The 56,963-nt window shown below is 57.1% G+C and carries 51 protein-coding genes and 3 pseudogenes (1 of these 54 running past the window's edge); 26 read left to right on the top strand and 28 right to left on the bottom strand.

The genetic code is table 11. The features are described from left to right. A protein-coding gene (pgm, locus tag AUC61_RS18095; RefSeq protein WP_243247555.1) for a phosphoglucomutase (alpha-D-glucose-1,6-bisphosphate-dependent) crosses the window boundary here: on the top strand, nt 1-1,285 show its 3' portion. Its footprint begins 356 nt before the window's first position; only the last 1,285 of its 1,641 coding nucleotides appear in the window; its start codon lies off the left edge, out of view; the stop codon is at nt 1,283-1,285. A 265-nt stretch (nt 1,286-1,550) separates the two neighbouring features. On the opposite strand, the gene AUC61_RS18090 is transcribed toward pgm, so the two are convergent. Beyond that, a complete protein-coding gene (locus AUC61_RS18090; RefSeq protein WP_243247554.1) occupies nt 1,551-2,246 on the bottom strand; it encodes a pirin family protein in 696 nt (231 codons plus the stop codon). Nucleotides 2,247-2,525: 279 nt separating this feature from the next. Between AUC61_RS18090 and AUC61_RS18085 the strand changes: the two genes are divergently transcribed. Continuing rightward, the gene (locus tag AUC61_RS18085; RefSeq protein WP_243247553.1) at nt 2,526-5,018 is read left to right on the top strand and encodes a UvrD-helicase domain-containing protein; all 2,493 of its coding nucleotides are present in this window, start codon (nt 2,526-2,528) and stop codon (nt 5,016-5,018) included. Between the two features lie 146 nt (nt 5,019-5,164). Here the strand turns inward: AUC61_RS18085 and AUC61_RS18080 are convergent, their stop codons facing one another. Continuing rightward, on the bottom strand, nt 5,165-5,437 hold the full coding sequence (locus tag AUC61_RS18080; protein ID WP_162873809.1) for a DUF1652 domain-containing protein: 273 nt from the start codon (nt 5,435-5,437) through the stop codon (nt 5,165-5,167). 79 nt (nt 5,438-5,516) lie between these two features. Next, nucleotides 5,517-5,663: a hypothetical protein gene (locus AUC61_RS18075; RefSeq protein ID WP_243247552.1), complete on the bottom strand. Its 147-nt coding sequence runs from the start codon at nt 5,661-5,663 to the stop codon at nt 5,517-5,519. 131 nt (nt 5,664-5,794) lie between these two features. On the opposite strand from AUC61_RS18075, the gene AUC61_RS18070 reads away from it, so the two are divergent. The 6 genes from AUC61_RS18070 (at nt 5,795) to AUC61_RS18045 (ending at nt 13,704) form a co-directional block, all read left to right on the top strand. Continuing rightward, entirely contained in the window at nt 5,795-6,913 is a 1,119-nt protein-coding gene (locus tag AUC61_RS18070) for an MFS transporter (protein WP_243247551.1), read from the top strand. A gap of 284 nt (nt 6,914-7,197) precedes the next feature. Then, entirely contained in the window at nt 7,198-7,878 is a 681-nt protein-coding gene (locus AUC61_RS18065; protein WP_243247550.1) for a hypothetical protein, read from the top strand. Between the two features lie 67 nt (nt 7,879-7,945). Further along, complete coding sequence (gene lexA, locus AUC61_RS18060; RefSeq protein ID WP_243247549.1) at nt 7,946-8,563, top strand: transcriptional repressor LexA; 618 nt, start codon at nt 7,946-7,948, stop codon at nt 8,561-8,563. Next, a complete protein-coding gene (imuA, locus tag AUC61_RS18055) occupies nt 8,563-9,180 on the top strand; it encodes a translesion DNA synthesis-associated protein ImuA (RefSeq protein ID WP_243247627.1) in 618 nt (205 codons plus the stop codon). The genes lexA and imuA overlap by 1 nt, the downstream gene beginning before the upstream one ends. Before the next feature lie 7 nt (nt 9,181-9,187). Then, the gene (locus AUC61_RS18050; protein WP_243247548.1) at nt 9,188-10,609 is read left to right on the top strand and encodes a Y-family DNA polymerase; all 1,422 of its coding nucleotides are present in this window, start codon (nt 9,188-9,190) and stop codon (nt 10,607-10,609) included. After that, nucleotides 10,606-13,704 carry an error-prone DNA polymerase gene (locus AUC61_RS18045; protein WP_243247547.1) on the top strand — a complete coding sequence of 1,033 codons (3,099 nt, stop codon included), beginning with the start codon at nt 10,606-10,608 and terminating at the stop codon, nt 13,702-13,704. The genes AUC61_RS18050 and AUC61_RS18045 overlap by 4 nt, the downstream gene beginning before the upstream one ends. A 196-nt stretch (nt 13,705-13,900) precedes the next feature. On the opposite strand, the gene AUC61_RS18040 is transcribed toward AUC61_RS18045, so the two are convergent. Then, on the bottom strand, nt 13,901-14,338 hold the full coding sequence (locus tag AUC61_RS18040) for a response regulator (RefSeq protein ID WP_243247546.1): 438 nt from the start codon (nt 14,336-14,338) through the stop codon (nt 13,901-13,903). 644 nt (nt 14,339-14,982) lie between these two features. Here AUC61_RS18040 and AUC61_RS18035 point away from each other — a divergent pair. Further along, nucleotides 14,983-15,882: a polysaccharide deacetylase family protein gene (locus tag AUC61_RS18035; RefSeq protein ID WP_243247545.1), complete on the top strand. Its 900-nt coding sequence runs from the start codon at nt 14,983-14,985 to the stop codon at nt 15,880-15,882. Between the two features lie 90 nt (nt 15,883-15,972). Here AUC61_RS18035 and AUC61_RS18030 read toward each other — a convergent pair whose 3' ends face one another. After that, a complete protein-coding gene (locus tag AUC61_RS18030) occupies nt 15,973-17,061 on the bottom strand; it encodes an NADH:flavin oxidoreductase/NADH oxidase (protein WP_243247544.1) in 1,089 nt (362 codons plus the stop codon). 86 nt (nt 17,062-17,147) lie between these two features. Here AUC61_RS18030 and AUC61_RS18025 point away from each other — a divergent pair, with 86 nt between their 5' ends. Together AUC61_RS18025 and AUC61_RS18020 are read left to right on the top strand one after the other, a co-directional pair. After that, nucleotides 17,148-17,450 carry an ArsR/SmtB family transcription factor gene (locus AUC61_RS18025; protein WP_122663365.1) on the top strand — a complete coding sequence of 101 codons (303 nt, stop codon included), beginning with the start codon at nt 17,148-17,150 and terminating at the stop codon, nt 17,448-17,450. Between the two features lie 51 nt (nt 17,451-17,501). Next, entirely contained in the window at nt 17,502-17,789 is a 288-nt protein-coding gene (locus AUC61_RS18020; RefSeq protein ID WP_122663364.1) for a DUF1883 domain-containing protein, read from the top strand. Nucleotides 17,790-17,909: 120 nt separating this feature from the next. On the opposite strand, the gene AUC61_RS18015 is transcribed toward AUC61_RS18020, so the two are convergent. The 7 genes from AUC61_RS18015 to AUC61_RS17985 all read right to left on the bottom strand — a co-directional run bounded on the left by AUC61_RS18015 (nt 17,910) and on the right by AUC61_RS17985 (nt 26,840). Further along, on the bottom strand, nt 17,910-19,157 hold the full coding sequence (locus AUC61_RS18015) for an OprD family porin (protein ID WP_243247543.1): 1,248 nt from the start codon (nt 19,155-19,157) through the stop codon (nt 17,910-17,912). A gap of 108 nt (nt 19,158-19,265) precedes the next feature. Then, the gene (locus AUC61_RS18010; protein WP_243247542.1) at nt 19,266-20,483 is read right to left on the bottom strand and encodes a M20 family metallopeptidase; all 1,218 of its coding nucleotides are present in this window, start codon (nt 20,481-20,483) and stop codon (nt 19,266-19,268) included. Then, nucleotides 20,473-22,107 carry a dipeptide ABC transporter ATP-binding protein gene (locus AUC61_RS18005; protein ID WP_243247541.1) on the bottom strand — a complete coding sequence of 545 codons (1,635 nt, stop codon included), beginning with the start codon at nt 22,105-22,107 and terminating at the stop codon, nt 20,473-20,475. The genes AUC61_RS18010 and AUC61_RS18005 overlap by 11 nt, the downstream gene beginning before the upstream one ends. Continuing rightward, a complete protein-coding gene (locus tag AUC61_RS18000) occupies nt 22,104-22,937 on the bottom strand; it encodes an ABC transporter permease (protein ID WP_243247540.1) in 834 nt (277 codons plus the stop codon). The genes AUC61_RS18005 and AUC61_RS18000 overlap by 4 nt, the downstream gene beginning before the upstream one ends. Further along, nucleotides 22,930-23,877 carry an ABC transporter permease gene (locus AUC61_RS17995; RefSeq protein WP_243247539.1) on the bottom strand — a complete coding sequence of 316 codons (948 nt, stop codon included), beginning with the start codon at nt 23,875-23,877 and terminating at the stop codon, nt 22,930-22,932. Before AUC61_RS17995 ends, AUC61_RS18000 begins: the two co-directional genes overlap by 8 nt. A 15-nt stretch (nt 23,878-23,892) precedes the next feature. Further along, the gene (locus AUC61_RS17990) at nt 23,893-25,464 is read right to left on the bottom strand and encodes an ABC transporter substrate-binding protein (protein ID WP_243247538.1); all 1,572 of its coding nucleotides are present in this window, start codon (nt 25,462-25,464) and stop codon (nt 23,893-23,895) included. Nucleotides 25,465-25,559: 95 nt separating this feature from the next. Further along, entirely contained in the window at nt 25,560-26,840 is a 1,281-nt protein-coding gene (locus tag AUC61_RS17985) for a M20 family metallopeptidase (RefSeq protein WP_243247537.1), read from the bottom strand. Nucleotides 26,841-26,909: 69 nt separating this feature from the next. Between AUC61_RS17985 and AUC61_RS17980 the strand changes: the two genes are divergently transcribed. Continuing rightward, nucleotides 26,910-27,680 carry a GntR family transcriptional regulator gene (locus tag AUC61_RS17980; protein WP_122663356.1) on the top strand — a complete coding sequence of 257 codons (771 nt, stop codon included), beginning with the start codon at nt 26,910-26,912 and terminating at the stop codon, nt 27,678-27,680. 156 nt (nt 27,681-27,836) lie between these two features. On the opposite strand, the pseudogene AUC61_RS17975 reads toward AUC61_RS17980, so the two are convergent. The 6 genes and pseudogenes from AUC61_RS17975 to AUC61_RS17950 form a co-directional block, all read right to left on the bottom strand. Next, nucleotides 27,837-27,960 (bottom strand): annotated as a pseudogene (locus AUC61_RS17975) (SDR family oxidoreductase); the annotation flags it as partial. Nucleotides 27,961-27,980: 20 nt separating this feature from the next. Next, nucleotides 27,981-28,574, bottom strand: coding sequence for a flavodoxin (locus AUC61_RS17970; protein WP_243247536.1), 594 nt, complete (start codon nt 28,572-28,574; stop codon nt 27,981-27,983). 239 nt (nt 28,575-28,813) lie between these two features. Continuing rightward, nucleotides 28,814-29,788 carry a GlxA family transcriptional regulator gene (locus tag AUC61_RS17965; protein WP_243247535.1) on the bottom strand — a complete coding sequence of 325 codons (975 nt, stop codon included), beginning with the start codon at nt 29,786-29,788 and terminating at the stop codon, nt 28,814-28,816. A 3-nt stretch (nt 29,789-29,791) separates the two neighbouring features. Next, complete coding sequence (locus AUC61_RS17960) at nt 29,792-30,334, bottom strand: cysteine hydrolase family protein (protein ID WP_243247534.1); 543 nt, start codon at nt 30,332-30,334, stop codon at nt 29,792-29,794. A 119-nt stretch (nt 30,335-30,453) separates the two neighbouring features. Then, nucleotides 30,454-30,594, bottom strand: coding sequence for a DUF2256 domain-containing protein (locus AUC61_RS17955; RefSeq protein WP_243247533.1), 141 nt, complete (start codon nt 30,592-30,594; stop codon nt 30,454-30,456). A gap of 232 nt (nt 30,595-30,826) precedes the next feature. Continuing rightward, a complete protein-coding gene (locus tag AUC61_RS17950) occupies nt 30,827-32,365 on the bottom strand; it encodes a cryptochrome/photolyase family protein (RefSeq protein WP_243247532.1) in 1,539 nt (512 codons plus the stop codon). A 218-nt stretch (nt 32,366-32,583) separates the two neighbouring features. Between AUC61_RS17950 and AUC61_RS17945 the strand changes: the two genes are divergently transcribed. From AUC61_RS17945 to AUC61_RS26680, 3 genes and pseudogenes are all read left to right on the top strand, one after another. After that, complete coding sequence (locus AUC61_RS17945; protein WP_243247531.1) at nt 32,584-33,258, top strand: HAD family hydrolase; 675 nt, start codon at nt 32,584-32,586, stop codon at nt 33,256-33,258. 280 nt (nt 33,259-33,538) lie between these two features. Beyond that, nucleotides 33,539-34,321, top strand: a pseudogene (locus AUC61_RS26685) (MCP four helix bundle domain-containing protein); the annotation flags it as partial. Next, nucleotides 34,316-35,179 (top strand): methyl-accepting chemotaxis protein, encoded by an 864-nt coding sequence (locus tag AUC61_RS26680; RefSeq protein WP_422765489.1) that lies wholly within the window; start codon nt 34,316-34,318, stop codon nt 35,177-35,179. The pseudogene AUC61_RS26685 and the gene AUC61_RS26680, both read left to right, overlap by 6 nt. 87 nt (nt 35,180-35,266) lie before the next feature. Here the strand turns inward: AUC61_RS26680 and AUC61_RS17935 are convergent, their stop codons facing one another. Further along, nucleotides 35,267-36,598 carry a GDSL-type esterase/lipase family protein gene (locus tag AUC61_RS17935; RefSeq protein WP_243247529.1) on the bottom strand — a complete coding sequence of 444 codons (1,332 nt, stop codon included), beginning with the start codon at nt 36,596-36,598 and terminating at the stop codon, nt 35,267-35,269. Between the two features lie 168 nt (nt 36,599-36,766). Further along, complete coding sequence (locus AUC61_RS17930) at nt 36,767-37,900, bottom strand: metallophosphoesterase (RefSeq protein WP_243247528.1); 1,134 nt, start codon at nt 37,898-37,900, stop codon at nt 36,767-36,769. Nucleotides 37,901-38,205: 305 nt separating this feature from the next. Here AUC61_RS17930 and AUC61_RS17925 point away from each other — a divergent pair, with 305 nt between their 5' ends. The 3 genes from AUC61_RS17925 to AUC61_RS17915 all read left to right on the top strand — a co-directional run bounded on the left by AUC61_RS17925 (nt 38,206) and on the right by AUC61_RS17915 (nt 40,280). Continuing rightward, a complete protein-coding gene (locus tag AUC61_RS17925) occupies nt 38,206-38,787 on the top strand; it encodes a cyclodeaminase/cyclohydrolase family protein (protein ID WP_243247527.1) in 582 nt (193 codons plus the stop codon). Nucleotides 38,788-38,796: 9 nt separating this feature from the next. Further along, the gene (locus tag AUC61_RS17920) at nt 38,797-39,297 is read left to right on the top strand and encodes a CinA family protein (protein ID WP_422765467.1); all 501 of its coding nucleotides are present in this window, start codon (nt 38,797-38,799) and stop codon (nt 39,295-39,297) included. A 521-nt stretch (nt 39,298-39,818) separates the two neighbouring features. Next, nucleotides 39,819-40,280 carry a hypothetical protein gene (locus AUC61_RS17915; RefSeq protein WP_243247525.1) on the top strand — a complete coding sequence of 154 codons (462 nt, stop codon included), beginning with the start codon at nt 39,819-39,821 and terminating at the stop codon, nt 40,278-40,280. 15 nt (nt 40,281-40,295) lie between these two features. On the opposite strand, the gene AUC61_RS17910 is transcribed toward AUC61_RS17915, so the two are convergent. Continuing rightward, entirely contained in the window at nt 40,296-41,201 is a 906-nt protein-coding gene (locus tag AUC61_RS17910; protein WP_243247524.1) for a polyprenyl synthetase family protein, read from the bottom strand. A 196-nt stretch (nt 41,202-41,397) separates the two neighbouring features. Here AUC61_RS17910 and fni point away from each other — a divergent pair, with 196 nt between their 5' ends. The 5 genes from fni to AUC61_RS17885 are packed head-to-tail and all read left to right on the top strand — an operon-like array spanning nt 41,398 to nt 47,372. Then, nucleotides 41,398-42,453: a type 2 isopentenyl-diphosphate Delta-isomerase gene (gene fni, locus AUC61_RS17905; protein ID WP_243247523.1), complete on the top strand. Its 1,056-nt coding sequence runs from the start codon at nt 41,398-41,400 to the stop codon at nt 42,451-42,453. Further along, on the top strand, nt 42,450-43,724 hold the full coding sequence (locus AUC61_RS17900) for a glycosyltransferase (RefSeq protein ID WP_243247522.1): 1,275 nt from the start codon (nt 42,450-42,452) through the stop codon (nt 43,722-43,724). The genes fni and AUC61_RS17900 overlap by 4 nt, the downstream gene beginning before the upstream one ends. Continuing rightward, the gene (gene crtY, locus AUC61_RS17895; protein WP_243247521.1) at nt 43,721-44,887 is read left to right on the top strand and encodes a lycopene beta-cyclase CrtY; all 1,167 of its coding nucleotides are present in this window, start codon (nt 43,721-43,723) and stop codon (nt 44,885-44,887) included. Before AUC61_RS17900 ends, crtY begins: the two co-directional genes overlap by 4 nt. Next, nucleotides 44,884-46,374: a phytoene desaturase gene (locus tag AUC61_RS17890; RefSeq protein WP_243247520.1), complete on the top strand. Its 1,491-nt coding sequence runs from the start codon at nt 44,884-44,886 to the stop codon at nt 46,372-46,374. The genes crtY and AUC61_RS17890 overlap by 4 nt, the downstream gene beginning before the upstream one ends. Then, on the top strand, nt 46,371-47,372 hold the full coding sequence (locus tag AUC61_RS17885; protein ID WP_243247519.1) for a phytoene/squalene synthase family protein: 1,002 nt from the start codon (nt 46,371-46,373) through the stop codon (nt 47,370-47,372). The genes AUC61_RS17890 and AUC61_RS17885 overlap by 4 nt, the downstream gene beginning before the upstream one ends. Here AUC61_RS17885 and AUC61_RS17880 read toward each other — a convergent pair. The 4 genes from AUC61_RS17880 to AUC61_RS17865 form a co-directional block, all read right to left on the bottom strand. After that, nucleotides 47,254-47,790 carry a sterol desaturase family protein gene (locus tag AUC61_RS17880; protein ID WP_243247518.1) on the bottom strand — a complete coding sequence of 179 codons (537 nt, stop codon included), beginning with the start codon at nt 47,788-47,790 and terminating at the stop codon, nt 47,254-47,256. The two genes, AUC61_RS17885 and AUC61_RS17880, sit on opposite strands and share 119 nt — an antisense overlap. Nucleotides 47,791-47,851: 61 nt before the next feature. Beyond that, nucleotides 47,852-48,328, bottom strand: a complete 477-nt coding sequence (locus AUC61_RS17875) for a thiol-disulfide oxidoreductase DCC family protein (protein ID WP_422765488.1) — start codon at nt 48,326-48,328, stop codon at nt 47,852-47,854. Nucleotides 48,329-48,338: 10 nt separating this feature from the next. Further along, nucleotides 48,339-48,779, bottom strand: a complete 441-nt coding sequence (gene tspO / locus AUC61_RS17870) for a tryptophan-rich sensory protein TspO (protein WP_243247516.1) — start codon at nt 48,777-48,779, stop codon at nt 48,339-48,341. An 89-nt stretch (nt 48,780-48,868) separates the two neighbouring features. Continuing rightward, nucleotides 48,869-49,192, bottom strand: coding sequence for a hypothetical protein (locus AUC61_RS17865; protein WP_243247515.1), 324 nt, complete (start codon nt 49,190-49,192; stop codon nt 48,869-48,871). A 306-nt stretch (nt 49,193-49,498) separates the two neighbouring features. Here AUC61_RS17865 and AUC61_RS26675 point away from each other — a divergent pair. Further along, nucleotides 49,499-50,266, top strand: a pseudogene (locus AUC61_RS26675) (PAS domain-containing protein); the annotation flags it as partial. Further along, nucleotides 50,240-50,854, top strand: coding sequence for a methyl-accepting chemotaxis protein (locus AUC61_RS26670; RefSeq protein ID WP_422765486.1), 615 nt, complete (start codon nt 50,240-50,242; stop codon nt 50,852-50,854). The pseudogene AUC61_RS26675 and the gene AUC61_RS26670, both read left to right, overlap by 27 nt. A 118-nt stretch (nt 50,855-50,972) precedes the next feature. Here AUC61_RS26670 and AUC61_RS17855 read toward each other — a convergent pair whose 3' ends face one another. Next, the gene (locus tag AUC61_RS17855; RefSeq protein WP_243247513.1) at nt 50,973-52,100 is read right to left on the bottom strand and encodes a mechanosensitive ion channel family protein; all 1,128 of its coding nucleotides are present in this window, start codon (nt 52,098-52,100) and stop codon (nt 50,973-50,975) included. A 319-nt stretch (nt 52,101-52,419) separates the two neighbouring features. Here AUC61_RS17855 and AUC61_RS17850 point away from each other — a divergent pair, with 319 nt between their 5' ends. Beyond that, nucleotides 52,420-53,442: a zinc-dependent alcohol dehydrogenase family protein gene (locus AUC61_RS17850; RefSeq protein WP_243247512.1), complete on the top strand. Its 1,023-nt coding sequence runs from the start codon at nt 52,420-52,422 to the stop codon at nt 53,440-53,442. Between the two features lie 77 nt (nt 53,443-53,519). Here AUC61_RS17850 and AUC61_RS17845 read toward each other — a convergent pair whose 3' ends face one another. Continuing rightward, nucleotides 53,520-54,434 (bottom strand): LysR family transcriptional regulator, encoded by a 915-nt coding sequence (locus AUC61_RS17845; protein WP_243247511.1) that lies wholly within the window; start codon nt 54,432-54,434, stop codon nt 53,520-53,522. Nucleotides 54,435-54,474: 40 nt separating this feature from the next. Beyond that, entirely contained in the window at nt 54,475-56,685 is a 2,211-nt protein-coding gene (paoC, locus tag AUC61_RS17840) for an aldehyde oxidoreductase molybdenum-binding subunit PaoC (RefSeq protein ID WP_243247510.1), read from the bottom strand. Nucleotides 56,686-56,963: the final 278 nt, after the last annotated feature.

Genomic DNA, 56,963 nt, shown 5'->3' with positions numbered 1-56,963 from the left:
GACCCCGGCGGTTTCCCACGCGATCATTTGCTACAACCGTGGCCGCACATCCGGCCTGGCTGACGGTATTGTCATCACCCCGTCGCATAACCCCCCTGAAAGCGGCGGTTTCAAGTACAACCCTCCAAACGGTGGTCCGGCTGACAGCCATATCACCAAATGGATTGAAGCCAAGGCCAACGAACTGCTGGCTGAAAAAGTACTTGGCGTTAGCCGCGTCAGCCATGAAAAAGCGTTGCGTGCTGATACGACACACCGCCATGACTACCTCAATACCTATGTTGCCGATCTGAAGAACGTGATCGACATGGACGCGATCCGCAGCGCAGGTCTGCGTCTTGGCGTCGACCCGCTGGGAGGCGCAGGCGTGCGTTACTGGTCGGCAATCGGTGAACACTACGGCCTGAATCTGGACGTTGTGAACCAGTTTGTTGACCCGACGTTCCGCTTCATGAGCGTTGACTGGGACGGACGCATTCGCATGGACCCATCGTCAAACTTCGCCATGCAGGGCCTGATTGGCCTGAAGGACAAGTATCAGGTCGCGTTCGCCTGTGACCCTGACCACGATCGCCATGGCATCGTGACGCCGAGCGGTGGTTTGCTGGCGCCTAACAACTATCTGGCCGTTTCCATTGATTACCTGTTCCAGAATCGTCCTGACTGGCGCGCCGATGCTGCTGTCGGCAAAACCGTGGTCAGCAGCGGGATGATTGATCGGGTCACTGCACGCCTGGGGCGCCGTCTGTATGAAGTGCCGGTGGGCTTCAAGTTCTTTGCCGAAGGGCTGTTCGATGGCTCGCTGGGCTTTGGCGGGGAAGAAAGTGCCGGTGCCTCGTTCTTGCGCAAAGACGGTACGGTCTGGACCACTGACAAGGATGGTCTGATTCCAGCGCTGTTGGCCGCGGAAATCACTGCCCGCAAAGGCCGTGACCCGAGCGAAATCTATCATTCCCTGACTCAGGAACTGGGCGAGCCGTTCTCCACACGTGTCGAGGCCAAAGCCAGTCCTGAGCAAAAAGCTGCACTGGGTAAATTGTCGCCGGACCAGGTCAAGTCGACTGAGTTGGCAGGTGAGGCCATTCAAAGTGTCCTCAGCCACGCTCCAGGCAATAACCAGGCGATTGGTGGCTTGAAGGTGATGACTGAAAACGGCTGGTTTGCAGCGCGTCCATCGGGCACCGAAGACATCTACAAAATCTACGCCGAGAGTTTCGTCGGAGAAGACCACCTCAAGCGCCTGGTCGCAGAAGCTCAGGTGTTGGTGGATGCAGCGATTGCCTGATGCAATAAGCGATCTACAGGGAAGGGCGCGGAGTCCATGGATCGTCTGATGTACGTTGACCGGTAGGACCGAGTTCATTCGGGAAGGCGGTGGTTCAGGCGGTACATCAGCTGCGGATGTACCGGCCTCTTCGCGAATGAATTCGCTCCTACCGGTAATCTGGGCAAGACGCAGGCTGAGTGATTGCTGATCAATAGCGCATGTACAAAAAAGCCCGGACTCGCGAGAGCCCGGGCTTTTTCGTGTTACAGCGTTTGCTCAAGACTCAGGCCACATCGACCAGCACGATTTCGCTGTCGTCGATGGCCGTTACCCGCAGCACACGCTCTTCTTCTACTGCAACGCCGTCTCGGGCGTTTGCTTGCAGACCGTTGACCTCAATGCTGCCGGTAGCAGGCACCAGGTAAGCGCGTCGACCCGCATCCATGTGGTATTCGGCGGTTTCACCGGCTTTCAGGTTGGCAGCAACCAGACGTGCGTCAGCGCGGATACGCAGACTCACATCATCACCAGACTTGCCGCTGGCCAGGGTCACGAAGCCTTCGCGGTCGCCTTTTGGAAACGGTTTGGCACCCCAGGAAGGCGCTGAGCCGGTTTCGTTGGGCATGATCCAGATCTGGAAGATCTTGGTTGCCGTCGGTTCCATGTTGTATTCGCTATGGGCGACACCGGTGCCAGCACTCATGACCTGAACATCGCCAGCCTCGGTGCGGCCTTTGTTACCCAGATTATCTTCGTGAGTGATGGCGCCTTCACGGACGTAAGTGATGATTTCCATGTCCCGATGCGGGTGTTTCGGGAAGCCCGTCCCGGCCTGGATCACGTCGTCGTTCCAGACTCGCAGCTGACCCCAGTTCATGCGTTTTGGATCATAGTACTCGGCGAACGAGAAATGGTGATGTGCGTCCAGCCAGCCGTGGTTGGCGCCGCCCAGAGTGTTGAAAGGTCGTAATTGCAGCATGGTGTGGCCTCCTGTGCAGTAGCGGGCGGTGAATGTGAGCCCGGGGCTGCTGAACGTTGTTCGGTTGTTGATGGCAGCTATGATTGATCAAATAATTATCGATAAAAAGCGTAAATAATCGCTTTAACCAATCGATTAATCCGATTCGTTTAGGTGCCTTATTCTCTACTTAACCTGCACTTGATCGGCTAATCATCTGATCGCAAAGCATTTACTGGAGCTGAAGGCTGAATCGGGCGACCATAGGGCACTTTTGCTTATCTGTGCCCTGGAGCCTGCGTGCCAGACAAACTGCCTGTTGATGTTCCCGTCGATGCCGAATCCGATTTGCGCCCCCTCCATCAGCTACCCCTGATCAAACGTCTGCTCTCGCGGCTGCTGGGCCGGGGCTTGAGTCGCCTGGGGTCGCAACATGCGCCGTCCTGGAGACAAGGTCATGCAGACGGCTATCTCAATGGTCATATGCACGGTCTGGAAGAGGGCTATGCAGAGGGCCATCTGGAAGGGATCGAAGAAGGCCGCAAGGTCCTGGTGATCCGGGATACCCGTCCGATTGAACATCGTGGGCCGAAAGTGGATGACCATCTGTTCGATGATTGGCGGCTTCCGCTGACCGCAGACATCAAAAAACGCATGAAAGCCGATGTCGGCCAGAAGTTACCTGCTCACGCACAACCCAGCGCTGCGCAATGGAAGATGATCTTCAGTGATACCCCGTCAACTTACGTCATCGCGGGTGCAGGGGCAGGCAAGTCGACGTCGTTGGTGCTGCGCATTTTGCTGCTTCACCACTACCTGGGCTTTGAGCTGGGTTCCATGACCGTGGTGACGTTCACTCGCGAGTCTCGCAAGGACTTTGTCAATAAACTGGTCGAGGTGTTTACCTGCTGGGGCCACTCGCTTGACCAGAAACAGGCACGCGAAGTAGTACGCACCTTCCACTCGCGTATTTTGCCGCTGGTGCGCAGCATGCCGGGCCTGGAGAAACTGACGGCGTTCGAAAACCTGGGAACTCAAACCATAGCCGGGCTGGAAGAGGGCGCAGACAGTAATCCATTTGATCTGCGCATCAACGACGCCCAGCGTCAGCAACTCAACCTGTGTTATCGCGACCTGTACGCCAGCGATGAGCGTTTCCGCGACGTCATGGCCCCGCTTTACCGTCAGGCGCTGCAGCTCAAGGAGCTGGAGCGTGATCACCCCGACGTACAAAAGCGCGTGACCGTTACCGAGCTGTCGGCGCGGCGCGATGAAGAACTGTGCGACATCATCGAAGATCTGTGGATACGCGCCAAAGCCTGGCCCATCAAAGGCGTCGAGCCGATGCGACAGACCGTCGAGATCAATGGCTTTGGCTTCCATCTACACGGGTACATTGCAGAGCTCGACGCCTGGGTGGTGCTGGGTTTCGATCCATCCGAAGACCAGCAGATGAAGCGCCAGGGTGCCAAGTTACCTGTGTGGGCTGAATGGGTGATCAAACGCACACTGTTTCAAGCATTCTGCCGCAAGCCATTGATATGGCTGGATAGCTATGAGGCTGGCAGTCGCGTCCTGCAGTCTTTGTCTGGCGCCGCCGTTGCCGGGCCCGGGTTTGATTACAAGGTCAAGGGGGATCTGAGCGCAGCACCGTTGCTGGACAGTTTTGTTGCTGCGGCAGGTTTTATCGAGAACCTAGGGCTGGATGTCCCGGCGGCAGTGGCCGAAATGAGTTTCGCCGGGAACGATCCCGACCGTTACTTCTTTGAAGCCTTGAGCTTGTTCTGGAAAGCGTTTGAAAATCACTTGCTCACTCAGACACCGCCGGTGATGACCTATAACCGGATGTTTGCCCTGTTTGGCGAAAATTCGCCGGAGAATCTTAAACTGGTGGGTGACCATCAGCTCAGGCCGCTTTCGCACCTGATGATCGATGAGTTTCAGGACGTCTCGCCACAGATCGTTTCGTGGGTACGCGCCTGTTTGCGGGAGATCCGTCGTCGGGGTTCAGACCTGCACATCGGTCATACCGCTCAACACGCCTCGTTATTATGTGTGGGCGATGACTGGCAATCGATCTATGGCTGGCGTGGCAGCTCGCCGAAATTCTTCATGGAGTTCCCCAAGGAGTTTCCAGCGCCTGCGACCACCAAAGTCATGCTCAGTGACAACTACCGCAGCCATCAGCACATCATTGATGCTGCCGAGCATATCGTGCGCGCAGCACCTGCCATTGCAGGCAAGAAAGCCAAGGCCAGCGGTGCTGTGCAGGAATTGCTGCCAGTCAGAGTGCTGGAGCGCAATGACGAGTCGCTGACGGAACGTCTCATCGAGCACTACAACGACGGCGACTCGATCCTGTTGCTTTACCGCAAGAGCAGCGATAAAGCGTTGCTTTCCGATAAGTTACAGGCGTTAGTGAATGCTGATTATGCGCTGCCACCACAGGCGCGACGCTTCAAACAGCTGACCTACCACAGCGCCAAGGGCTTGCAAGCGGACGCGGTGTTCCTGTTGGGTGACTGCCAGCATTTGACGCATTCACCGTACAAGAATCAGCTTTATCGTCAGGCCGGGTTGGGCAGCCCAGGAGACGCCGATGCCTTCGATAATGCGCAAAAAGATGAAGTCTTGCGTCTCGCGTACGTGGCGATTACCCGGGCCGTGCGGCACTGCTACTGGTATATCGATGGCAGCGCAAAGGAGGGGGTGAACACGACCCGAGCGTCAGACCGGATACCGGCAGACAAGCCGTTTTTTGAGGATATGCGAGGTCTTGAGGACCGCTTGTAGTTTCCAGATTTAACCCTGTCCTGTAGGCGCTCACCGAGTTTACGAGGCCAGCGATGGCGGTTTGTCTGATACACCGCCATCGCTGGCCTCGTAACCTCGGTGAGCTCCTACTGGTCCAGTGTCGCGCGTGTCAGGGGCCGAGTTATTCAAAGCCCTACAGCGCGCAGAGGCACGAACGATTCCAGCTCTGCCTCGATGGCCTCGATGATCAGTTCCACCTCAGTCGCATTCATGACGGTTGCGCAACGCAGACCGGCAACGGCGATGACCGTCTCGCCACTGGCCCGGTCAAACAGGCGGGCTACCATGCTGCTGGGTGCGTCCATGGTGGCTTCGAAGCCCACCGGATGGAAATACCAGCGCATCAGCTGACAAGCATTGGGGAACGTGACTTTATTCATGAGACCCACCTCTTTCAAACGAGCACTTCCATAGCTCAAATGGGAGGCAAGGGAGCTGTCTAGACGGCAGCAAAAGCTGAGAGGCCTAAGTATGAGATCAGTAGTTTCCTACGTCAGCCGAGGCGCCTTCCTGCAATATTTCTGAACAGTCCTTACGAAGACCAAAAGTAGCACTCCCAAAGCGCATCAGCCGAGATTTTTTTACGGTAAATGGAAAATATTTCGATTTGTTGATGTGAGTCATGCCTGTTATTCCTAAAGGCTCTTTCGGTCATGCCGCAGCGCTGAAAAAGCTATTTCCCCGTCACAGGGTTGTCATAAGCAACCCTGACGCGGCATGCTTCGGTTCCGCTTTGTAACCGGGTTTTTCTGGATATGGCTTCGGCTCCGCGCACTGCTGATGTTGCTTCCCGTCGTTCCGCAATAGTATTGGCGCTGTGTCTGCCCAGCGATGTCTTGCTGTATCTGTTGTTACCCATGCACGTTGAAGCGTTTGGTATCAGCCTGACGCAAGCGGGTATCTTGCTCGCGGCGAATCGGTTGGTGCGTATCTTCGGTTACAGCTATGTGGTGCGCTATTACGCGCGCAATGGAGACCGTCCTACCGTAATGCTCGCTGCTGCGACGGCCGCTGTCTGTGCCTTGGGCAACGCCTTCATTTCAGGTTTCTGGTGGCTTTTGATTCTGCGTCTGGGGTGGGGGCTGGCCTATGCGGCCATGAACCTCTCAACCCAGGTACTGGCCACGTCAGACGCTGCAGGCGCGGCGCATCGCTCGGGTCGCTCAAGGGCATTTATTGCCATCGGCCCCATGATCGCATTGCCGCTGGGCGCGCTCGTGAGCATTGAATTTGGCCCACGGGTGATTTTCATGTTGCTGACCGTTGCTGCGCTGACCGGCTGGTGGCTTGCACGGCGCCTGCCTGACAGCCCGCATGCCATGCCTGCCCCCACGGGTCGCCGTTTCAAGGCGCCAGACAGTGTCGCCACCTGGTCATTTATCGAAGGCGTTGCGCTGGACGGCTTGTTTATCTTTAGTCTCGCGTTACAGGCGCAGACAGTGATGGGCGGCAACGGCGTTATTGTGGCCGGCGTTTTACTGGCCTTGCGTTATGTCTCAGAGATGGTTCTGAGCCCTGTAGGCGGGCGGGCTGCGGACCATTTCGGCGCGGTTCGCATGCTGGTGGTCTGTTCTGTATTGACGTGTCTTGCACTGATCGCGTTCGGCTCCCACTGGTTGATACTGGGCGCCGGTGGGGTATTGGTGCTGCGTGCGGTGCAACTGCCTCTGGTCACGACCCTTGTTGCCCAGCGTAACCCCGGTCCTGATCGGGTGCAGGCGCTCGCCGCCAATGCGGTATGGCGAGACATAGGAGCAGGCATCGGGCCTTTGTTGGCAGGCCTATTGTTGCCTGTTACTTCTGCTGTATGGGTGTATGCTCTGGCGGGTTTGGCAGTCGCGCTCAGTGCCGTGTTTTGCGGGCTTCGCAAGTAATGAGTACTGGCAGGCCAATGTGGTTTATCCATGAGGAACACACATTCAATTACACCTTGGCCTTTGATTTTTCCGACTTTTGGCCGGGTCGTGTGCAACCTTAAGGGCAATTTCGACTCCTATTGGCACGTCAACAAGATCGAAATATATGCGCGTTAGGCTGTGGGGCGTTTCAGGGACACGCTTCGGAGTGCTCGAAAAGGGAGTTGTACGGGGTAGCTGACCCACTCAGGGAAGCATTTCATGCTACGCACCTCACTACTGCACGCCAAAATAAGAGACTCATGAAAATTTCCCGATCCACTATCCTCAGCCGCCTGCAGCGACGCTGTGCCTGGTTTTTTGTTCCTGTGGCATTGGTTGCATCGTCCGTCGCACTGTTCAGTCTGGGTAAAGGCGTGCATGCCGAACCCAAGAACGGTACTCAAACCTTAGTGTTCATGCGCCATGCGGAGAAACCTTCCATGGGGCTTGGTCAGCTCAACTGTCAGGGCCTGAACCGCGCCATTGATCTCTCCGAGTTACTGCCGCGACAATTTGGCAAAGCCAATTTCATTTTTGCCGCCAACCCCAGTCGTCATGTAGAGGAGGGTGAGGGCGATCACTCTTACAGCTACCTCCGTCCATTGATGACGGTCGGGCCGAGCGCCATCAAGCTTGGCCTGCCGGTCAACATTGACTATGGCGCCAATGACACGGGTGCGCTGGCTGATGAGTTGATGCGAGACAAGTATCACGACGCGACCATCTATACCGCCTGGTCCCACGGTTACCTGCCGGAATTGATCAACAAGGTTGCCGAAGAGGCATCTGGAAAGAAAATCACCTTGCTCGATGACTGGACGGGCGATGACTTCGATTCAGTGCTGGTCCTGACCCTCAAGTGGGTCAATGGCAAGGCAACGCTTGAATACGAAAACTACAAACAAGGGCTGAACGACGGCGCCGAGGGCTGCCCGTCCTGAGTTTCTTTGGTCGCTGACGGGTGCGGCGACCAAATGCTCTAGCCAGAAATAATACAATGGAGTACAAATGTGCTCCATGAGTACATTATCTCCCAAACGTAGCGCCATCCTGACCTTCATCCGTGATCGTATCGCGCAGCAAGGTCAATCTCCGAGCCTGGCCGAAATCTCCGAAGCCTTTGGTTTTGCTTCGCGTAGCGTGGCCCGCAAGCACATCATTGCCCTGACCGAAGCCGGGCTGATCGAGGTGCTGCCCAATCAGGCCCGGGGGATTCGTCTGGTTCAGTCAACCCCGCGGCCCGAAATGCTGGCCATTCCGGTCATGGGCCGTGTGGCCGCAGGCATGCCGATTGGTCCGGACGTAGACCACCACGACACCTTGCTGATGGATCGCAGTACTTTTTCCCGGGTACCCGATTACCTGCTGCGTGTTCAAGGCGATTCGATGATTGAGGACGGTATCCTCGATGGTGATCTGGTAGGCGTGCACCGCAGCAGCGATGCCCATGACGGGCAAATCGTGGTTGCACGACTCGATGGCGAAGTGACAATCAAGCGTTTGCAAAAGGGCAGCGATAGCTTTGTCCTGCTGCCGCGCAATCCGGCGTATGCCCCCATTGTTGTGGAGCCGGATCAGGACTTCGCCATTGAGGGTGTGTTCTGTGGTCTGGTGAGGCGTGCATGATGGGCGCCGTTGTCAGTCTCGATTCGCTGCTGGACGAGCGTCGGGTCTGGAAAGGTCGGCAACACACAGCGCCTGTCGGCCTGCAGCCTACTGGTCATTCTGCGCTGGACAAGGTGTTGCCAACCGGTGGCTGGCCTGCATCAGCACTGAGCGAGATTCTTGTCGCGGCCGATGGCAGTGGTGAGTTGCGCCTGCTCTGGCCCACTTTGGCCAGGCTGACCGACAGCGGCGAGCGGGTCGTGCTGGTGGCTCCTCCTTATATTCCATACCCGCAGGCCTGGCTGGCGGCGGGCGTAGACATGCGTCAGGTCAATCTGATTCAGGCCAGCGAACGCGATGCATTATGGGCTGCCGAGCAATGCCTGCGCTCCGGCAGTTGCGGAGCCGTGCTGTGCTGGCCACGCCAGGCAGATGATCGGGCATTGCGTCGCTTGCAGGTGGCCGCCGAAACGGGGCAGACCCTGGCTTTCGCCTGCCGCCCCATGGCAGCCATGCACAACCCATCGCCCGCAGCGTTACGTGTTGCCATCGATACCAGGCCCGAGCAATTACGGATACTGAAATGCCGTGGTGGCCTGGCCCCTGTTTCCCCTATCCCTTTTTCAACTGACGCCTGAGGTTCCTATGCTGTGGGCCTGTGTCCTGTTGCCACAAATGGCACTGGACGGCGTCATGCGCCGTCGTGCCGACCCTGATGAGCCGCTCGCGTTGCTGAGTGGTACCGCGCAGCGTCGCATCTTGCAGGCGGTCAACCCGGCGGCTCGTGCTTTGGGGTTACGGGCTGGTCAGTCCCTGACCAGCGCGCAGGTGTTGGTCAGGGACTTTGCCACCGTCGAATATGACCCTGCCGAGACCGAGCGTCTGCACCGATTGCTGGCTGCGTGGGCCTATCGCTTCAGTTCGCAAGTCAGCCTCAGGTACCCACGGGTTTTGCTCATGGAAGTCGAGTCCAGCCTCGGCCTGTTCGGACCATGGCCTGTATTCGAAGCGCGCCTGCGTCAGGAGTTGAGCGCGTTAGGCTTCAGCCATCGCATTGTCGTGGCACCCAATCCTGTGGCTGCGCGCATGTTGGCAAACGCCCATGACGGGCTCGCCGTGACCTGTCCCCATGAGTTGCGCCAGAGACTGGAGCACATGCCGGTGGACAGGGTGGGGCTGAGTCGTGAAGTTGCCCTGGCGCTGTCGCGTATGGGCTTGCGTACCCTGCGTCAGGTCCTGAGCTTGCCACGCGACACTCTGGCGCGACGCTTTCCAGCGCAAGTGTTGCAGCATCTGGATAATTTGCTGGGCGAGCGTCCGGTCGCGCTGGAGTGTTACGCACCACCGGACTACTTCGATGTGCGCATCGAGTTGAATTTCGATGTCGAGTCACATCAGGCGTTGTTATTCCCCCTCAAGCGACTGGTCGCAGACCTGGCTGCATTCCTGGCCGGGCGCGACAGCGGCGTGCAGCGTTTTAGCCTGTATCTGGAACATAACGATGGACCCGAAAGCATCGTGCCCATTGGCTTGCTTAGTGCCGAGCGCGAAGCGGGCATGCTGTTTGAACTGGCCAGAGGCAGACTTGAGCAGATACAGGTGACGTCACCGGTACGCGCTGTGCGTATGCTGGCGCGTGACTTGCCCGCTTTTGTTCCGGTATTTCGAGAGTTGTTTGACGAGCGTCCACAGCAGGCATTGCCTTGGGAGCAGCTGCGTGAACGTTTGCGCGCGCGCCTGGGTGACGATTCGGTCAATGCATTGCAGATGCACGCCGATCATCGTCCTGAATGCGCCTGGCAGCGCAACCTTGTGACCAAGACCAAGACCAGGCCTCGCGCGCCGACAATCCCCAGACCTGGCTGGTTATTGCCTGAGCCACAACCTTTGCAGGGTGTCGGGACACGGATTCTTGCCGGGCCCGAGCGTATTGAATCAGGCTGGTGGGACGGTGGCGATGTGCGTCGTGACTATTATCTGGTCGAGACCAGGACCGGTCAGCGTGGCTGGGCGTATCGACCTGTTGGCGAACAGGGTGATCTGTTATTGCATGGCTGGTTTGCATGAACCAGCCATATGCCGAATTGCACTGCCTGACGAACTTCAGTTTTCAGCGTGGAGCATCCAGCGCCCTTGAACTCTTTGAACGGGCCACGGCCCACGGCTATGCGGCGCTGGCAATCACCGACGAATGCACGCTGGCAGGGATCGTTCGTGCCTGGCAGGCCTCGAAAAAAACCGGCCTGCCTCTGATCGTCGGCAGCGAAATGCAGATCGACGATGGGCCAAAGGTGGTTTTGCTGGTGGAGAATCTGCAGGGCTACCAAGCGCTGTGCCAGTTGATAACCGTGGCCCGACGCAGAGCCAAAAAAGGTCAATATCAACTGTTTCGCGAGGACTTCGGCCATGCCATGCCGGGACTGCTGGCCTTGTGGGTACCCGACACCGAACTCACGGACAGTAACCTGCTTGAGCACGGCCGCTGGTTAGGCAGCCAGTTTGCTGACGTGTTGTGGCTGGCTGTCGAGCTGCATCGCGGACCTGATGACCAGCATCGCCTGGAGAAACTACGGGATCTAGCGCAAAACCTGCACATTCCAGCCGTTGCCAGCGGCGATGTCCACATGCATGCCCGAGGTCGGCGAGCTTTGCAGGACACCATGACCGCTATCCGCCGTCACACGACGGTGGCCGAAGCAGGCCATCACTTGTTCCCCAATGGCGAGCGGCATTTGCGCTCAACAGACGCTTTGGCTGCGCTCTATCCTGAAACACTGTTGGCTGAAACGGTACATATTGCCCGACGCTGCTGCTTCGATCTAAACCAGTTGCAGTACGAGTACCCCCATGAACTGGTGCCCTCCGGGCACACATCTACTTCATGGCTACGGGAGAAGACCGAGGAAGGTGCGCGCAAGCGTTGGCCATGTGGGCCCACGCAAGAGACAAGGGCCCAGATAGAGAAAGAACTGCGCCTGATCAGCGAAATGAAATTCGACAGTTACTTTCTGACGGTTCACGACATTGTCCAGTTCGCTCGCGGCCGCGACATCCTCTGTCAGGGCCGTGGCTCTGCGGCTAACTCGGTGGTCTGCTTTGCGCTGGGCATTACTGAGCTGAACCCGGAAAGAAGCAATCTGCTGTTCGAGCGTTTCATCTCAAAAGAGCGGAACGAGCCGCCCGATATCGACGTGGACTTTGAGCACGAGCGTCGCGAAGAAGTCTTGCAGTACGTGTTTAAGCGCTATGGCCGGGGCAGGGCGGCGCTGACGGCGGTGGCCAGCACTTATCACGGCACGGGAGCCGTACGGGATATCGCCAGAGTGCTGGGCCTGCCACCCGACCAGATCAATGCCCTGGCTGATTGTTTCAGCAACTGGAGTGATGAGTTACCGACGGCGGAACGCCTGCGTGAAAGTGGATTCGACCCGCAAACTCCCATACTCCATCGTGTTCTGACCCTGACCCGCGAGCTGATAGGGTTTCCCCGGCACTTATCGCAACACCCCGGTGGCTTCGTGATTTCCGAGCACCCGCTCAACACCCTGGTGCCCGTAGAAAACGCTGCGATGGCTGACAGGACCATCATTCAGTGGGACAAGGACGATCTGGATGCAGTAGGTTTGCTCAAGGTCGACATTCTGGCCTTGGGCATGCTCAGCGCGTTGCGTAGAACCTTTGATCTGGTGCGCCGCTACCGGGGGAACGACTGGACGCTTGCCTCCCTGCCGGAAGATGACCCGGTCACCTACGAGATGATTGGCCGCGCTGACACTGTTGGGGTGTTCCAGATTGAGTCCCGGGCGCAGATGGCCATGCTGCCGCGCATGAAACCCAAGAAGTTTTATGATCTGGTGATCGAGGTGGCCATTGTCCGGCCGGGGCCGATTCAGGGCGACATGGTTCATCCTTATCTTCGCAGGCGAAATAAGGAGGAGGAGGTTAGTTATCCGCCCAGGCTGGAGAAAGTATTCAATCGAACCCTGGGCGTGCCGTTGTTTCAGGAACAGGTCATGGAGGTGGCGATCATCGCCGCTGATTACACGCCCGGCGAGGCAGATGAACTGCGTCGTTCCATGGCAGCCTGGAAGCGTCATGGCGGCCTGGAGCCACATCGTGTTCGTCTCGCGGAACGGATGACCGCCAATGGTTACGAGCCTGCATTCATTCAACGCATCTTCGAGCAGATCAAGGGCTTCGGCAGCTACGGATTTCCAGAGTCCCATGCCGCCAGTTTTGCCTTGCTGACGTATGCCAGTTGCTGGCTGAAGTGCCATGAACCCGCAGCCTTTGCCTGCGCGCTGATCAACAGTTGGCCAATGGGGTTCTATAGCCCGGATCAAATCCTGCAGGACGCCCGTCGCCACCACATTGAAATACGTCCGGTAGACGTGCGCTATAGCGACTGGGATTGCTCACTTGAGCCTGTCGAACACACCGATCGCAATCGCTCACTGGCCTTGCGCATGGGGCTGCGGATGATCAAGGGTTTTCGTGAGGACGATGGTCGACGTATCGAAATGGCCAGGGAGCGGGGCGCATTGCAAGACGCCACCGATTTGAGTCAGCGTGCCGGGCTCGATGGCCGGGCGCTGGAGCAACTGGCTGATTCAGGTGCGCTGCGCGGTTTGATCGGGCATCGTCATCGGGCGCGCTGGGAAGTGGCTGGGGTTGAAGTGCAACGGCCCTTGTTTGGTCCCGAGCAGCGCAGTGAAGAAACACAGGTTTCTCTGCCGTTGCCCACTGTTGCGCAAGACTTGATGGCCGATTACGCCATGACCGGCACCACGCTGGGCCCGCATCCACTCGCCATGCTGCGCCGTCAACTGGCTGCGAAACGCTTTCGCAGCTCAAAAGACCTGCTTGACCTTGAACATGGCCGGACTCTGAGCGTCGCGGGGTTAGTGGTTGGTCGTCAGCGTCCAGGAACGGCCAGCGGTGTGACCTTTGTGACACTTGAGGACGAGTTTGGAATGGTTAACGTGGTGGTCTGGCGCGATCTTGCCGAGCGGCAACGCAAAGTGTTGGTGAGCGCGCAATTGCTTCAGGTGTTTGGCCGTCTGGAATCACAAGGTGGCGTACGTCATCTGATTGCACAACGGCTCTATGATCTGACGCCTTTGCTCACCGGGCTGGATGTCCGCAGCCGGGACTTTAAATAGCCCTGCAAAAGAGCTCTGCGAGCCCCTGCAATGGATCGCACTGGAATACATCGCTTGAATGACCGGTCAACCCACTGTAAATATCGACCCCTGCTGCCGACTGACGCCGACCGCACGGTCTATTGCCATCGCTTTGTAGCGCAGAGAGCCTTGATGAATGGAAATCAAAAAGGCAGTTCAGGAGTCGTGGTGACGCTTAGCGCGTTTCGGTCGCGGAGACACTTAAAGGTGCCTTGCTGGCACTGAGGGTGTTGTGGACACCATCAAGCAACTGGGAAATAGTCCAGGGCTTGGCGATGAACAGGATATCGGCAGGAAGCTGATCGCTGCCCGGTGTTCCATGGCCAGACATGACGACAATGGGAATACCCCATTTAGTGGCAACCAGGTTAGCCAGCGCGATGCCATCCATGCTGCCAGGCATGCGCACGTCGGTCAGCAGTAGCGAGACATCACCGGCATGCTTTTCGAGATACTCAACCGCTTGATCGGCATTCTCCACAGACTCAGTCCTGAAGCCGCCCTCAAACTCCAGAATCTCTTGCACAAAGTCCCGGATCATTGGTTCGTCTTCGACGATCAAGATCAGATCCCGGTCTTGTGAGGACTCTTCATACTGCGGTGATTGAGTCATTTTTCCTTTCCTCAGCCTCATACATTAAAAATCGGGAAGCACAGCAACGTGGATCCATTTTGTTGCTCCCCGATATCTGAACAAAACAAACCCGAAAAAATTCATTTTTTTATAAAAAACGACGAGTTGCAGATAATCGGCTGGTTCATCGGTGCTTGAAAAGGGCACTCCATGCGTCCAGGTCAGCCTGGCAGGGAAGTTATCATGATTGGAATGCTCCAGAGTCAGTAAATAAAGCCCAGGCGTGCGGACCTGTGAACTGGGTCAGAACCGGGCACAGTTATTTACGCTGAATGAACTCACTATAGACGTGCAGTACCGCCCATACACCCCACTGCCTCGCGCCAAAACAGGGGACCTGCACCGGTAACGCGAGGTCACGATACGTCCGTTCTGATACATCGCCCCCCAGACATCCGCTAGCTTGCAATAACGCGCCCTACAAAGGCATTGAGCACTACACAGCTAAATGACCTGCGTATACACTCGCGTTTTTTTTGCAGGCAACCAGCGCATCCGGGTTTGAAGTACCGACATGACACAACTGCTGCCTGTCTCGTTAAATGTCCAATATTATCTACGCAAGGGTGCCTGAAGAGACCCTGCGCCATGCCCTGCGGCTGTAACCCGGAAAACCCAAGTCAATGAGAAGTATCTGTAGCGTTTTATCCGGGCTGACCATTTCGGCGGCGCTTGCGGGTTGTATTGCAGCGCCCATCCCCCTGAGTGAACACACCTCGGAACGCTTGAGCCAGCAAGCGCCCATCCGCTTTGTTGTGACCTTTGACGACGGACCAAGTGCTTCCAGCCTGGCCAACCCGACTCTGGAAGTGCTGCATAGCCTCGCGCAGAATCCTGTGCAAAACGATATCAAAGCGATCTTCTTCGTTCAGACCGGCGTTTCGCGGGCGGGCAACAGCGACAGGGGACGCAGGATCATGCGCCGCGAAAGCGATGCAGGGCATATCCTCGGTTTTCACTCGGCAACGCCTGCCCATACCAATCATCGTTCGTTGAGCCCTGAAGAGCTGGAGCACTCGCTGCAACAAGGCAGTTCGATCATAGCGACAAGCATGGGCAGCCCGCCGACGTTGTTGCGCCCGCCGTTCTGGAACTACGACAGTCGAACATTCGCAGCCTACCAGCGCCATGGCATGCAGGTTTTGTTGACGGACATCAGCGCCAATGACGGCAAGATCTGGGGTTTCAATGCCAGCCCGCGTCGACGCGCCCACATGCTCAGGGAAATGTCCGAGGTACGTGAGCGGGTTGCCAGCGGTGAGTTTTACGCGGTAGATGGCGCAATCCCGATTGTGGTGACCTTTCACGACCTCAACCGCTACACCGCACGGCATACCCGCGAGTATCTGCAGATTCTGTTGGACAGCGCTCAGGCAACCGGGCTCAAAGTCGCCCCCAAGCCTTTCTACGACGACCGCGCCGAGTTGCAACGCGCAGCGACGTCCCGAACGGTACCGACCAGCGCCATCGCCGTTCACTTGCCAGGCATGTGGGGCTGGATCTGGGACAACGACTCAAGATAAACAGCGCACAGCAAAGGCGTTACTGAAAACAGAAAGGCGACCACGCGGGTCGCCTTTCTGTTTTATACCTGTTGCGGCTGAAGCAAGTGCTTAGTAACGCTCAAGCCAGTGAGCGTAGGGCGCAGGCAGGGTCCAGGATGCCCGATCGACACCCAGTTCTTTGGCTGCGTAATACGCCCAGTGCGGGTTGGCCAAATGCGCTCGGCCGACCATGACCAGATCAAGCTGACCGTCTTTGACCACCTGCTCGGCAATAGCTGGAGTACCGAAACCCCAGGCCGAAGAAACCGGAATACCTGCTTCGCGACGGACTCGCTCGGCAATTGGCCCCATGAAGGCCGGGCCCCATGGAATCTGGGTTTCAGGGATGGTAAAGCCGATGCTGACGCTGAGCATATCCAGGCCCGCGGCCTTGAACTGACGGGTCAACTCAATGGACTCCACCAGCGTCTGCTCGTCACGGCCGTCGAACTCCAGTACGCCAAAACGGGCGGTCAGCGGCAAATGCTCAGGCCAGACTTCGCGTACGGCCGCCAGGGTTTCCAGCAGGAAGCGGCTACGGTTTTCAAAACTGCCACCATAGGCATCTTCGCGGTGGTTGGAGTGCTCGGAGAAGAACGACTGCGCCAGATAACCATGCGCGAAGTGCAGTTCGAGCCATTCGAAACCTGCATCCCGTGCCCGTCGTGCCGCGGCGACAAAATCCTCGCGGACGCGAGCGATGTCATCCAGGGTCATGGCCGTAGGCTGTTTTGGAAGGTTGGCACCAAAGGCGATGGCTGAGGGGGCAATCGTCTGCCAGCCACGCGCATCATCGGCAGCAATATGATCGTCGCCTTCCCACGGACGATTGGCGCTGGCCTTGCGACCTGCGTGAGCAATCTGAATGCCAGGTACGGAACCTGCGGCCTTGATGGCCTTGACCACAGGCACAAACGCTTGCGCCAGTTCATCGTTCCAGATCCCGGTGCAGCCCGGTGTGATACGACCCTCAGGCGACACAGCCGTGGCTTCAACGATCACCAGACCGGCGCCACCGCGGGCGATTGCGGCCAGGTGGACCTGGTGCCATTCGTTGATCAGACCGTCAGTAGCGCTGTATTGGCACATAGGCGGGACCGCGATACGGTTGCGCAGCGTGATGTCTTTCAGGGTATAGGGTTGGAACAGGGCAGACATTGAACGTACCTCGAAGATGGCGTTTCGTTTGTTCGATACTATTCGAACAATGGCTGTCGGGTAAAGCCCCGTGTATGATTCGCCGCATGCGACCATTCAAACATCCCCCAGCCAGCGACTTCGAGCTTGAGCGTATCTTTCATGCGTTGAGCGATCCGGTTCGCCTGGAGATAGTCCGGCATCTGGGCAGCGTGCCTCAGGCAACTTGTGGCGAGCTGGACGGCGGCCGCCCCAAGTCGAGCATGTCTCATCATTTTCGGGTTTTGCGCGATGCGGGCCTGGTGATGACGCAAAGTGCGGGTACGACCCACATGAACTCATTGCGCAGCGACGACATCGACAGTCGCTTTCCTGGACTGCTGACAACGATCCTTGCCCAAAAAGCCTGAAAAGCTTTCAACGATAGAAAGGCCTTAACTATATGATGGCCGGAGCCGTAAATGAAATTCATACACCAGCGTGAACACCTCAATGAAGACGACATCGTGGTCATTCAGGCTTCACAGACTTGCAACATCCGCCTCATGAGCGATGCGAACTTTCGCAGCTTCAAGAACGGTGGCCGCCATACTTATCACGGCGGTGCTTTCGATACCTTTCCGGCCAAAATCACTGTGCCAAGCAGTGGTTACTGGAACATTACTATCGATACCGTGACCCGCCGAGCCATTAGCGTGACGCGCAAACCGACCCTGACGCATTCGATCAAAATCATTCGCAGATCGTGACGCCGCTGCACTCGAAATCCGGCCGGTAGGAGCCAACTTGTTGGCGAGGCAGTGAGCCTGTTAACTCAGAACTATCGCCTCGCCAACAAGTTGGCTCCTACCATTAACCAGCGTTACCCATCAAAGATTGATCGGATACTGGGTGATGAACCTCACGTCATCGACGTCACCACTGAACGAGTTGCGATAGGTCGCCTGGCGTACCCGGAACGAAAGGTCTTTCAACGGACCGCTCTGAATCACGTAGGACGCTTCCAGGTCGCGCTCCCATTCGTTCTGATTACGCGAACCGTTGGCCAGGCTGATGTTGTCACCGCTGATGTAGCGGGCAAAAACCTCTAACCCGGGCACACCCAAGGCCGCGAAGTTGAAGTCGTAGCGTGCTTGCCATGAGCGTTCGTCTTCGCGGGTGAACTCGGCGTATTGCACGTAGTTGGCCATGTAGTCGGTGTTGCCGCCGTCGGTGTAAAACACATAGCCGTTCTTGCCGGTGATCGCTTGATAGGCCAGCGTTACCTTATGTGGGCCATAAGCATAAGCGCCCTTGAGACTGAACGAGTTGCTGTCGATATCCCCGCCATTCTCAGCACCGGTACTCTTCTGGTTGTAGAAGCGAAAATCAGCAGTGAAGGCTTGTCTGGAGTCGATCGGTTTAACCCAACTCAGGCCCAGATACTTCTTCTTCCACAAGTCTTCAACATCCGATGCGTAAATAGCACCGGTCAGGTTCGGCGTGAAGTTGTAAGTGGCACCCACTACATCGGCCTTGGTCATACCACTGGCGTTGTGAGCACTCTGGCTGTAGGCGCTCAACGACGTCAGGTGCGCAACATCAACTCGCAGGTTGTCGATTTCCTTACTGCTCAAATAGAAACCTTCGGTTGTCTCCGGCAGCAAACGGCTGTCACCGGTGGAGTAGACCGGCAAGTTCAGCGTTTGCTGGCCGTATTTCAGCACGGTCTTTGAAATTTTCACCTTCACTGCGCCTGCGGCCCGAGAGTAGTCGTCTGCCGCGTGGTCGACGCCCGCTACATGGTTGCCACTGCTCGGCAGCAAGCCGCTGCCGATTCGGTCCGAGCTGCTGTCGAGTTTCATGCCGTAAAGGCCAATCGCATCGACCCCGAAGCCTACAGTCCCGGGTGTGAAGCCCGAGGTGAACGTACCGATGAAACCTTGTGCCCACTCCTCGCGATAGCTTTGCGCGTTGGACGCTGCATTGCGGAAGTCACGATTGAAGTAGAAGTTTCGCGCCACGATTTGTGTGGTGCTGTCTTTGAAAAACGGATTGCCGAGAACATCATCCCCCAACGCCGCGCCGGAGATAGCCGCGCACAGCGTTGCACTGCCAAGCATGAAAGCTGACCGCATGGTTTAAACCCTTATCAAAAATAATCAGCAGATGCGAAGTTGAAAAACGCTATTTTTATTGTGGGCGTCCTTGCCTTTTACTTATGAATACCTGTTGTGCGTTAAGTCTTATTCGGCAACCTCACACACACTGAGGATGGCCAGAATGTAGACGCGCACCATGTCCAGATAGTCGACTTTATGCACGCGTTCATCCGGCATGGTGTTGAACTTGCCGCCGGGGCCGCAGACCACGCCTTGCATGCCCAGGCGCTGGTAAAAGTGCGCAGCGTCGGTGCCGAAATAGGCGGGCGGGGTGATGATCCCGGTTGGCTGAGGCTCGCCACGGACCTGCAGATAAGCCGCGTTGACCGCCTTGACGATCAGCGAGTCGTGGGACACTTCGAAGGGCGGCATCAACGGCTGGTTATCGCTGTCGTTGATCAACTCTGCTTGCAGCCCCGGAAATTGTTCGCAGAGCTGATCGAGCAGGCGCTGTATGTCTGCCAGCACCGACTCCACTGTCTGGCCAGGGGTGTAGCGAGCCGAACCGCGCAAGCGCAGGAAGTCCGCGACTTGCGGCGGACGCCATTCTTCCAGATCGCGGCCCAGCGCGCCGCGCACCACGCCGATGTGCCCGCGGTTAACCTTTTCATGTTCCGGCGAGCGGGCACCGCTGAAGGTGATGCCGTTGATCTGCGGAATCAATCGCACCGCAGCGGTAATCACGTCTACGGCTTCTTCACGTTTGGACAGGTGACGGGTATCGCCTGTCAGTTCAATCACGAACATCAACGAGCCCACATGCAGGGTGACGGCCTGCAAGTCAGTGGGTTCAGAGTTGATGAAGTAATCCGCTTTCACGCCTTGTTCTATAGCCGCGATGGTGCCGATGCCGCCCTGCAACTCACCGACCACGTACGTCAGGATGACATCACCCTTGAGCTTGATACCGGCGTCGATCAAGGTTTTCAGCGCACAGAAGTAGGCAGCGTCGCCCGCTTTCATGTTGGAGACGCCGATGCCATAAATGAACTCGTCATCAATCTTTCCGGCCCACGGATCCACGGTCCAGCCCTCGGTCACCGGGTTGGTGTCCAGGTGCCCGTTGAACAACAGGCTGTGGCCGCCGCCCTGACCCTTGAGCGTGCCGATAGCGTTCAGGCGTTCGCCTGGAACTGGCATCAATTGCGAATCCAGACCCAGCGCCTGCATCTGTCCCGCCATGTACTCAGCCAATTGCCTTTCTTCGGGGGTGGCGCTGTAGCTTTTGTGCTGCACCATGCGCGCCAGAAAATGCAGGCAGTACGCCTCGTCAATGCGTTCGAGTAGCGCTTCAGGCGTCATGCAGGGGCTCCATTTCATTCAAAGGCTGTGGCACTGCATCGAGCAGGGCGCGGGTATAGGGGTGAGTTGCCTGTGCGGCCATATCGACGGCGGGCAGAATTTCCAGCAAGTCGCCGCGGTACATCACCGCGATACGGTGGGCGATCTGCCGGATCAGGTTCAGGTCATGAGTGATGAACAGGTACGCAGTGCCGTGCTGGCGTCGCAGCTCCAGCAGCAGTTCGATAACCGTTGCTTGCACCGAAACGTCCAGTGCAGCGGTAATTTCATCGCAGATGACCAGTTCCGGGCGGGCGGCGAAGGCGCGTGCAATGGCTACACGCTGCTTTTGTCCACCCGACAGCTCGTGGGGATAGCGGCTGGCAAAGTCTTCAGGCAAGCGCACTTCGCGGAGTAGACGGGCGATGGCGTCCGTCTCGGTTTCGCCCTCGTTCAAGCCATACAGGCGCAGTGGTCGGGAGAGAATCTGGCCGATCGTTTGCCTTGGGTTGAGGGACGCATCCGGGTGCTGGAAGATGATCTGCACCTTGCGCCGGTAATCGCGATCCATTTGTGCAGGCCCGGCGATCGGCGTGCCATCGAAATACACGGCACCCGTGAACGGGGTCAGACCGGTCAGGGCCTTGGCCAGGGTTGATTTGCCCGAGCCTGATTCGCCAATGATGCCGAGGATCTCACCACGCGCCATGCTCAGGTTCATGTCGCGAGCGCCCATAGAGGTCACGGATTTGCGTCGCAACAGACTGTCGAGCATGCCGGGCCGACCATAACGGACGTTGAGGTCGCTGACTTGCAGCAGCGGTGCCCCCGTGGCTTTTTGTTCATCCAGCAGACGTTTGTCGGCGGCTGGAACGGCCGCGACCAAACGTTGCGTGTAAGGATCACCCGGCGCACTGAAAATACGCCCGCCGCGTGCCTGCTCGACAATGCGCCCTTGGTTGAGCACACAAACCCGGTCCGCGACTCGCGATACCAGCGCCAGATCATGGGAGATATATAAAGAAGCAACCCCGGTTTCTTCGCGCAGACGGCGGAACAACTGCAGGATCTGCGCCGAGCTGATCACGTCGAGTGCCGTGGTCGGCTCATCAAAAATCAGGCATTGCGGACGACACGCAAAGGCAGTGGCAATCAGCACGCGCTGTTTTTCACCGCCCGAGGCTTCATGGGGAAAGCGCTTCATCATGGCAGCGGGGTCTTTGAGGTCGACGTCGGCCAACAATTGCTCGCCCAAGGCCCAGGCTTCGCGGTAACCGAGGTTGCGGTGGCGGGTCAGCACTTCCACGACCTGCTCGCCAAGGCTGAGGGTCGGGTTAAGAGAGGCGCTAGGGTCTTGAAAGATCATCCCCAGCCGCCCGCCACGCAGTGTTTCCACCTGGCGCTGGGGCATTTGCAGCAGGTTCTCGCCCTGCAGGCTGATGCTGCCGCCAATCTCCCGGGCGTTGCCTGCCAGGTAACGCATGATTGCCCAGCCCAACGTGGTTTTACCCGAGCCGGACTCACCGACCAGACCAACAACTTCGCCCGCAGCAACGCTGAAATCGATGTTCTGCAACACGTGCAGAGCGCCCGTAGGCAATTGATAGTCGAGGCTGTAGTCAGCCACTTGCAAGACTGTACTCATGAGCGGTGCCCCTTAGGATTAAGGGCATCGCGCAAGCCATCACCCAGCAAGTTGAAACCGATCGCAATGATGGCGATGGCCAGACCCGGCATCAGCATCATCCACGGTGCCTGAAAGAAATAGCGCCGCGCTTCGGCCACCATCAGGCCCCATTCTGGCTGTGGTGGTTGCGCGCCAAGGCCCAGAAAACTGAGCGTCGCGAACAGCATGATGGCGAAGGCCACGCGTATGGTCGCCTCCACGATGATCGGCGCCACGATATTGGGCAGCATTTCCCGAATGACGATGTAGGCGGTGGATTCGCCCCGGGCAATGGCGGCATTCACATAGTCCTGACGGCGAGCGGCGAGGGCGACGCTGCGGGCAATCCGTGCCATGCCGGGTACGAAAGCAATGGTGATGGCCAGTACCGCGTTGAAATCGCTTCTGCCCAGGGTGCTGACAATCAACAACGCAAACAGCAGGGTAGGGATCGACATCACCGCATCCAGCGTACGCATCAGCGCTTCGTCGATACGTCCGCCGATATAACCGCTGACGGTGCCGAGCAATGCGCCGATGAGCATCGCCATGGCAGTCGCAAAGACCGATAACGAAATGGTCGCTCGCGCGCCGATCAGCACGCGGCTGAGGATGTCACGGCCCATCTGATCCGTGCCCAGCCAATGCACCAGGCTCGGCGCCTTGTAGCGGGCAAGAATCGAAATGGCTTCCGGGTCGAATGGCGCCAGGGCTGGCCCGGCAACCACCAGCACCACAGCGAGCAGCAGGATAAGACTGCCCAGCAAGCCCTGAGGCGTTGCCAGCAGCCGGTAAAAAACATTACGCATATTGAATTCGCCGGTCGAGATAGGCATAGGTCAGGTCAGCCACAAAGTTGACCACGCAATAGGTAGCAGCAAGGATCAGCACACCGCCCTGAATCGCCGGTAAGTCGCGGGCAGCGACAGCCACCAGCAGTTCGCGGCCGATCCCCGGGATGTTGAAAATCTCCTCGACCACGACGATGCCGCCCAGCAGGTAACCCACGTCCAGAGCGACGATGGTGATGGTTGGCAGCAAGCCGTTGCGCAGCGCGTGACGCAGCAATACCCGCCGCCGTGTCAGGCCTTTAAGGCGGGCAGCGCGGATATAGTCGGTCTCCAGTACATCGACCATTTCCGAGCGCACCATGCGGGAAACATGGGCAACCATGATCATCGACACCGTCAGCGTCGGCAGAACCAAGTGGCGGATGCCTTCTACGAAGTTGTCGCCAAGAGGCACATAACCGGTTGCTGGCAGCCATTGCCAGACATCGGCAAAGAGCAGGATCAGCAGTGTGGCGGTGACGAACTCCGGCAATGACACACCTATATAGGAGAGCACGCCGATGATCAGGTCGACCGGACGGCCACGCCTCACAGCGGCAATGATCCCCAATGGAATCGCCACTGCCAGCATCAGCAGCAACGAGCAGGCCGCCAACAGCAGCGAGCGGCCGAGCGCATCAAGCAGCGACCCCAGCACCGGCTGGCCATTACGCATCGACACGCCGAGATCCCCCTGCAACACAGCCATCAGCCAGTGACTGAATTGCAGCCAGGCAGGTTGATCAAGCCCGAGTTTTGTCCGCAGAGCGGCGAGGGCTTCAGGCGTGGCGCTCTGGCCCAGCAGCGTCACCGCGGCATCGGCGGGCAGCAACTGGGTAATGGCAAAGACCAGCAGTGACACGATCAGCAGGGTGTACACGACCAACAGCAAACGCTTGGTCAGATAAGCAGCAGTCACAGGTTTATCCTCGGTTTATCCACGCTTTGGCGCGCTGTCGTCCAGCCATGCCTGATCAAGACGGAATACCGCGCCGCGTGGGTGCAGTTGATAGCCCTGAACGTAGTTGCGCTGTGCGGCCAGTACATCAAAGAAAGTCGGGATCAGTGACGGCACTTGTTCGTGCATGAGTTTTTGCGCGGTGGCGTACAGGGCGGCGCGTTTGACCGGGTCGTCAGTGCCACGCGCGGCGGCAACAGCCGCGTCGAACTCGGCGTTGTTCCAGCGGGTTTCGTTCCAGGCGGCGTTCGACGTGTACAGCAGCGAGAACACTGCGTCCGCGGAGGGCTGCATGTTGTAGAAGCCAACGTAGAAGTTGCCCTTCTTCCAGACCTGATCCAGATAGGTGCTGTTGGCCATGGTCGCAACGTTGATGTTGAAACCGGCAGGCTTGGCCATTTCACGCACCGCGATGCCGAGTTGCGTGCGTGTGGACGGTTTGTCCGAGGCAACCAGTGTGATGTCCAGACCGTTCGGGTAACCCGCATCGGCCAGCAGTTTCTTTGCCTGCTCAATGTTGGCTTCGCGCAAGGCGATGTCGCTGTGGTAGCGGTAGGCGGCATTGAGCGGGGTGTCATTGCCGGGCGTACCAAAGCCTTCAGCGACAAAATCCACCAGCGCTGCGCGGTCAACACACAGGGACAGCGCCTGGCGAACGCGAACGTCGTTGAACGGCGGTTGATCGCAGGCCATGTTGATGTTCAGGAATTGACCGGAAGCGACGCGCAGGCCTTTGACCCCGCTGGCTTCACTGAGACGACTGAACTCAGTGGCTTGAGCGGAAAGCATGAGGTCGATGTCGCCGGACATCAGCGCCGAGCTTTCTGAAGACGGGTCTGGGTACACACGGATTTCAACGCGGTCCAGATGCGGACGCTGCGGGTCGTAGAAACGCTCGTTGCGGGCAACGACCACCATGCGTTCAGGTTCGAATGACACCAACTTGAAAGGACCGGTGCCCACGGCTTCGCGGGAGAGGCGGCTCAGGTCGCCTTGCACGATGGCGGCCGGGACGATCTTGGCGTCCGGATAAGCCAGGCTCACCGGCAGGTCGGCGTACGGTGCACTGGTGGTCAGCTTGACGCGCAAATCATCCAGCGCCTCTACGCTCTGGATCGGGCCGATGTTGCGCAGGCCGGGTGAGGCCGTCTTCGGATCAAGGATCGCCTGCAGGCTGGCGGCGACGTCCTTGGCCGTGCAAGTACTGCCGTCATGGAAGAGCACATTGCTGCGCAGCGTGAACGTCCACTCCGTGAGGGTATCGTTATGGCTCCAGGATTGAGCCAGATCGGGTTCGGCCTGCATATCCTGGCTCAGGCGCGTCAGCCCGTTGTAGAGCAACTCGCTGAGCAAGTACTCAGGATTGACCCGCGCCAGCAGCGGATTGAGCATGCCAACTGCCTGATCGACGCTGATCCGCAAGGTGCCGCCTTTGCGTGCAGCGGCTGCAGCCCATAGCGTGCTGGAGAACGGCAGCATCGCTGCGCCGGTGACAATGGCGGAGGTGGTCAGGAAACGACGGCGATTGAGCCTGAAAACTGTGGTCATGGCGATACTTCACTTAGCAATGAGTGGGCGTAGGGCAGCCAGGTAAAACAAAGCCGATAACCAGTCTTGATGCCGGTCTTCGGGGCTTACAGTGTTCAGTCAGGCTGAGCTGGCGGGGTAAAGTCCGCTGCCAGATAAGCCAGAATCGATTGCGCCAATGCGACCAGATCGCCGCGCGTGGTGTATTCGTCAGCGGCATGGATCCGGCTTTCCGGACGGATCAGCCCACCCAGGAGAATCTCCTGAATGCCGGCTTGCTGTACCCAGCCCATGTCCGAGCTACTCGACGAGCCATAGCACTGGAATTGTTCTTCAGTGAAGCCAAAGCCAACCCCAAGTGCCGCCTGCCAGCGTGGCCAGTGCGGGCCTGTAGGGTCTGCGACCGGCGCCAGATGACCGATGATTTCGTGTTCAACGGACAACGCTTCGCTATCAGCCATGGCGGTATCGATGCACTGCTGCAATTCAGCCATGACCTGTTCGAATGGCTCCTGCGGCGCATAGCGGCGATTGATCAGAATCTCGAATTGCGCCGGGACGGTTGATCCCTTGCTGCCACCATGTGCAGCGGCCAGCGTCATGCGTGAAATCAGCGGGGCGCCGTTGTAATGCGGTGGCGCGGGCATCGGCCAGGCTCGCTGTTGCACCTGCTGTTTAAGACTGTGCAGCGCATTCAGTAGCGGCAGGCTCTGTTCGATGGCATTGATCGCGTTGACCGGCTCACCCGAATGAGAAGACCGCCCTTTGACGGTAATCTTCAAATCGACACTGCCGAAACAGCCCGCCCAGATACGCGGAGCCGCGCCGCCGTTGAAACTGAGGATATGGCCTTCGACCAACTGTTGTTCAGCCAGATAACGAATGCCGGGGTACAAACCGCCTTCTTCATCAGTGCACAGCAGCAGCGAAGGGCAGTAACGCAACGGCAAATTGAAACGCTGCGCGGCGCGCAAGGCGGCGAGGGTAGAGGCAATACTGCCTTTCATGTCAGCGGTGCCGCGTCCGATGAGCTTGCCTTCAACCTCGGTCAGTTGCAGCGGCGGCTGGGTCCAGCCGTCGCCGGGCGGTACCGTGTCGACGTGGAAATACAGGCTACACACCTCCTGATCTCCTGCCTGGCGGGCGACAAGATTGATGCGCTCGCCATAGGCTTCGCCACTGCGGGTCTGCCACAGCGCCTCGGGCACCGTGACGCGCCGGGTGTTCATGGCCAGTGGCGTGACTAATTCTTCCATCAGGTCGGCAAACGCACCATAGCCTGCTCCCGGAGGAAAACAGGTGTCCACGGCGATCATTCGTTGCAGATCGCTGATGAGCGAATCATGATCCGCTTCGATCGACTGGAGTGCCTGTTTCAGCGCTGCATTCGTCGTCATTTTTGCTCTCGATGTATTTCTATATAGTTTATAGTTAAGTATCCACGCACGGCCCGTCAAGGAAAAAAGATGACAGATAGCAATTCGCCGCCCGCATCCGGGAATTTTTCGCGGCTGAGCGAAAACGACAGTGCGCCTCTTTATGAAGTGGTCAAACGGCAGATATCCGAGGCGATTCTGCTCGGTGAGTGGACCAGCGGCACGGTGATACCCAGCGAAAACGCGCTGGCCGCTGATTTTGGCGTGTCAGTCGGCACCATCCGCCGTGCACTGGCCGAACTGGTGTCCGAAGGGATGCTGATGCGCCGCCGCAAGACGGGCACCGTGGTGACTGGCTGGGCGCCACTGCACAACCTGCGCTATTTCTTTCAGTACTTTCGTTTGCACAATAAGGAAGGGGCACTGCTCAAGTCGCGCACCGTATTGCTCGATTATCAGTTAGGCGAAGCGAGTGCGCAGGATGCTGAAAAGCTCCTGATCGAAGCAGGCAGCCCTGTGTATCGATTGCACCGTCTGCGCAGCATCGACGGCGTGGCCGCCATGCACGAGCAGTTCACGATTGTGGCCAGCAAGGTGCCGGACTTCCCGGGGCCGGATGAGCTGCCAGAGTTGCTGTATCGCTATCTGCTGGAACAGTACGGTCTGCGAGTTGCAGCCGTGCGCGAGCAACTGACCGCTGGCCTGGCCAATGAAGAGGATTGCCGTCTGCTTGAACTGACTGCGCCCCATGCGCTGATGATCATTGATGCTGTGTCATTCGATCAGGCGGCTACGCCGGTGATGATGACCCACCAGCGTGCGAGCACTGAGCACTTCATGTACGTCAATGAGATCCGCTAGGCCGTTGCGCTGCAAACGCAACCCTCCGTAGAAGCCTGAAATGCATATTCTGTAGGAGCTGCCGAAGGCTGCGATCAGTTATGCCTGATACACCGCCATCGCAGCCTTCGGCAGCTCCTACAGGGGGTATTGCAACGCTCTGGTTTGGGCGTTCGTTCAGCCCATATCCTCGCCATACCAGTACTGCGCCGTAACACCACCGTCCATGAGGATGTCGCTGCCGGTGATAAACGTGCCTTCCGGCCCCAACCTCATCGGGTGTGCCACCGCGTTTGGCGGGAAGTGATAATTCTGAAGCGTTCAGCCCTTGAGCTTTGCTTCGCTCAACCAGCTCTCGACGCTGTTCATGGTTTGCCTTTCCTGATCGGCCTGCATCACGAAACCTTCCAGCAGTCGGGCTTTAAGGACGTGGCTTGAAAGGACCTTCAAGCTATTACCCAGGCCGTAGCCTCCATGGGTGATAAACGGAATCAGTGTTTTACCGGCCAGGTCGTGGGCGCTCAGGAATGCGCGAATCACTGGTGGAGCGGTTTCTCCCCAGACAGGGAAGCCGAGCAGCACGGTGTCGTAGCGTTGAATGTCAGAAATCTTCATGTCCAGTTCCGGCTCGTATCCCGCGTCACGCTCCTGCCGGGCTTGTTCCACCGTCTCCAGGTAATCCTCGGGGTAGGGCGAGGCGGTCCGGATTTCGAATACGTCAGTGGCCAGCGATCGCTGGATCAAGCCTGCGACGACACGCGTATTTCCAGAGCGGGAAAAGTACGCCACGAGGGTCCGCGAACCGGTGTGCCGGACTTCGCCCGCCTGGCTATAGGCGGACGCAGTTCCGCTTAGTGGTAGTGCGGCAAGCGCAATCATCATTGCCCGGCGTATGGGGTCGTAACTGTCGGTCATAGCGTTCTCTGCAATTCCAGATAGATGAGCCTGGTCGGGAGTTGAGCACCGTGACGGGGAGGGGAAGAGGAAAGCGATATCGCGCTTACTCAAGCGCTTGCTGATGCATCCGGCATCAATATAAGAGCCACGTGTAGCGCGCACTAGAGTGATAAATCCGCAAGGACTGCTGAGTGAGGTTCATAAATACATCAATCACCCCTTTGTATTCGTCTTGCAACTGACTCAGGAGCGTGCGACTAAACGTACCGGCTTTCCGATGGCGGAGCGGTTTCGTACTTGCCCCAGATACGGCGTAGATGTCTGGCCGAGCCGAAACCTGCGCGTTCAGCGATGGCTTCCATATCAAGGTTTGATTGGGCCAACAGTTCGCGGGCGACGCTGACCCGCAGCCGGTGTAAGTAATCGAGCGGGCTAACCCCAGCGTGCTCATGGAACAGACGCGCCAGATGTCGGCTGCTGGTACAGGCCAGGCTTGCCATGCGAGTCACGCTCCAGTCATCGCACGGTGCTGCGGTGAGTGCGTCCTGCACCCGATGGAGTGCGGGATGCAAGTGGTTGCGGCCGCTGACCCAGGGCGACAGTTGCGGGTCTGCGCCGCCACGCCGCATGTACACGACCATGTCCCGAGCCACCGCGCAGGCCATTTGTGGTCCTGCCAGTTCGGCGAGCAGATGCAGCATCAGGTCTATGCCCGCCGTGACGCCAGCGCTGCAGCTGATTTGACCGTCAGTCACATACAGCCGGTTTTCCAGGACTCGTGCCGTTGGCGCGAGAGCCTGCAACGTCGTGCAAAGGGAATGGTGGGTGGTGCATTGTCGGCCGTCCAGCAAACCCGCTCTTGCGGCACTTAACGCCCCGGCGCAAATGCACACCAATCGCTCGCCTGACGGCTCGAATACCTGACGAAGCCAGTCGGTGACGGCGGCGCTGGCTGACTCGAATTCCAGTAGACCAGAAGGTGACAGGTTCGTTGTAGAGCCCACCAGCACGACCATCGTCCCTGGCGACAGGGTCTCCGGCAAAGGCGCAAGACCTGCGAGTGGCAGGCCGATTGATGATTGCAGTGAAGGCACCGGGCTGACGTACTGCAAATCAAAATCCAGCCCGTTCGGGCCTTCAAGTTGCGAGGCCATGCGCAGTACTTCCGCCGGGCCTGCGAGATCAAGCATCAGCACATTGGGCAGCAGTACAAACAACACCGGGACGATCATCGTTTAACCTGCCAGTGCCTGAGCGGCGGTGGTAATCCGGGCAAAGCGATCTTCCAGCACCAATTCGGTACGCTCACGAATGTCCGCCGGACTATAAGTGCGGCCACTGCGTGAGTGAGTCATGGGGAACGTCAAAGTCGCCTCGCTGACGAAGTCCACGTTGAAGCCACTGTCTGAAGCGTGACGTGTAGTGGTTTCACAGCACTGTTCGGTGCGGATGCCGCTGATGATCAAGGAATTGATGTTTCTCTCCCTCAGCCAACTGGCCAGTGGGGTGCCTGCGAAAGCGCTGTGGTGACGCTTGTGAATGATCACGTCAGGGTTGATTGATACCTCGTCCAGGGTTTTCACATGGCCCGAAGCCAGGGAAAAGTGTCCCTGCTCCTCAACGTGGAAGACTTGTACCACGGGGATGCCTTGCTGGACACAGCCGTCAATCAACGCCTGTTGATTTTTCAGGTAGCCCGGCAGGCCGGTTTCGGACCAATAGGCGGAGTGGCGAAAGGAATGTTGTACATCAATGACAATCAGGGCTCTGTTGCTCATGGTCTGTCCTCTTGGCTTCTACAGTATGTGAACGGCAGAGGACATGGTATGGGCGAGACAAGCACGGCAACAGACAGCGCTCGGTCGCATGCAGGACGCTTTCGGACATATGCGCGATATCAACGAGCGGCGTGCTTGTGCCGCCTGCAACGCTCCGAACAGTAGCGGACCTCATCCCAGCAGCGAGCCCACTTCTTGCGCCAGGTAAAGGGCAAGCCACAGACAACGCAGGTTTTTACCGGCAGCTCACTTTTCTTCAACGCATTGCTCGCATGAAAAATCCAATTCTTGGCATTGAAATGTACTTCTGTAGAAGTGCGCCCTTCGAGCAGTGAACATTAGGCCCTGTAGGAGTGAGCTTGCTCGCGATAGCGTCTGGTCAGACGATAATTTCTCAACAGTTCTACCGCTATCGCGAGCAAGCTCACTCCTACAGAAGAAACGCGTGAATTCCATGAGCCGCTGTGAGGTCGCCCGGACAAAGAAGCCGTGTCAAATCAACTCCCCCGCATCCAGTTTGGCGAGCAACATCTCACCCCGTTGCCAGAGTGCTTCCTGTTTGGATTCGTCCATGCGGTCGAGATTTCTATAAATCATGCCCATGCGCTGATTACCCCGCAAAACATCACCGTGGCGCATCAGGAAATGCCAATACAGAGCGTTGAACGGGCACGCATTGTCGGCGGTGCTTTCGGTCACTTTGTAAGCACAGTCACCACAGTAATTGGACATGCGCTTGATGTACTGACCGCTGGCGCAATAAGGCTTTGAGCCGAGATAGCCGCCATCGGCGTGCATGACCATGCCCAGCGTGTTGGGCAATTCGACCCAGTCGAACGCATCCATATAAATCGCCAGATACCACTCGCATATCTGCGGCGGTGCTATGCCTGCCAGCAGCGCAAAGTTGCCCGTTACCATCAGCCGTTGAATGTGGTGGGCATAGGCGTATTCCAGGCTTTGACCAATGGCCTGGCGCATGCAGTTCATTCTGGTTTTGCCGGTCCAGTAAAACTCCGGCAGCGGTCTGCTGTTGCCGAACGCATTACCGCTGGCGTAATCCGGCATCTTCAACCAGTACACGCCACGGACATACTCGCGCCAGCCGATCAGTTGACGAATGAAGCCCTCTGCGGCATTCAGCGCAATCCTGCCTGACCAATACGCCGACTCCACATCGCTGCACAACTGGCGCAGATCCAACAGACCAATGTTCAGCGCCGCACTGATGCGTGCATGGAAAAGAAACGGTTCATCGCTGGCCATCGCATCCTGATAATCGCCAAAGCCTGCCAGCCCATAGTCCAGAAAGTACTCCCAGAGAGACTGGGCCTCGGCATGAGTTACCGGGTAATCAAAGTTATCCAACGCACCGTAGTGACAGGAGAACCTTTCCCGAACCAGCGTGATCACTTCCTGAGTGATTGCGTCGGTAGAGAAACGAGCCGGGTAGGGGGCACGAACGTTTTTGGGCAGCGCTTTGCGGTTTTCTGCATCGAAGTTCCATGCACCCCCGACCGGTGTACCGTCGCCATTGAGCAACAACCGGCTTTTGCGGCGCATTTCGCGGTAGAAGAATTCCATCCGTAGCTGTTTTTTACCTTGAGCCCAGTCAGAAAACCCGGTGCGACTGCAGAGAAAACGCGTGTCGCTGTGCCACAGGATCGGTAAGCCGCACTGCTTGATCGATTGCTCCAGACGCCAGTCACCGGTCTCGGTCAGGTGCAACGTTTCTGGCTGCAACAACGAGTGCCAACGAAGCAACTCGCCAGGTACTGAGCCGCTGTTCTGCGGGTCATCGAGCCTGACGTAGTGCACACAAATACCGCGTGCTTTCAAAGCCTCGGCAAAGTGCCGCATGGCACTGAAAATCAGTGTGATCTTCTGAGGGTGATGAGGAACGTGGCTGGCTTCCTCCATGACCTCGACCAGCAAGACTGCATCACGCTCGACATCCAGCCCGGTTAACGAGGCAAGTTCAAAAGATAACTGATCGCCCAGAATCAGACACAGTCGGCGGGCCCTACTCATCCGATCCCTCTATCCACAACGCTATCCTCGTCTTCTACGGCAATGGATCAAAAAAACCTGTACCAATGTAGCTTCTTGTACAACTTATTTATAGTTTTTTGAGGTTTGTTGCCGTGAGGTGCGAACAAAAGAAGGCGTGTGACGAAATACCGAACGCACAGGTTGTCAGGCACTCGAAACATGGGTACCCAACCTGACTTCATTAAAGGAACCGCCTGATGCGTCCCCAGACTTCATTCATCTTTGATCTTGATGGCACGCTTACCGACAGCGTCTACCAAAACGTTGCAGCGTGGAAAGAAGCGCTGGACTCAGAAGATATTCCTCTCGCCATGTGGCGCATCCACAGGAAAATCGGCATGAGTGGCGGGCTTATGCTCAAGTCGCTGTCGCGAGAAACCGGACTGAAGATCACGGACGAACAAGCGCAACGCCTCAGCGATAAACATGCGCAGGCTTACAAACGGCTGCAGGGGCAGATCATTGCTTTGCCTGGGGCTATTGAACTGCTTGATGCGCTCAGCGAAGACAACCTCAAGTGGTGTATTGCGACAAGCGGCGGAATAGATACAGCAACCATCAATTTGAAAGCGCTGAAGCTGGACATCAACGACATCGACATCATCACCCGCGACGACGTGCAGTACGGCAAACCTGATCCCGATTTATTCATCGCTGCTGCGCGCAAGATGGACGTGGCCATTGATGAGTGCCTGGTGGTCGGCGATGCGATCTGGGACATGCTTGCAGCCCGACGCTGCAAGGCAACCGGAATCGGGATGTTGTCGGGCGGTTATGACATTGGTGAGCTAGAGCGGGCGGGAGCGTTGAGGGTGTATGAAGACCCGCAAGACCTGCTTCAGCATCTGGACGAAATTGCCTCGCGACCATGACACCACGTTGTCGCGCAGCAAGTTAAAAATCTGTAGGAGCGCACGAGCACCGCGAGGCCGCGATGGTGTTTTGTCTGATACATCGCTATCGCGGCCTCGCGGTGCTCGTGCGCGCCTACACAGTCGTATGCTGCGCCCACGACGTGTATCAGGAACTGGCTCTGTAACTTAGTGTTACAGGGGCAATAAAGTTTGCTCACTCTCAGTCGATAACGCGGCTAGAGAGGGCGTTGGTCCGTTTAGCTCTCGACTCTAACAATTCCAGACCCGAGTGCTTCCAATGTCCCAGTTCCTGAATCTGAAGCTCAAATCAAAACTGCTCTCTGCATTTGGTCTTTGTGCCGTCATCACGGTCGGCGTTGCGGCGCTTGGATATAGCGGAATCTCAACGATTTATGGCCAGTTGCAGAACACGGTCAGCAACAACCTGGTGTCGATTCAGAAAACCGACTCGGTCAAGGCGAACGTGATTGCTACCCACCGTGACATGTTCAGGGCGCTCAACCTGGGGTTACGCAAAGCAACGCCTGAGGAAATAAACGCTGCGGTTTTGTCTTTCAGGGACAACCAGGCGGAGGCTGAACAACAGTTCAAAATCTATCGAGCCACTCCGCTCGAAGCTGATGAGCGTGCCGCGGGTAATGACTTCGAGCGCGACTGGCCAGCCTACGTCGCAGCCGCAGAAAACGTGTTCGCGGTGCTAAAAAGCGGCGATGTCGATCAGGCAGCCAAGCTAGGTGATACCGTTGCAACGCCTGCGTATCGCAAAACCATTGGCGAAGTCAAAATCATGATCGAGTCCAATGCACGCCAGGCAGCTGATGTTGCGGCCTCGGGTGAAGACACCAACCATCGAGTGACATGGGCGCTGATCATCGGGGCGCTTATTGCTGCCGGTGCCGCTGTGATACTGGGCTTGTGGGTAACGCGCATGATCACCAAGCCGCTTTACCTGTCTGTAGAAAGCGCAACCCGAATCGCCCAGGGTGACCTGAGCAAAGAGATAGCAGCAGGTAGTCAGGATGAAACCGGGCAACTGCTCAAAGCGCTGTCCAACATGCAGAAAGACCTCAAAGGCACCGTGCAACAAATCGCCGATGCATCTGATCAGTTGGCCTCGGCCGCTGAAGAACTGACGGCAGTCACTGAAGACAGCACCCAGGGCCTGGTTCGTCAAAATGATGAAATTCAGCAGGCTGCCACGGCAGTCAACCAGATGACTGCAGCGGTAGAGGAGGTTGCCCGTAACGCAGCCAGCACTTCTGAAGTATCAAGCCAGACCGCCGAAGATGCCATCAAGGGTCAACATCAAGTGCAGCAGGCAGTGACGGCCATGAACACCATGGCAGTGGACATCAATGACTCCACGCAGCGCGTTGAAACGCTGGCGGGTCAGATTCGTGACATCACCAAAGTGCTCGACGTGATCCGCGGTATTGCCGAGCAAACCAACCTGCTGGCTCTCAACGCTGCCATCGAAGCCGCTCGTGCTGGTGAGCAGGGTCGAGGCTTCGCCGTTGTAGCGGATGAAGTCCGGGCGTTGGCCCACCGTACCCAAGCCTCCACTGGCGAAATCGAGGCGATGATCAAGGTCGTACGCGCCGGTGCTGATGAAGCCGTGCAGTCGATGGGCAAAAGCCAGTCGATGGCTCAGAGCACACAGTCGCTGGCAACCGAAGCTGGCCTGGCCCTGGAACGAATCAGCGCGGGTGTCAGCCAGATCAACGAACGCAATCTGGTCATCGCCAGCGCAGCGGAAGAGCAGGCGCAGGTTGCACGAGAGGTTGATCGCAACCTGGTGAACATTCAGGACTTGTCGACTCAAACCTCAGCAGGTGCGAACCAGACCAATGCGTCGAGTCAGGAGTTGTCTCGTCTGGCGATCTCGTTCAATACGCTGGTGGGCAAGTTCAAGCTTTGAAAATGCGGCGGCGACGTTGAGTTGTTGAACAACGTAGATTGTTCGCAGAAGTAGCGGCTCAACCAAAGAGCCGCTACTGTCCGGTCCTTATTTGGCATCGGCCTTGAACAGTCGCGAAATGTCTATCTTCTCGGCCATTGCCTGATAGCCCGCTCTGTTCGGATGCAATTTGTCGCCGGGTCCGCCCACCGTGCTGTCGGGCACAAACTCAACACGCATACCACCGGTTGCCGGGTCGAGCGTGGCGGCTTCAAAGTCGATCACATCGTCAAAGAGGCCGGATGTGCGGATGAAGGTGTTCAGCGCTTCACGTTTTGTATTCTGTTCAGCATGACCATGCGCAGCACTGGTGCTTCCAAGGGCGGTAATCACTGTCCCGCCAATGACTCTGATCTCTGGTCGCTGCGATCTTATTTTGTTCAGCGTTTCGGTCATCGCAGCCTTGACCGTCTCAACTGAGGCATTGCCGTTCTTGCTGAGGTCGTTGATGCCTTCCAGCCAGATAACAGTCGTTACACCAGAGACGCCCAGAACATCTCTTTCCACGCGCATTTTTGCTGACGGGCCGCCAGCAAAAGGTGCTTGCGGCGAATAGGCGGCAGGCCCGGCAATTTGATTGCCACCAATACCTACGTTGACGACTGAAACCCTGTCTCCATAAACAGCATGCAACTTCCTGGCGAGTACATCTGGCCAGCGATCATCGCCGTTCAAAGTCGTACCGGTGCCATCAGTGATGGAGTCCCCAAAGGCAACCACGACCTTGGTATCTTTGGGCGCCATCATGTCGACTGCGTCCAGAAAGTAGGTGGAGGTGGTGCTGAAAGGGAAGGCGTTTTCTGCTTCGGAATGGCCTACAGAACCCGCGCCAGGCCGACTGACATAAGAAGTGTTCAGTGCCTTGGCATGCCATGTCATCGGGCCGCTCTGGCCTTTTACATGAAAGCTGACGGCCAGCCTGCGACCTTGAAGGAGTGACAAGTCTTTTGCCTGGGCAAACGGCAGTGTGACGGGATCACTCCAGGCCGATGTACCCGGTGGAATCTCAATGCTGGGCTTGCCCGCAAAAGAGACGGCCTGGTTAGTGCCTCGCATGACTGCCGAGCTACCTTGCTGTAAGCCCACGTAAACACCGTCAAACGTAACGGGCTGGGTGCCCAGTTCGTTGGACAGGCGGATCCGTGTTTGTCCCGTCCAGATGTCTGGCCGAACCATCAGTCGAAAGGTTTGATCCTGTGCGCCTTGATTCGGCGCAGGAAAAGCGAGACTCAGATCCGGCTGCGCCGAGGGGTTACCGACCGGGTAGGGCCCCTGAATGGCACCCAACCATGCTGATACCCATTTATCGTCAGTTTGAGCCTGAGCCGATACGGCGAAAAGCGTGGAGATCAGGGCCAGCGACAACCAGGCCTGTTTCATTTTCATAAGGACTTCTCTCTCTTGTTTTTCATACGAGGACAAAATGCATGGGCGCGCACTAGCGCTTCATGCATGACTCGTCGCCTTTTTACGCTCCTGAAGCTTACCTTTATTTGCCGAGGCTTCGGGCAGCCCCTGCTGCGGGGCACGGATGCCCCGACGAGTCATCTATGGCTTATCCGAACCGCTTGCGCGTCGCAGAGTAATGCGCGTCAGCTCCGACGGTACGCCCAGCCGAAGGGCGAAGCCGGGCCACAGGGCCGTGCCGTTGTTGACGTACAACTGCATGTCGCCCACCTGATAAAACCCGGACACGAAGCCTTCATTCGCGAGGGCGATTACCCGCTCAAGCCCCAGGATCATTCCGCCGTGGGTATGGCCGGACAGCTGCAGGTCCACGCCTTGATCGGCTGAGAGCCGGGCATTCCTCGGCTGGTGATCCAGCAGAATGATCGGCGTGTCTTTTGGTGATCCTTTCAGCGCCAGTTGCAGGTCTGGCGCGGGGAAGCCGGTTTTGGGCGCAGTCACATCGGTGACGCCAGCCAATACAATCTGCGCGCCGTCGCGCTTGAGCAGCGTATGGCTGTTGGCAAGCGGAATCATGCCCAGCGAGACAAAGTGCTGCATCCAGGCTTCGTTATCAAAGAAATACTCGTGATTGCCGGGGATGACGTACACCCCGTCCGGAGCATGCAGGTTACGCAGGGCATCAATATCCAGCGTCCGGTCGCTGACTGAACCGTCGATCAAATCGCCGGTTACGACGATCAGGTTGACGCCCAGCTCGTTTGATTTGCTGACGACGTCGCGTGTCCACGGCTGGTCAAAAAGCCGACTGATGTGCAGGTCCGTGAGCTGCAATATCTGATAACCCTCAAATTGCGGGGGCAGGTTTCGAATTGCAACATCGATATCTTTGAGCGGCGGCACGCGGACTGCCTGATTGACACCGATTGCTGACAGCAATAGCGCAGCAGCACCAATCCCATAGCGCAGGCCAGTCGGGACGGTCAGCCACTGACGTCTAACCAGCATGGTCAGCAGCGTGCCCAGATCGACCAGTATCTGAAACACCGCGATCAACAGGATTGCGCCAAATCCCCAGTTAAAAAGCATCACGATGCTGCGCGGAAACTCCGGCGAGAAAACGCTTCCTGAAGATAGCCGACTGTAGAGATGGTATTGCGAGGCAAGTATCAACAGCAGTGCGACTGCAATTCTTGCGGAAAGAGCCCATGGCATTGGCCAGATAAAACGGATGATGGCGTACAGGCAAGGCAGGCTGAACATGAGGTGAAACATTAAACGCAATTCCTTTGGCTGTGCTCGTTGTCGGGAGGCAGTCTCGACAGAGCAGGCCCGTGGTGAGCTCCATATCTAAAGCAGTTTTCAAACGTACTCAAGTGTCGTGTGGCCATGAGCAAACGAATGGCCGAGTGTAACTTCGGGTTTTACCCGCCGACGTCTTGGTCACTGATGGCTTCTCACACCACAAAGAGGGTTAGTTAACAACGGTCCGGTTGCGTTGTCTGACGGTCTACAGGCGCCTGGATCGATGGCGCGTAGAGTAAACGCTATACGGCGTCCAGATACAAAAAGGAGGCAGCATGAGCCTTTGGTCGACAACACTGGAGTCATGGCTTGAGCAAGTTTCAGCAGACACACCGGTACCCAGTTGTGGTGCAACGGTTTCGGTCTGCGCCAACCTGGGGCTGGGTCTATTGCTGATGGCGCTGCGTAACGCGCAGCGAAAACACCCTGCGCCAGAACGCATGGAGTTGATTGGATCATGTGAGCGGTTAACAGCGTTACTGGCAGCGCACGCAGATAATGACATGCGTACCTTTCAAGCTTATATCGATGAGCTTTCCGAAAAGGGAGGTGTCCATACGCAAGAGCTCACGCTGGGAATCACCCTCGCATCACTTGCTGCTGCGCGAAGTTGTCATGAAGGCCTGTGCCTTGCCGAGCAAGCGTTGCCTTGGGTGATGAAGCATATGCGCAGTGATGTCACGTCAGCCGCTTTGATCGTGCACGCCAGTCTTTGCGCTTTGTTGCTGAATGTGGATGCGGACCGTGCGGGACTTGAACAGCACGACGATGTGCCTGACCCAATCGCTACACGTCTCTTGCTGCAACAGGAAGCCGATCAGGCATTGCGGCGGATAAAGGCAGCATCAATCGCCTGACTGGAGCTAATGATGAAAGCCGACGAACTTGTGGAGTACCTGCAAAACCATTCGCTTTATTTGACCACCGCCGAATCGTGCACCGCAGGGCGGATTATTTCGTTATTGGCCGAAGTGCCACATTGTGGCGACGTGGTCGAAAGCGGCTATGTGGTTTATTCCCCTGAGGCCAAAAACCGGTTGTTGGGCGTGAGTCTGAGAACGATTGAACATTTCAATCTCACCAGTAAGGAAGTCGCCCGGGAGATGGCGATTGGAGCGCTGCGTGACAGCCCCGCCAATACGGTCATCGCCACCACCGGGCTCTGTGGGACAGAGGACGTGGATGGGATCCCCGCCGGCACAGTATGTCTGGCCTGGGGGTTTGCGTTGGGAGGGCGTATAGGCATCTTTACTCGCCAGCATCGTTTTTTCGGCGATAGGCATGAGATGCAAACCCGGTCAGCAATGTACGCGCTGCAGTACCTGCCTTATTTCCATCAGCGCATGCTCGCGGGAGAGTCGTGCTGAAAAACGATGCTGCCTACTGAAGCAGAATCCAAGGTGCGCCCTGGCGATGATAGTAGAGCTGACCGCTTGCCCATCAGGCAATTCGCTTATCTCCCAGCAGTGAACTTGTCGTCCTCCCGGGCCTCATCAGCATGAGCGTCGTTGCTAGCTGGCGAAACTCCATCGCGTGATCACGTAATAAATAAAGCAAACCATTTCAGCTCGGCTGCGTCGAAAAAAGGATTCAAAGTTAAACCGCACTAAGTTATGTCAGGGAGAGGGACCGTGAGACAGACCAGGATAATGCGCGCGCTGGCGAATTTCTGGATGTCGCCGCACCGCAATTGGCGGCGATTGATTAAGGCACTCATCCATTCGATAAGACCCACAGGTCCCCGAGACCGGTTACTGCGTAAATGCCGTGAGCGTGATTATCGATCCGCCACTCGCTCTCCGAAAAAGGCTTCGACCAGTAGAGCGCGATAGACCGCTGGCGTAATATGCGGGAGCTTTTGACTTCCTCCCCATAAAAGGTCTTACCCATGTGGCGTGTTGCAGCTCTGATCGGATTACTTGTGAGTGGCCAGGCCTTTGCAGAAGGCACGACTGCCCCGGTGTACAAATGGACGCTGCTTGACCAGAGGGATAACGCCTACACGCTGAATAACGACGCCAAAGTACTGCTAGTCGCCCGTAGCATGTCAGCGGCCAAACTGCTCAACGCGGCAATCGAGGACCAGCCCGAAGGGTATCTTGAAGCGCGTCATGCGGTGTATGTGGCTGATATCGAAAAGATGCCGTCGATGATCAAGCTAGTCGCAGTACCTGCGATGCGTTCGGCGAAATACAGGATTTTGCTGGACCAGGACGGCAGGGTAGCCACTCGCTATGGTGGCGACAGAGAGTCGGTGCAATGGCTGACATTGAAAGACGGTGTAGTCGTCAATGAGCAACGCTTTACCGACGCCGAAAAACTGAAGCAGGCCGTCGAGCTAGCTAAATAACTGCACAACTCCACGCTAGGCGACCGCGGCAGCTTTGTCGAAGATCATGCGCATGTAATCCATGATCATTCGAGAGCTGCCGTAAACTTCAAGAAGGTGACACTCCGCATTCGCCAGGTGCTGCCGCAGCTGATCGCGTACCTTCTGTTCGCCGTATAAAGCAACGAAAGTCGATTTACCGTGGTCCTTTCCCTGATCCTTGTTGCTGTCCAGCGACTTGTCCATGAGATCGTCGTACATCTGGAAGGCTTGTCCGAATTCCATCGCGAAGTTCTGCAGCATCGGCCGCTTGGCTGCGCTGGCGTCACTGATCAGCCATGCCATGTCCATGATCGCTCCGAATAACACGCCGGTTTTGAGGTTGTTGGTCAGTGCTATTTCTTCGGCACTGCGCCCCTGCTGACCGTCGCGTAAGTCCTGAAACTGGCCCCGTACCAGGCCTTGCATACCTACGGTATTGGCCACGATGCCTACCAGTTGCGTGCGGGTCTCTGCTGGCAGATTGTTGATGGACGCGATCACGCCAAATGCGTGACTGAGCAACGCAACCGCTGTCAGCACTGCAACGTCTTCGCCAAACTTCAGATGCGTTGTCGGCAGACCTCGTCTGAGCTGTGCGTTGTCCATGCACGGCATGTCATCCAGGACGAGTGAAGCGGCGTGAATCATTTCGACCGCGCAGCCCAGATCCACAGCCCGATCACCCTCGTGCCCAAGCCCCTCAGCGGCCAGCACTAATAGAATAGGTCGCATGCGCTTGCCCGGCGCCAGCGTGCATTCGCGCATGGCCAGCGCAACCAGGTCCCGCTCGTTGCTGCATTCGGGTAACAACTCATCCAGACGCTTGTCAACGGCCGCGCGAATCTGGGTCAGATGCTCAATAAAGCCGGATTCGATGAGTGCGCCTGAGTCCATTGTCATCGGTTCTTTCTACCTTTTTGGTGCTGTTCGGTGTTTACGTCGAGATGCAGAGATGTGAGCGGCATAAACACGGAACGACTTCGTTTTTTGAATGCCTCAACTTTTATCAGAGTTGTACATCCTCATTTCTTGTACAACATCCGTGAATAAAATGACCACACGCGCTGGCAAATGATTCAAGCATTTTGGAGCTTTGATGAAAGATCACGATTTGAGTAGAAGAAAGGACGATCATCTCAACATCGTGCTGGACCAGCGTGCCAGGGCACAAGCCAGGTTGTCCGGGCTAGACGCGGTGCAATTCGAACACTGCGCTTTGCCAGAGCTCCATCTGGATAAAATTGACCTGCAATTTGCATTTCTGGGCATGCCTTTGTGTGCACCATTGCTCATCAGTTCGATGACGGGCGGGGCAGAGCGCTCCACTGCCATCAACCGACATCTGGCCGAGGCTGCTCAAGCCCTCGGTATCGCCATGGGTGTTGGCTCCCAGCGAGTGGGGCTACGCAGTGGCAACGATCAAGGGCTGACCCGCGAGCTCAGGCGTCTGGCCCCGAGCGTTCCACTGCTGGGTAATATCGGCGCCGCGCAGTTGCTTGAAAAGGACGGTATGGACCTGGCGCGCAGGGCCGTCGACACCTTGCAGGCGGATGCCTTGATCATTCATCTGAATCCGCTGCAGGAAGCGGTTCAGCCCGAAGGCGACAAGAATTGGCAGGGCATTTTGCAGGCCATCAGTGAGGTCGCCGGTACCGTCGGCGTGCCAGTGATCGTCAAGGAAGTCGGCGCAGGCCTTTCTGCATCAGTTGCTGTTGCGCTGGTTTCAGCAGGCGTACGTGTCATAGATGTGGCTGGAGCCGGGGGCACAAGCTGGGCAGTAGTCGAAGCGGAACGTGCTCAGCGGCCCGGAGATCGAGAAGTCGCAATGGCATTCGCCAACTGGGGTATTCCTACAGCAACCAGCGTCGCAATGGTTCGCCACGCTTTGCCTGATGTGACGCTGATCGCATCCGGAGGCGTTCGTAATGGAGTCGATGCGGCGAAGGCCATACGACTCGGTGCGGATATCGTCGGCCAGGCCGCAGGAGTGTTACAAACGGCAACAATGTCGACTCAGGCCGTCATTGATCACTTCGACGTGGTAATCCGCCAGCTTCGAATCGCCTGCTTTTGCACAGGATCACCGGATCTGGCCGCACTTCGCACGGCTCGTTTGTTGCCCTCTAGCCATCCATACGCCTCGCACGCATGAGCCATTTCGGTGTCGTAGCGCCCGCTTTCTATAGCCACTTTCAGGCGTTTCAGGCGCTGGCGAGCGAATTGATCGATCGCGGCCATCAGGTGACATTTTTCCAGCAGGGCGATGCATGCCGCTGGTTGACCGATCAGCGCATCGACTTTCACTCGCTGGGGTTCGACACTCATCCATCAGGCAGCCTGAATGCGGTGCTGCGTCGCGCCGCTTCTTCGAACAACCCGTTGAGATTACGCCCGGTTATTCGCGACTTGTGCCGAACCACCACTATGCTTTGTGCAGAGTTGCCTGCAGCTTTGGCGCTACGTGGCGTTGACGTTTTACTGTGCGATCAGATGGAAGCAGCAGGTGGCTTGATTGCGGAGGGAATAGGGCTGCCTTATGTCTCATTGGCCTGTGCGTTGCCGGTCAACCGCGATCCGCATCTTCCACTTCCCGTGATGCCATTTGCTTTCGGTACAGACGAGCGCAGCCAACGAATCTACCGAGGCAGCCAGAGAGTATATGACTGGCTCATGAGCCCCTTGGGTGATGTCTTGAAAGGGGCCTGTCGAAGATTGGCTTTGCCGCCCCGCGGCGGCTTGCACGAATTTCTGTCGCCATACGCTCAGATCAGTCAGACCGTTGAGGGTTTTGATTTTCCCCGTACATATCTTCCTGGGCATTTTCATGCTGTCGGCCCACTACGGTCACCCGCCGAGGCAAAGCAGGGCGATTTACCCATCGAGCCGGGCCGACCGTTTGTATTCGCCAGTCTGGGGACACTGCAGGGTAAACGAATGGGAATATTCGAAAGGATCAGCGCGGCATGCAGACGGCTGGATGCCCAGCTTCTGGTTGCTCATTGCGGCGGGCTGGACAGGTCTCAGGAGCGTGAACTCAAACGTAAGGGCGCGACATGGGTAACCGATTTTGCCCCTCAGCAATGGGTGCTCGGCAAAGCTGATGCGCTCGTGAGCCACGGCGGAATGAACACGGTCATGGATGCAATTGTGGCGCGCACGCCCATGCTGGTCATGCCCATTGGTTTTGACCAGCCTGGTGTAGCCTCACGGGTTAGCTTCCATAAACTGGGACTGCGACTGCACCGGCGCGCAGGAGCACGGAAAATTCACGAGAGACTACAACGCGTGCTGGATTTCTCACCTGAGCCCCTCAATCGGCTGGCGGTGCAGCTCGAAAAAGCCGGCGGCCGGGCAAGGGCGGCAAATATTATTGAAACAGTGGCGCGCACCAAAGCGCCCGTGCTCAGGGAGTTGGTTTCATGACTTACGACTTGATCCTCGCGGGTGGAGGTCTGGCGAACGGTTTAATTGCCTGGCGCCTGAAGCAGGTTCGCCCTGAGTTAAAGGTCCTGTGCATTGAAGAGCAAACGCGTCTGGGCGGGAACCATACCTGGTCTTTTCATGATGGCGATCTAAATGCTCATCAGCGTGAATGGCTCAAGCCTCTGATCGTTCAGCATTGGCCTGGCTATGACGTGCACTTTCCAGGCTACTCGCGTCGCTTGAACAGCGGCTACGCCAGTATTACCTCCGAGCGCTTTGCTCAGGTGATTGAGGCAGCCTTGGGCAAGGACCTGCTGACTTCCAAGCGTATCGTTCGCATCACACCGCGCTCCGTTCTACTTGAAAGTGGCGAAGAACTCTCCGCCCTGGCGGTAATCGACGGTCGGGGCGTGCAGGTCAACGCGCACATGGTACTGGGGCGCCAGGCGTTTCTGGGGCAGCTACTACGGCTGCGAAGCCCTCATGGCCTCCACGCCCCAATCATCATGGATGCACGGGTGACGCAGGCTGAGGGCTACAGATTCGTTTACGTACTGCCGTTTACTGCGGACACGGTGTTAGTAGAGGACACTCACTACATCGATGACCATGGTTTTTCCGCCGCGCAGTTGCGACAGAACATTGCCGACTATGTCCGTGCACAGGATTGGCAAGTTGCTGCATGCCTTCGAGAAGAAGAGGGCGTGCTGCCCATCACCCTGGCCGGTGATTTCGCCGGTTTCCGGCAGGAGGCGCCAGGTCAGCCTCGCTCAGGGCTGCGTGCCGGTCTCTTCCATTGCACAACCGGTTATTCGTTGCCCCATGCCGTGCGGCTCGCCGACTGGATAGCCCGCCAGCCCCGCATCGACGCAGACCTGCTCGCCGAAGGCATCCATGAACTAGGCGCTCAGGCCTGGCGTGATCAACGCTTCTACCGTTTGCTCAATCGCATGCTTTTTCTGGCTGGCCGGCCAAGCGATCGCTGGAAAGTCATGCAGCGTTTTTACCGGCTTTCAGAAGGCTTGATCAGTCGTTTCTATGCGGGTGAAAGCAACCTGCGCGACAAGCTGCGCCTGTTGGTGGGCAAGCCCCCCGTCCCCGTTAATGAGGCGGTACGCGCCGCGCGGCGCTACCTGCCCAGCCACTACGAGAAACGAGTATGACCCAGGCAAAACAAGCGATTGTGATTGGTGCAGGTTTCGGCGGTCTGGCACTGGCGATACGGCTTCAGGCCGCTGGCGTACAGACTACCTTGCTGGAAAAACGCGACAAGCCAGGTGGTCGCGCATATGTCTATCACGATCAGGGATTCACGTTCGATGCAGGTCCGACGGTTATCACTGACCCGACAGCCATCGAGGAGCTGTTCACGGCTGCGGGCAAATCCATACAGGATTACGTGGAACTGTTGCCCGTATCACCGTTTTACCGGCTGTGCTGGGAGGACGGCACCCGGTTCGACTATGCCAATGACCAGGCCTCACTTGATCGACAGATACAGGCGCTGAACCCTGAGGATGTCGCCGGTTATGAACGCTTCCTCTCTTATTCCAGGGCAGTGTTCCGAGAAGGTTATCTCAAACTCGGTGCGGTACCGTTTTTGTCCTTCAAGGACATGGTCCGTGCCGGGCCACAGTTGGCGCGGCTTGAGGCATGGCGCAGCGTCTATGCAATGGTGTCGCGCTTCGTCAAAAACGAAAAGCTGCGTCAAACGTTCTCTTTTCATTCATTACTCGTCGGCGGTAATCCGTTCGCGACCTCTTCGATCTACACGCTCATTCATGCGCTGGAGAGGGAGTGGGGTGTCTGGTTTCCCCGAGGGGGAACCGGCGCTCTGGTTCAGGCAATGGTCAAACTGTTTGAGGACATAGGCGGCCGTGTCGAACTCAATGCAGACGTTGCCAGCATCAACGTCAATGGAGGCAGGGCCACCGGCGTCACTCTCAAGGATGGCCGTACCTTTAACGCTGACAGCGTTGCCTCCAATGCCGACGTGGTACACACCTATGCTGACCTGCTGGCAGCCAATCCAAGAGGGCAGCAAGAGGGCAAACGCTTGAAAACCAAGCGTTTCAGCAACTCTTTGTTTGTCATCCACTTCGGCTTGAAGCGCGAACAGCCACAGCTTCGACATCACACCGTGTGTTTCGGGCCGCGTTATCGCGACCTCATTCAGGAAATCTTCAAAGGTGAAGTGTTGCCGGACGATTTCTCGCTCTATTTGCACACGCCTTGCGTAACGGACCCGAGCCTCGCCCCACCTGGCTGTTCAAGCCATTACGTGCTTTCGCCGGTGCCGCACCTTGGGAATGCGCCGATTGACTGGGCAGTTGAAGGCCCACGCTACCGGGACCGTATCTTTGAGTACCTTGAGAAACGCTACATACCAGGCTTGCGCGAAGATCTGGTGACTTGCCGAATATTCACTCCCGACGATTTCCACAGTGAACTTAATGCGCACCTTGGCTCGGCGTTTTCGTTGGAACCCATTCTGCGTCAGAGCGCGTGGTTCCGGCCTCACAATCGCGATGCCGAGTTGCCCAACCTCTATCTTGTGGGTGCAGGTACTCATCCCGGTGCCGGGGTTCCCGGTGTGATCGGCTCGGCGAAAGCCACCGCAGGATTGATGCTGGAGGCGATGCATCCATGATTGCCAACGACAACGATGATCAGGCCTTGCTGGATCACGCCAAACAAAGTATTGCGGTGGGTTCCAAGAGTTTCGCTGCAGCGTCGCGCCTGTTTGACCCCGCCACTCGCAGCAGTGCCGTTATGCTGTATGCCTGGTGTCGACATTGCGATGACGTCATTGATGGCCAGGAAGCAGGGCATTCGGCCACAACGGTTGATCAGGCCGAGGTCCACCATAGACTGGCAAGCCTCGTCGCCCAGACCCAGGCTGTGTATGCGGGCCTTGCGGTTGAGAACCCCGCATTTTCGGCATTCAGGGAAGTTGTCATCCGCCACAGGATTCAGGAACGGTATGCCCTTGAACACCTGGCTGGCTTCGCAATGGATGCGCGTCAGCGCCAATACTTTTCAATCGACGACACACTCGACTACTGCTATCACGTAGCCGGGGTTGTAGGTCTGATGATGGCGCAGGTCATGGGTGTTAGTGACGAGGAGACCCTGGACCGTGCCTGCGACCTCGGTATGGCGTTCCAGTTGACCAATATTGCCCGTGACATCGTGGAGGATGCGGGAGTCGGGCGCTGCTACTTGCCTCTGGCGTGGCTCGACGAACTGTCAATCCCCGCACACAGCCTTGCAGACCCGCAGTATCGAGGGTCGCTGGCGATACTGGCGCAGCGCCTGGTGGATTTGGCAGAGCCTTTTTACTCAAGCTCGAAAGCTGGGCTCACCTCGCTGCCCTGGCGGTCAGCGTGGGCGGTGGCAACTGCGTGCGGCGTGTACCGCGAAATTGGTATCAAAGTGAAGCAGCGCGGCGCTCACGCCTGGGATACCCGAGTGTCTACTTCCAAAGGAGACAAATTACGCTTGGTCGTGTCCGGGCTATGGCAGGCGCTTACTTCACGGGGGCGTCAGTGGCCTGAACGTCAGGAGAGCCTGTGGCAGCGTCCTCATCGGACTTGCGCAACGGCCCCGCATGCAGTTCACGAAGTTGTGCGCGAAGTCGGGGAATAGACGGCGCATACAGAAAGCCGAAAGATACGCAGTGCTCCTTTCCGGAAACCGCGTGATGCATCAGATGAGCTTGATACAGACGTTTGAGGTAGCCGTTTCTAGGCACGTATTTTAGCGGCCACCGCTTGTGAACCAGGCCATCATGGGCCAGAAAATACAGCAAACCGTACGCAGTCATTCCGGCGCCGATCCATTCCAGTGGATGCGCACCCTGAGTGCCCACGGCAATCAGCACAATGGCGAGCAGCGCGAAAACCAACGCATAAAGGTCGTTCTTTTCGAACCAGCCGCTGCGTGGTTCATGGTGAGAGCGGTGCCAGCCCCAGCCCCAGCCATGCATCACGTAGCGATGTGCGAAGTACGCGAACCCTTCCATGCCAATCAGGGTCGCGAGGAAAACCAATGTATTGAATAGCATTCAGCTAACTCTCATCCGGTACAGCGAATAGGACTGCTTCAGTCTCGTAAACGTTCTGGCTTCAGGACAGCTCATCTGCCTTCAAAAAGCGATGTTCATGATCGGGCGCAGGCAATTGGCAGGAATCGTAGCGACCAAACAGCTTGTAGCGATTGAGCGCAATCTTGTTATACATCCAGTCGCGCATCCCGGCAGGGATGACCCTCGCAACGCTTAGCCAGCGCCACGGCGCAGGTAAGCGCTTCAGAATCCTGAACATCGCATCGGAGCGAATGGACACGGATTCATCCGCAATCAGCACAATGGTATTGAATTTATCCTGAGGCAACCCGGCCCATTCAAGCAGCCGCTGCCCTTCGCAAGACTGAACGGCGGCAAGCTTGATCAGGTGGTTCCGGTCGTAGTGGATGACGAAGCGCGCCCAGCCGTTGCAAAGCTTGCAGGTGCCGTCGAAGAGCACAACGGTTTCACCTGCAGCCAGCAAAGCAGGGCTTTTGGGGCGGGGAAGGTCTGGGCCAGCGCGGCCTGCACGAGTCAGATTGCGGCCCTCACTTGTTGTGACGCAGGATCGAAAAGTTAAGTGCAGCAGCCACCGAAAGCCACGCCAGATAGGGAAACAGAATCAGCCCGGTGATGACATCCAGCTGCAATGCCATGACCACCATTGTGGCAACGACAATCCAGAGCAAGCCAAGGATGACCATTGCAGCGAGGATTTTATTTGCCCCAAAAAACACCGGTGTCCACAGCGTATTCAGTGCAATTTGAGCCGCCCACAGCGCCAGGACAGTCTCGCTGCCGGGGAGTAGCGTCATGCGATAACCGGCCCATGCGAGCAACAGATAAATTGTTGTCCAAGCCACTGGAAACGCCCAGTTCGGCGGCGTGAAACCCGGTTTTTGCAGCGATTCGTACCAGGCGCCGGGCTTGAAGATGATGCCCGTTGCAGCGGCTGCGCAACACGCGAGCAGAAAAATGTAGAAGGTCATAGATACCCCTTGGCCGAGAGAATGTGATCTGGAAGCACGGTGGCTATATCTGGGTTGGATGCCTGTACGCTAAAAAAGTCCGTCCCGGTTCAGGAATCAGAGACGTCCAGTGCTCGATACCATTGCTCATATGGCGTGTTAGTGACCTTGTACCGGTTGAAGTCTGACGCACCATCCTCCCACCAAACCGGCCCTCGCTCCCCAAGAGCCACCTTGGCTATCTGAACCTCTGATCTCGCTGCCTTCATCTGCTCGGGATCGCCCGAAGCTTTCGCTGCTTTTACCGCTCGCCGGGCCGCCATCAGATCGGTTACCAGGCGCTGTCGCTTGCCTTCATCCAGATGGGGGTTGGAGCAGCGCCACAGTTGCCCGTTGATCACAAAGTAACGACCGTCTGGTGTCACAGGATTCATTTCGATCATTCCGTATAGCAATCTCTCATTAGCCTGTTGGGACAAACATCAGTGACGGGTGTTCAGTAATACCGACCGTGGCCAAGGAGCAAAGGCGTCACAACAAACAGGTTATCCGGAGATGAATACATAGCAGGGTCTTGAACCCTGCCGGTCACCTTGACTCGACGCTGCGTCGTTTTTTGCGGGCCAATATTCAGTTTGTTGACGTCAAAACATAATTGTGACCAGCGTAATCCAGTTGCCGGTTTGTCCGCCGATATCTGTTGAAGATATATACGTTGAGGCAGCACTGAGGGCAGGTCCATGTTCAATAAATCGCTTAAAGATGAACTGGCGGCCAGGACGGCCGAAGTCGTGGGTTATAAGGGATTGATCGAAGCACTGGGCCGCTCCATGGCGGTTGTCGAGTTTAGTCTGGACGGCAAAGTCCTTCGGGCCAACGACAATTTTCTTACCGCAATGGGCTATCGCGCAGAACAGTTAGCCGGTAAATCGCATCGGGACTTCTGTACCCCGGCGCTGACCCGTAGCGCCGATTACAGCCAGTTCTGGTCGCAACTGCAGGCCGGTAAATTCGTCTCCGGTACGTTCCAGAGAGTCAACGCAGCGGGGCAGAATGTCTGGCTTGAAGCCAGTTACAACCCGGTGCTCGACGAGCGTGGCCAAGTGCTGAGGATCGTCAAATACGCGCTGGACGTGACTGAAAAAGTTACCCAGGAAGCGCTGACGCGGGGCAAACTCGCCGCACTGGATCGGGCAATGGCCGTCATTGAGTTTGATCTCGCTGGCAACATTATTTCGGCCAACGACAACTTTCTGCGGACCATGGGTTACGGCCTGAACGACCTCAAGGGTAAGCACCACCGGCTGTTTTGCGAGTCAGACCTGGTCAATAGCACTGAATACAGCGACTTCTGGCGTCGGTTGAATGCGGGTGAGTTTTTCAGCGGGCAGTTCAAACGTCTCGGTAAGAACGGACGAGTAGTCTGGCTGGAGGCGACTTATAACCCGGTGTATGACGCTGACGGTAAATTGTCCAAGGTCATCAAGTTTGCCAGTGATATCACCGAGCGTGTCGAGCGCTTTGAAGAGGACTCCCGCGGTGCCTCACGGGCATACCATATTTCTGCGGAGACCGAAAAAGTTGCCGAGCAGGGTGCCCAGGTCATTCAGGAAACCGCCCAGGAAATGCGCCAGATAGCCGACAATATTGGCGCGTCAGCCCGGCTTGTCGGTCAATTGGGCGAGCGCTCCGAACAGATCACAGCCATCGTCAATACTATTCGTGGTATTGCTGATCAAACCAACCTGCTGGCTCTCAATGCCGCCATTGAAGCAGCGCGCGCTGGCGATCAGGGGCGAGGTTTTGCGGTTGTGGCCGACGAAGTCCGGCAACTGGCGGGGCGTACCAGCCGCTCAACAGCTGAGATTGCCGAAATGATCGGCAAGATCCTCTCTGAAACCCGTGATGCAGTCGCCAGCATGAACGCCACTCAGGAGGGCGCAAAACGCGGCGTTAGCCTGGCCGATCAAGCGGGCTCGGTGATTTTGCAGATTCGCAGCGGTACCAGCGACGCCGTCGAGGCAGTAAGCATGTTTGCCTCCAAGCTCGACGAGTCTGAAGTTATTCCCAAAACCGCCGTCAGTTGGGTCGGGTAGCCTGCGCCAAGGCAACGGCGTCCAGCCATTGCGGATTGCTGCCCAGCGGCAATCCGCGTGATCGCCTGGCCATCACGCGCCGATTGCACCTCCTTTCTGCGCTGCTCAAAGACAGCCTTTATGCAGGCTCGGAAGCGGGTGACAGCGCCTTGATCGAACCCGTCTCGCTGTGCCCGGGCAATGAAGCGACATTGACGGTGCGCGAAGGGAAAGCGAACTGCGCATCCAGATCAGCGACTGCCGTCATGATCTGCAGGTTAATCTCCTGCTGAACATCCATATAGACGTTGTAACTCGCATCCAGCACGATATAAACCGTCTCGAATTCCAGTGCGCTTTCCCCGAAGCCTTTGAAATGACACCTGTCGAAGCGAGCCTTGTCTTCGTTCTTGATGATGTCTTCAACCTTTTGTGTGAGCTGCTTGATCTGCTCTGCTGAACAGTCATAGGTAAGGCGGAACTCAAAGACAATCCGCCGCTCCTGCAGCCGCTTGTAGTTCTGAATGGTGCTCGCAATCATGTTGGCATTGGCCATCACGATTTGCTCGCCACCGAGGCTTCTGATGCGCGTCGTCTTCAACCCTACGTGCTCGACAGTCCCGGAGAGCGAACCTACGACGATGAAATCACCCACTTCAAATGGCTTGTCGACAGCAATGGACAGCGAGGCAAATACATCGCCCAGAATATTCTGAACCGCCAGCGCTACAGCAATACCGCCCACACCCAGACTTGCAACAAAGGCTGTGATGTTGACACCCACGTTGGACAGCATGGCCAACAACACGACAGCCCAGAGCAAAACTCTGGCGCCCCATAGGCTCAGGGTTGCCAGTGCACCGGCTTGAAAAGTCTGGTTTGCGCTATGACGGGAAAAATAACGATGTAAACCGAGCGCTAATGCCCGGTTCATCCAGAGCCCGACCTGCAAGGCCGCCACGACGAACCAGAGGCTGCTGACCCGACCTAGCCAGCGCTCGGGTAGATCAAGAATCCCGACGCCAATCAGTATCGAGGCCAATACCAGCAGTGTGTTACTGGTCCCCGAAAGTACCTGGCCCGCAATGTAGTTCATGTGGCCGTTACCCGCGGCCGAGCGTGCTTGAATTCTTTTTAAAACGAAGCCGATAGCCGTTCTGGCAAACACGTAACTCAGCGACGCTGCACACAGCGCGAAAATCCAGCTTGCCAGCGAAATGCCCAGAATCGCGTGTTCAGTAAAAAGTCGTGTCAAATCCTCGGTCATTGAATCCCCCAATAAGTGCTGTGAACAACCCACGTCATCAAGACCGGTGTTGCTCCTAGCCAGTAACACTGCCTGATATGGTTTGGGTCAGGCAGCTCTCAGGGGGTTAGTCGGTGTCGAGTCGTGAGCGTTCAATCAATCGGGCGTTACTGCACAGGCGTGCATCGTCAGTCTATCGAGCGGGGGCGGTGGACTGGTTTGCGCTCAGGGCCGCTACACGGCAGCGATCTTTCTTGTAAGGTGCAGTCGGTGCCTTTTGGGAATGCCCAAGGCTCGATACATCTCCACGTTCTAAATTTTGCGAAACAAGGATTACCCGATGAAAGCTTTCCAGATAGGTGCTCAAAATGGCCTGGACTCACTGACCGCGACCACCCGCCCCGAATTGTTTGCCGGGGCAGGGGAAGTGGTTATCGCCCCCCGTCTCGTGAGCCTCATCAGTCGAGACGTCCAGATTCTTCGGGGTATATATGGCCCTAAGCAGGCGCCTGAACGTATCCCGGTTTCCGAGGGCGTCGGAGAAGTCATTGCAGTCGGCGAAGGGGTTGAGCAGTTTGAGCCAGGTGACCGGGTCATCTGCGGTCATTTTCCCAACTGGCTGGACGGGGAGTTTCGCGCTGACGTTTTCAGCCATGACGTCGGTGTCAGCCACGATGGCTGGCTTGCTGAAAAAATTGTACTTCCGGCAGCGGCGTTGATCCGCGTCCCGGAAGCGTTGATGGATAAAGATGTCGCCGCACTCGCGTCCGCTGGGCTTACCGCATGGAATGCTTTGGTTAAGGTTTGCAAGGTAAAGCCGGGCGAACTTGTTCTTTGCCTGGGCACTGGGGGAGTGGCCTTGGCAGCGTTGAAAATCGCCAAGGTCCTGGGCGCGCGAGTGGCGATGACTTCCTCAAGCGATGAGAAACTGGAATATGTTCGCGAGCTCGGCGCGGACATCACCGTGAATTACCGCACCCATACCGACTGGGCCGCACAGTTGATGCTGCTTACCGGGAACGCGGGTGCCGACATTATCATCGAGACGGGCGGTCAAGATACGTTGGGCCAATCCATCGCGGCAGCAGCTGTGAACGGGCGTATTGCCGTGATAGGTGTAAGCCCTGGACAGAAGTCGCCAATACCTGACTATGTATCGCTCATCCTGAAAAACGTGACAATCCGGGGCATCGCCAACGGCAACCGCAAGATGTTCGTCGACCTGCTGCGCGCCATCGAAGCGAACGGCATTCAAACGGTAGTCGCGAAGACTTTCAGGTTCGACGACGCGCCTGATGCGTATGCCTATTTCGCCGCTGCGCAACACGTTGGCAAGGTGTTGATCGAGTTTGATCGCGACTGAAACCTGGGCGAAGTCTTGAGCAACGCCGCGCCTGTATTTAGTGAGGTCTTCATCAAGCGACAGGCGCGCTAAACTCGCTAGGGGAGTGGACCCATAGGTTCAAGTTCGCGAATCAGATCAATAAGTAGACGAAGGCCTACAGGTACCTGTCTGAAGCTTGAGTAGTAGATGTGGAACCCCGGGTCGTAGTGAGTCCAGTCTTCCAGTACTCGCTGCAGCGAGCCTTCCGCGATCTGTCGCTCTACTACCGAGGCTAGAACGTACATCAATCCAGCGCCGCGCATTGCCATCGTTACACCAACACGCGCCTCATCGATCGTGATGGCTCCGGGAACGTCAATCTCCAGCTGTTGGCCTTCTTTAGAGAATTGCCAATGGTAGATGTGTGCATTACCCAGGCGCACACGTAAACAACGATGATGGTGTAGATCTTCCGGGTGTTTCGGGGTGCCGAATCGTTTGAGGTAATCAGGCGAGCCAACAACTGCCCACGCAACATCGGGAGACAGTCGTCGAGCGATCATGTCTGCGGGAACCGTCCCACCAAATCGAATGCCTGCATCATGCCCCTCGCCGATGACATCGACCATTCGATTGGTCACGGTCAGATCGATCTCAATGTCCGGATAGCGATCCACAAAAACCGGAAGCACGGGACCCAGCAGTAGTTTGGCACCGTCGCTCAAGACGTTCAGGCGGATACGTCCGGCGGGTTCATCGCGGAGCCTGTTCAGGGCTTCCAGTGCTTGGCCGATATCATTGACCGGAGCGCTGATCAGGCTCTGCAGTTCCTCGCCAGCGGCGGTGAGCGTCACGCTCCGCGTCGTGCGATTGAGCAGTCGAACGCCAAGCCGGGTCTCAAGTCCTTTCATGGCATGGCTCAGCGCCGACGCACTGATTCCCGCCTCCAGACCAGCCTTTCTGAAGCTTTGATGCCGAGCGATGGCGAGGAAATAAACAATATCTGCCAAATTCGTGCGGCTTAGCTGCATTTGTTACTCCGAAGCCAAAACAGTTAGTTATGGGGAAAAGTCAGCCCAAAGCGGGCAACTGGTCAATGAGCTTATCGAGCGTGATGGGGTAATCGCGAACCCTGACGCCGGTAGCGTTATAAACAGCGTTGGCAATCGCCGCGGCGGCTCCAGAAATACCGAGCTCGCCGACACCCTTGGCCTTGAGAGGTGTTGCGTAAGGGTCCACTTCATCGAGGAAAATGACCTCCTGATGAGGGATGTCGGCATGCACCGGTACCTCGTAGCTGGCCAGATCGTGATTAACAAAAAATCCCAGGCGATGATCCACAATCATTTCTTCCATAAGGGCTGCGCCTGCGCCCATGGTCATACCCCCGATGATCTGACTGCGAGCTGTTTTGGGGTTAAGTATTCTGCCTGCGGCACACACCGCTAACTGACGGCGAATGCGAATTTCTCCTGTCGCGGCGTTTACACCCACCTCGACAAAGTGTGCGCCAAAGGTTTGCTGAGCATACTGTTTTGCCAGGTCGCCGAACTCCATGACGTCTTCGGCCGACAGGTCACCATCCTTTGTCGCTTCTGCCAATGGCAGGCTGTTCGAACCTTCACGAACGTGACCACCGATAAACTCCGTTTTCGCTGGATCGAGCCCCAGCTTCTCAGCGATGGCTTCCCTGAGTTTCACACAAGCCGCATAGACGCCCGCCGTGGATGAGGCTGCACCCCATTGGCCGCCAGAACCTGAAGACTCCGGGAATCTTGAATTCCCCAGGTAGACGTTCACTTTGTCCATTTCAACGCCCATCATTTCAGCAGCAGTCTGGGCAATGATCGTGTAAGAGCCGGTGCCGATATCCGTCATATCTGTTTCGACGGTGACCATGCCTTTACGGTCAAGCCGGACACGTGCAGCCGATTTCGTAGTGGGCGCGCCACGAATGGCAGACGCCATGCCGATGCCGGTCCACCAGCCGTCATGCAGTTCCTTGCCGGGAAGGGGATTGCGTAGAGCCCAGCCAAAACGTTCAGCTCCCGTATTCAGGCACTCGACTAACTGGCGCTGAGAGAAACGACGATCTGGCTGCTCCGGGTCGACCTGGGTGTCGTTGATGACGCGAAATTTCACAGGGTCCATACCCAGTTTTTCAGCCATTTCGTCCATGGCAATTTCCAGCGCCATCATGCCAGGCGCTTCACCTGGCGCACGCATGGCGCTGCCTTCGGCAAGGTCGAGTTCGGCAAGGTATAAACGGGTCATACGGTTCGCACCCGCATACAACGTTCGGGTCGATGCAGTAGCCGCCTCAGTGCGACCACCTCGCAGGTTGCCCGACCAACTCTCGTGGCCTATTGCGGTAAGCGTGCCGTCCGGGCTGGCACCCAGGCGGATTCTTTGAATCGTCGCGGGCCTGTGCGTCAGGTTGTTAAACATGAGCGGGCGTGGAAGCGCCACTTTTACAGGGCGCCCGGCCGCTTTCGCCGCGAGAGACGCCAGCACGGCGTCACACAGAATGGTGCCTTTCCCGCCAAAGCCGCCGCCAATGTATGGCGAGATCAAGTGAACGTTGTCTTTGGGGATACCCAGTGTTTTGGCCAGGTCTCTGACACCCCAGTTCATTTGCTGAATAGACGTCCATAGCGTCAGCTTGTCTCCTTGCCACTGCGCGATGGTTGCGTGGGGCTCCATCATCGCGTGGGCGTGATCCGGAGTGGTGTAATGGCCATCGAGTGTGAAAGCAGCCTTTTTGAACGCGCCTTCGAAATCTCCGACTGCCGTGTGTGGAGGAGGGCCAAACGCACCCGGTGCGGGTGTTTTGGCTGACTCTCGTTGCGCAGCCAGGTCGTAGGCTCCAGGTTCGCTGACGTAATGGACCCTAACCAATGCTGAAGCGGCCCGGGCCTCTTCAAACGTGTGCGCAACGACGATTGCTACTGCCTGGTGATAATGATCCACCTGAGGACCGGCCAGTGCGCGATCAACGTAAAACTCGCCCCTGTCCAGTTGACCTGCATTCTCATAGGTGACGATTGCAATGACGCCACTGGCCTGGCGTGCTTCGCTCGAATCAATTGATGAGATCCGCCCCTTGCCGATTGATGAACCTAATACATAGCCGTAAGCAGGGGGGCTGACAGTGGCCTGTTGTTCATAGGCATAGGTCGCCGTGCCGGTGGTTTTCAGTTTGCCTTCAACGCGATCTTTGGGTTGTCCAATCACCTTCATTTGATCAATCGGGTTGCTGCGCGCAGGCGTATCAAACTTCATGGGGCTTTCTCCTTGTCAATCGACCGTCATCTAGCGTCTTGGGTGGCTGACGCCGGATGTTCCTCAATAATTCCATCCTGGTGCGAAGCCATAATCGCTGGTGCACTGGATGAAACAGGCAGGGTGGGCTTTTCATGGCTGGAGCCTATGGCACCGGGCTTGCGCTGATAACCGGGGTTTTCAACATGAAGCCATGAGCAGGGCTCAGTAGTGCTTCGTCAAGTTCACGCAGAAGCTGTGAGTCTTGCAGCAAACATAGGGCCTGCAGGACCTGCCGA

Origin of the sequence: Pseudomonas maioricensis (assembly GCF_022790535.1) — a bacterium.
Lineage (GTDB): Bacteria > Pseudomonadota > Gammaproteobacteria > Pseudomonadales > Pseudomonadaceae > Aquipseudomonas > Aquipseudomonas maioricensis.
Note: the sequence above shows the minus strand (reverse complement) of the source record. Positions and strands in the feature narration are given on the sequence as shown.

What these genes read in the sequence shown, in the direction of transcription:
- tspO (WP_243247516.1), bottom strand. Translation starts at nt 48,779, where the DNA reads ATGACCTTCTACATTTTTCTGCTCGCGTGTTGCGCAGCCGCTGCAACG.
- imuA (WP_243247627.1), top strand. Translation starts at nt 8,563, where the DNA reads ATGGGCGCCGTTGTCAGTCTCGATTCGCTGCTGGACGAGCGTCGGGTC.
- AUC61_RS17885 (WP_243247519.1), top strand. Translation starts at nt 46,371, where the DNA reads ATGATTGCCAACGACAACGATGATCAGGCCTTGCTGGATCACGCCAAA.
- AUC61_RS26680 (WP_422765489.1), top strand. Translation starts at nt 34,316, where the DNA reads ATGCAGAAAGACCTCAAAGGCACCGTGCAACAAATCGCCGATGCATCT.
- AUC61_RS18045 (WP_243247547.1), top strand. Translation starts at nt 10,606, where the DNA reads ATGAACCAGCCATATGCCGAATTGCACTGCCTGACGAACTTCAGTTTT.
- AUC61_RS18020 (WP_122663364.1), top strand. Translation starts at nt 17,502, where the DNA reads ATGAAATTCATACACCAGCGTGAACACCTCAATGAAGACGACATCGTG.
- AUC61_RS18000 (WP_243247540.1), bottom strand. Translation starts at nt 22,937, where the DNA reads ATGCGTAATGTTTTTTACCGGCTGCTGGCAACGCCTCAGGGCTTGCTG.
- AUC61_RS18010 (WP_243247542.1), bottom strand. Translation starts at nt 20,483, where the DNA reads ATGACGCCTGAAGCGCTACTCGAACGCATTGACGAGGCGTACTGCCTG.
- AUC61_RS17880 (WP_243247518.1), bottom strand. Translation starts at nt 47,790, where the DNA reads ATGCTATTCAATACATTGGTTTTCCTCGCGACCCTGATTGGCATGGAA.
- AUC61_RS18050 (WP_243247548.1), top strand. Translation starts at nt 9,188, where the DNA reads ATGCTGTGGGCCTGTGTCCTGTTGCCACAAATGGCACTGGACGGCGTC.
- AUC61_RS17965 (WP_243247535.1), bottom strand. Translation starts at nt 29,788, where the DNA reads ATGATCGTCCCGGTGTTGTTTGTACTGCTGCCCAATGTGCTGATGCTT.
- AUC61_RS17920 (WP_422765467.1), top strand. Translation starts at nt 38,797, where the DNA reads ATGATGAAAGCCGACGAACTTGTGGAGTACCTGCAAAACCATTCGCTT.
- AUC61_RS18090 (WP_243247554.1), bottom strand. Translation starts at nt 2,246, where the DNA reads ATGCTGCAATTACGACCTTTCAACACTCTGGGCGGCGCCAACCACGGC.
- AUC61_RS17970 (WP_243247536.1), bottom strand. Translation starts at nt 28,574, where the DNA reads ATGACCGACAGTTACGACCCCATACGCCGGGCAATGATGATTGCGCTT.
- AUC61_RS17900 (WP_243247522.1), top strand. Translation starts at nt 42,450, where the DNA reads ATGAGCCATTTCGGTGTCGTAGCGCCCGCTTTCTATAGCCACTTTCAG.
- AUC61_RS17915 (WP_243247525.1), top strand. Translation starts at nt 39,819, where the DNA reads ATGTGGCGTGTTGCAGCTCTGATCGGATTACTTGTGAGTGGCCAGGCC.
- AUC61_RS17945 (WP_243247531.1), top strand. Translation starts at nt 32,584, where the DNA reads ATGCGTCCCCAGACTTCATTCATCTTTGATCTTGATGGCACGCTTACC.
- AUC61_RS17930 (WP_243247528.1), bottom strand. Translation starts at nt 37,900, where the DNA reads ATGTTTCACCTCATGTTCAGCCTGCCTTGCCTGTACGCCATCATCCGT.
- AUC61_RS17990 (WP_243247538.1), bottom strand. Translation starts at nt 25,464, where the DNA reads ATGACCACAGTTTTCAGGCTCAATCGCCGTCGTTTCCTGACCACCTCC.
- AUC61_RS17950 (WP_243247532.1), bottom strand. Translation starts at nt 32,365, where the DNA reads ATGAGTAGGGCCCGCCGACTGTGTCTGATTCTGGGCGATCAGTTATCT.
- AUC61_RS17925 (WP_243247527.1), top strand. Translation starts at nt 38,206, where the DNA reads ATGAGCCTTTGGTCGACAACACTGGAGTCATGGCTTGAGCAAGTTTCA.
- AUC61_RS18075 (WP_243247552.1), bottom strand. Translation starts at nt 5,663, where the DNA reads ATGACTCACATCAACAAATCGAAATATTTTCCATTTACCGTAAAAAAA.
- AUC61_RS17985 (WP_243247537.1), bottom strand. Translation starts at nt 26,840, where the DNA reads ATGACGACGAATGCAGCGCTGAAACAGGCACTCCAGTCGATCGAAGCG.
- crtY (WP_243247521.1), top strand. Translation starts at nt 43,721, where the DNA reads ATGACTTACGACTTGATCCTCGCGGGTGGAGGTCTGGCGAACGGTTTA.
- AUC61_RS18070 (WP_243247551.1), top strand. Translation starts at nt 5,795, where the DNA reads ATGGCTTCGGCTCCGCGCACTGCTGATGTTGCTTCCCGTCGTTCCGCA.
- AUC61_RS18035 (WP_243247545.1), top strand. Translation starts at nt 14,983, where the DNA reads ATGAGAAGTATCTGTAGCGTTTTATCCGGGCTGACCATTTCGGCGGCG.
- AUC61_RS17845 (WP_243247511.1), bottom strand. Translation starts at nt 54,434, where the DNA reads ATGCAGCTAAGCCGCACGAATTTGGCAGATATTGTTTATTTCCTCGCC.
- AUC61_RS17850 (WP_243247512.1), top strand. Translation starts at nt 52,420, where the DNA reads ATGAAAGCTTTCCAGATAGGTGCTCAAAATGGCCTGGACTCACTGACC.
- AUC61_RS17960 (WP_243247534.1), bottom strand. Translation starts at nt 30,334, where the DNA reads ATGAGCAACAGAGCCCTGATTGTCATTGATGTACAACATTCCTTTCGC.
- AUC61_RS18015 (WP_243247543.1), bottom strand. Translation starts at nt 19,157, where the DNA reads ATGCGGTCAGCTTTCATGCTTGGCAGTGCAACGCTGTGCGCGGCTATC.
- fni (WP_243247523.1), top strand. Translation starts at nt 41,398, where the DNA reads ATGAAAGATCACGATTTGAGTAGAAGAAAGGACGATCATCTCAACATC.
- AUC61_RS17935 (WP_243247529.1), bottom strand. Translation starts at nt 36,598, where the DNA reads ATGAAACAGGCCTGGTTGTCGCTGGCCCTGATCTCCACGCTTTTCGCC.
- AUC61_RS17855 (WP_243247513.1), bottom strand. Translation starts at nt 52,100, where the DNA reads ATGACCGAGGATTTGACACGACTTTTTACTGAACACGCGATTCTGGGC.
- paoC (WP_243247510.1), bottom strand. Translation starts at nt 56,685, where the DNA reads ATGAAGTTTGATACGCCTGCGCGCAGCAACCCGATTGATCAAATGAAG.
- AUC61_RS17910 (WP_243247524.1), bottom strand. Translation starts at nt 41,201, where the DNA reads ATGACAATGGACTCAGGCGCACTCATCGAATCCGGCTTTATTGAGCAT.
- AUC61_RS18065 (WP_243247550.1), top strand. Translation starts at nt 7,198, where the DNA reads ATGAAAATTTCCCGATCCACTATCCTCAGCCGCCTGCAGCGACGCTGT.
- AUC61_RS17890 (WP_243247520.1), top strand. Translation starts at nt 44,884, where the DNA reads ATGACCCAGGCAAAACAAGCGATTGTGATTGGTGCAGGTTTCGGCGGT.
- AUC61_RS18005 (WP_243247541.1), bottom strand. Translation starts at nt 22,107, where the DNA reads ATGAGTACAGTCTTGCAAGTGGCTGACTACAGCCTCGACTATCAATTG.
- lexA (WP_243247549.1), top strand. Translation starts at nt 7,946, where the DNA reads ATGTGCTCCATGAGTACATTATCTCCCAAACGTAGCGCCATCCTGACC.
- AUC61_RS18030 (WP_243247544.1), bottom strand. Translation starts at nt 17,061, where the DNA reads ATGTCTGCCCTGTTCCAACCCTATACCCTGAAAGACATCACGCTGCGC.
- AUC61_RS18040 (WP_243247546.1), bottom strand. Translation starts at nt 14,338, where the DNA reads ATGACTCAATCACCGCAGTATGAAGAGTCCTCACAAGACCGGGATCTG.
- AUC61_RS18025 (WP_122663365.1), top strand. Translation starts at nt 17,148, where the DNA reads ATGCGACCATTCAAACATCCCCCAGCCAGCGACTTCGAGCTTGAGCGT.
- AUC61_RS17980 (WP_122663356.1), top strand. Translation starts at nt 26,910, where the DNA reads ATGACAGATAGCAATTCGCCGCCCGCATCCGGGAATTTTTCGCGGCTG.
- AUC61_RS17865 (WP_243247515.1), bottom strand. Translation starts at nt 49,192, where the DNA reads ATGAATCCTGTGACACCAGACGGTCGTTACTTTGTGATCAACGGGCAA.